A 56,856-nucleotide genomic window follows, 5' to 3' on the forward strand; every position below is an offset into this window, starting at 1 on the left:
CAATTACATTACCAAGAGCATAAGGCTGTAAACACCAATTACCTGAAAAGCCTTTAAAATCTCCCTCAACCATTTGGAAATTTATTTCCTTGGGGAAGTATTCTTCCAAATCTAGAACCACACGGGCGCAAAATTTGAAATTGAGTAAGCGCTGAGAGCCGATTTGTTCCAGTCTAATGCCACCATTGGGATGTTCAAGCAGAGAACTTTTAGCGAGGTTGGGAATAAAGTCAGCTAAGGCTTCATAATTTGTGAGTACCTGCCAAACTTGTTCCACTGGTTGGGGAATTTGGACTCTAGCCGTAATTTGCCGTTGTCGGTCGGCGATTTTCTCAACTTGGATTTCTACAGATGGTAGGTTGTCTGCACCTGCAACTAATTCGCCATCTAAATCGGGGTTAAATTCCAAGTCTTCTGTAGGGTTGTATTGTTTAGTCACTTTCAGAATATGGTGTGCTTTCATCAGAAAACTGGGGCAAAGTTAGGGTAAAACAAATCTCGCTGAGTTGAGAACCGGGAATAGGGTTACTCTCAACTGCGATCGCCCCGTTCAAGTGCTGTACTAAGGACTTGACTAAAGCGAGTCCCAAGCCAGTCCCTGGAGTCCAGCGACCTCCTCTACCACGACGAAACCTATCGAATATATAGGTAGCCTCTTGTTCGGAGATGCCACGTCCTGTGTTAGTCACTTTAATCATAACTTGATCGACAAGCTGATCAACTTGATGACTGGCGTGCAGGTGAACGATAGTGTCACGCTCCGAGTATGTATAGGCGTTATTTAGTAGCTCATGCAGGATGCGGTCAAAACTTTCCAATTCGGTTTGGAGTTTTAACGGTTCATCCGGTATGTCTAAATCTATACTTAATCCCTTACCTGCCAGCTTATTGGCTAAAGAATCGCTTAAATCTTGAATTTTGGCGTTTAAATTGATATTCTCCACCCGTGGTGGTTCTTGCTCAGACTCTAATTTCTGGAGAGTCAACAAATCATTAATTAAGTTGATTTCCTTAGCGCATTCGTTCTCTAGAATTTCTAAGTATTTTATCTGACGCTCTGCGGGGATTCCTGGAAGACGGAGATTTTTGATTGACATCATCATATTCGTCAACGGGTAGCGCAGGCGATCGCTGATATTGCTCATAAATTCGTCTTTGAGCTGGTTCAGTTCCCGCAACTGCTCCACATATTGCCGTGTTCTCTCATGCAGTTTTGCTTGCAGTTCCAAGCTACTTTGCAGCTTCGCCGTGCGTTCATCGACTAAAGTCTGGACTTGCCGCAGTGTTTTTGATTGAATAACGGCATTGCTAACTTGAGCGCAAACCATTTCCACCAAATTTAGCTCAGACTGTTGCCAGTTACGGGCTACACTCTGCTGTAAGACTAAAAATCCTAATATTTTGCCTTGGTTCTCTAAAGGCATTAACAGAACGGCTGGCAGTTCTGTAATGGCAAATAAAGGAGCAACAGCAGAGTTATCCTGTAATTCTGAGTAATCATTAATGATGACTGGTTTACCCGCATCTTGGAACACCCGTTGACATAAACCGCAATCAGCTAAAGAGAAAGATCCAGAAATAGAATCAGCTTGATTGGCATTTTCTTTGCGCCATTCACCAACAACATCAGCTTTAGCTTGAGGAATTTGTTTTTTAATGGGAGTTCTAAATAGTGGATCTGTATATTTCAGTAGGATCAGCAAACCCCGATCCGCTTGTAAACACTCGGCAGTAGATGCTATGGCCAGTTGGAGCATTTGATTTAACTCCAAGTTGCTACGACTTAATATAGTTAGTTGTTTAATTAAGCTCTGATGTTGATTACTCTTTTGTAAGTGTTGTTGCTGAGAGGAAATCAACTGTGCTTGTGTTACTTGAGAAAAAGCGATCGCACAAGATGCTTCTATCGTCTTCAAGATTTTTTTGGCTGACTCATCCCAATCATGAGATTGGAACTTAATCAGACTAATCACACCATTAGTTTTGCCACCAAAGCGGGTAGAAATTGCCAACACGGCTTTGATTGGTAATGGCAAATGTTGACATCCCACCACCAAACTATTACGGATGATGGAAATCTCATCAATATTGCGTGGTTCTACCGCACATTGCAAAACTGGTAATTCCATCAAGAAACGTTCTGTGGAGAACATCTCATTAGACAAGGGTACTCCTAAAAATTCATCAGAACACCAGTTAGCTGTTGTTGTTTCCGTGAATTCCTCATTGGTAACTGTCACCAAGCAACAACAATCTACATTTGTGACAGTCCCCACCAAGTGGGCTATCTCTTGCAGCATTGCGGCTGTTGCTGGACGACTGGCAACGATGTGATTAATCTTGTGTGCCAACTCCTGGGCTGTTTCTTCCTGATGTTGCATCAGTTTGACTGGGTAGGGTTGTAGTCGCTCTGCTCCATCGGGGTACTGTGGCGGCAATAATAAACGCTTTTTCATTCCTAATATGCTCTGAGATTTTTACCCCATTGTTTATGCACCAAACTGTTTGGCATATTATTCACCTTGAGTTGTGTTGCTGCACCTGATGGATGGGAAATGTTTGATGAAAAATTTCTCTCATCTGTTATAGCCCCTTTCTATCGCAGATGATCAAGTTATCAGTAAATTAAACTAATTTATACAGTCTTGTGCTAGCCGATCAAGATGACTAAATGCCTGATCAAGCTACTATTTAGTTTCGCTTTGCCAGTCCAAATAGTAACTTGGACTCAGGATACCTTGTTTATAACTATACATAAACCGTAATTTCTCTAGATTGGCAGCCATAACTTCATTGTGATTAACCGCATTAGTACTGTTGTGACTCAAATCACAAATGAAGATGGGTCGTTTTGTTTTTGATGGCTCTGAAAAACTAGGGAACGCTCTAATATTCAGGTTATAGAAAAACCGTTGAGAACTAAATCAAGTACGATATGAGAAAAATTTATGGTTTTTTGATTTCCCTCTATAATATCCTATGGTTTTTTACTTATTACATTAATAGTGTGAGTATGTCAAGATTAGTGCTGAGTAGTAAGTAAAGCATACTAATTTATAAGCTAATAGCGAATACAGCCTAGTTACTCATCAGGGCAACTAGGCTGTATTCGGACAAATGTAAAACTAGCCGGCTAAACTCTCGACACTGAGTGGAACCATATCGCCGTTTCTGGTTAATCCTAATAACATGGGCTGTTGGGGTTGGATAAGCTGACCTGTGAGTACACAACGTTCTTCTTGTTGAGCTGTGGCGGCTATACTGGCGCGAATATCGGCTCGTGAAAATCGCGGTTTCCACTCGCCCGATTTTTGCTGCACATAGTTCCAGAGGATATCGCGGATAAGTGCTTGATATCCTTGATTTCCAGCTATTTCTTTGAGTTTCTCTTTCAGTTCTCGCTCTAAACGGATGCTGGTAACTTCCATATCGGTGGTTGGGGTGCGAGCGATTGTGTGCATGATTTTTCTCCTTAAAGTATGGACAGGATAGTAATACAAGTGTAGTATGTTTAAAGAAATGTTCAATAGGTGAAATTTTCTGTGAAATCCATTTACCCCATTTCCACTTCCTTAACTGCGACCAAATCCCCGTTTAGTCGGGAATTGGGCGTTGTGGGAGTGGAGTATTCATTTATGGGCGATGGTAGCCGTGATGGCGCGCAAATCACAAAGGGAAATTATGACTTTATTATTAATGTCAGCATTGATGGGCTGAATAGCAAACCACAACTAGATAGCAGAAGCGGGAGGTACAGACAGAGATATGCTGTACCACAATAAGACCAAAAATCTGACGGTCTATTTCTCACCCCCGCTTCACCCAAACCAGAAGCGGGGGTTTTTTATTAAGGAGTGAAGCTGTGGCTATCACAATACCAGTGTTAGAGCAATCTGTGGTGGTATTTTCGCAAAATTACTTGCCACTGTGTCGGGTCAATATCAAACGGGCGATCGCGCTGTTACTAACAAACAAAGCTGAACCATTAGTTGGTCATACAGAAAATGGATGGCGAGTCCATTCACCCAGTTTGATAATTGATGTACCAAAACATATCCGCTTAAAAATCGCCTCTATTGAGAGGACATGGAAAGTTCCGCCTGTAAATCGGCGAGAAATTTTGCGGCGAGATCATCACAGTTGTCAATATTGCGGTAGCAGGAAACGTCTTACCTTAGATCATGTGATTCCCCGGTCTAGAGGTGGTTCTCACACTTGGGATAACGTGGTTACGGCTTGTGAAAGATGTAACTCGCGTAAGGGAGACAGAACTCCGGCGGAAGTTGGTATGCAGTTGCGTACTAAGCCAAAACCACCAGTCCACCCGGCAGTAGCTTTTGCAGTCAGCGACGCTTGGCGTGATAGCGCCACACAGTTTTGGATAGATGTGCAAGCAAACCTGGAATAACAGGAGAGCAGAAGGAATGCTGAAATTAACGTACACTGAGAACAGTTTTTATTTGGAATGTTTCACATTGTCTTTGGAGGAGTGGGTAGCGCAACGAGTAATTTTTACACTACGGCTAGGTCAAAACTTGTGCGTCCAACCCAGCACCGCTTCCTTTTTGTTACCTGTAGATTTACCGGGAATTGAAGCGCTAAAAGCAGAAGCCATACGGGCTGACAGTGAAATCATTGACTTGGTGACTTGTGATACCGAGTATCTGGAAGTAACTTTGCGGGGTTCTTGGTTATCAGATGGTTCTGAGGATGCTGATGGCGTGTTTGTGACTCACATGAGCGATCGCACGGAATTTTTTATACATAAACTCTGGCAAGCAGCTCAAGCCTGTGCTTCTGTCATGAGTGAATAGACAAGGTTAGTTCTGAGTTATCAGATAACTCAGAACCCATTACACTAAGCGAAACATAAATGGATAGCGATACGGTACATTTGGCGTATTGACAACCTTAATAATGGCAATGATGGGCATGATGATACTGACTGCCCATAAGCCTATAAGTAATAGAATGCCAATGCCGATAAAAATTAGTAATCCAAATATAATGCCGTATATGTAAAGGTTAATGTGGAAATTCAGAGATTCCTTGGCATTTTCTTTCACCACAGGGTCTTCATTGAGCAATAAAATTGCAATGGGTATGCCAATAGAGACTATCGTAGAACTAAAAAATATTGCTCCGTGACTCAGAGCAGATAACAATTTGCGTTGCTCGAAGCTTTCCATAGCATAACCCCTCTAAATTGTCTTCATCATATTGGTTTAGACTTCGTGTTGGCATCATTCCGCCAGAAGATATTGAGACTCCAGCCTAGAAAGCTTAACCCCACTAATAAAGGTGTGAACCAATCACCCCAATGCACGTATAAAGTTTGTGTCTGACGACGATAGATAGTTTCTGCATGAGTTTCGTAGGTGTTGTATCCAGATATCCATAAGGTTCTACCGTGGGGATCAACAAAAGCTGAATATCCTGTATTGGTCGCCCGTACTGACCATCTATCGGTTTCAATCGCCCTCATGATATCTTGTGCATGGTGCTGGAATGGCATAGCCGCACTGTAATGGGCATCGTTGGAAGAACTGAGGATAAATTGTCCACCCGCCGCCGCTTGACTACGAAATACTTCAGGGAAGGCTGATTCATAACAAATACCGACGATCGCCCGACCGAATGGAGTATCAAAAATTTGCTTGGGTGAACCATGAACTTGGTGTTCATCCAAGGGTGATAAACGTTGTACTAGACCACCAATAAAGCCCTCAAAGGGAATATATTCACCTAATGGCACTAACTTGGATTTATCGTAGCGACTGGTGATTTCGCCCTGGCTATTAACGGTAAATAGACTATTAGTATAACTGCGTCCGCGATCGCCAAAAGCACCGATCCAAGCAACTACACCTTTTTCTCGCACGGCTGCAACTAGGGGTGTTGTCAGCAGATTTCGTTGGAAAAATGGTAATGCGCCTTCTGGAGTGAGAACTGCTTCTACACCTTGATTGACTAAAGTTAAGTATCCATCTGTGTAGCCTGTAATAGCACGGCGCAATCCTTGGGGAAGCAGCTTAATTTTATTGGGGATATTCCCCTGAACAATTCCTACTTTTAATGCTGCGTCTGGTGATTGGGCAATAGGAGCAGTATATAAAAAGAAACCAATTAGATGTAGGGTGATTAATAATCCGGTGGCTATTGCTAAATATCTACCTAACAATCCCTGTTTGCGACTTAGCCACGCCTCAGCAATTAGACCGTTAACGCTGACAATTGCTGCTGTGACGAGATTCGGCCCGGAGATTTGCCCCAAGTGCAGAATTACCAAGTTATGGGGTGATTGGGTATAAGCTAGGGAACTCCACCACAAAGGCCCGGCACTCCAAAGGCTTTCTAAAACACACCACATAGCTGTGCCTATAAGGAGACGCAGCCAGGATTTTTGTTCAGCAATACGAGTTAAACAAACTGCCCAAATAGCGCCAAATAAACCACCATAGAGGCTAATGAATGACCAGCAAAATATGGTGATTGCCAAACTCGGCCACCAGGGAACACCCAACCAATCCATAGGATGAATGCCGGTAATCCAAAAGAGGGCTACACCGTGATAGCCGATACCCCAAGTCAGTCCCAGGAGGAGAAGAGATGAAGGGGCGTGATTTTTTCTTTGACTAGAAACTATGAATATCCATAGAGGTGCTAGGGCAATCCAAGCTAGAAACCATACAGCGAAAGGGGCTACGGTTAGCCCCATGAATATGCCACTAGTTAGGGTCATTAGGGGAGGGAGAAAGGAAATTAGTTTCTCTCCCTGCTGTTTACTCAGCTTCTTCCTCATCACCAGTGTCGGGGGGAACTATTGCTACTCCAGTAATTGCGTCATCTTCATCTAGGCGTTGGACTCTAACGCCTGTTGCCGATCGCGATTGAATGGAAATTGCGTTGACAGCTTGGCGTATAATGATCCCGCGATTTGTCACCATCATGATTTCGTTATCGCTGTTGACGATACCAAGGGTGGCTAATTTGTCTTTGGTTTTGCGATTTTTGAATTTAGTCGCCATCAAACCTTGTCCAGCACGATTTTGTAGGCGGAATTGACTGACTGGTACACGCTTGCCATAGCCTCCCATTGTGATGACTAAGACCCAAGGGCCGACACTAGCATTACTAGATATGTCTAAGTTTTCTACTGTTTCTGAGGTTTCTATGGTTTCTACGGCGGTTTCGATATCTTCTGTTTCGACATCGTCAATGCCGGGTTCTTCTGTATTTAATGTATCGAGAATTGCTGCCGGTAGAATATCCATCCCTACCAGTTCATCGTCTTTTTTCAGTTTCATGGATTTCACTCCACGGGTTGCCCTACCTAAAGGACGGAGTTGTTCATGGGTACATCTGAAGTGAATTGCCATACCTAAACGAGAACCGATAATTATACTATCCTCGACTCTGGCGCGGCGTACCCATCGCAGTTGGTCGCCTTCTTCTAAGGAAATGGCAATCAACCCATTGGCACGGATATTACTAAATGCAGCCAATTCGGTTTTCTTGATGTTGCCGCCTTTGGTGAGCATGACCAGATATTCTTCACTGGTAAACTCATCCACAGGGACAATGGAGGTGATTTTTTCTTCTTTGGGAATGGGTAATAATTGGACGATGGGTGTACCCCTACTGGTGCGGGAACCCACGGGGATTTGATAGGCTTTGAGACAGTAGACGACACCGCGATCGCTAAAAAATAGCACGCTGTCATGGTCACAACAAGTCAAGAAATGCTCAATGGTATCATCGTCTTTGACTTTGGCTGCGGCTTTACCTCTGGTAGCACGGCTTTGGGCTTCAAAGGTGTTGACTGGCATCCGTTTGATGTAACCTTGTTGTGTCAGGAGGATAATTGCTTTTTCGTTGGCGATGAGGTCACGCTCATCTATTTCACCTTCGGCGTGGGTAATTACGGTACGTCTGGGTGTGGCAAAGCTGGTTTTGATTTGGGTGATTTCGGTTTCGATGATTTCCAGTATCCGTTCCCGCCGTGCCAAAATATCTTGTAAGTCGGCAATTTGAGTTTGTAAATCTTCGTGTTCTAGGCGGATTTTGTCGGCTTCTAAGGCTGTCAAACGGCGCAATTGCATCTGTAAGATTGCGTCGGCTTGCACTTCCGAAAGCATATAGGTGGTGATTAACTCCCCTTTAGCTGTGGGTGTATCAGAAGCGCTGCGAATCAAGTTAATAATTGCATCTAGATGGGATAGGGCAATTAATAACCCTTGTAAAAGATGATCCCGTTCTTCCGCTTTCCGCAGTTCGTAGCGGGTGCGTCTGGTAATGGATTCGATACGGAAATCGAGGAAGACGTTTAAGAATTGTTTGAGGGTGAGAATTTGGGGTTCGCCATTCACCAAGGCCAGCATATTAGCCCCAAAGTTGGCTTGTAGAGGCGTTTGCTTATAGAGGTTATTGAGGACTACGCGGGGATAGGCATCGCGCTTGAGTTCGATAACAATTCGCATCCCATCGCGATCGCTTTCATCTCGGATATCTGCAATGCCTTCAATCCGCTTTTCGTTCACCAACTCCGCTATTTTTTCAATGAGTGCGGCTTTGTTGGTTTGATATGGCAACTCAGTAATGATGATTGCTTCTCTGTCTGGTCTTCCCCGGTGTTCAATGGTTTCGATATTGGCAACACCACGCATGGTGATGGAACCGCGTCCTGTGGTGTAGGCTTCTTTAATCGCTCCCATCCCCAGAATTTGCGCTCCTGTGGGGAAGTCTGGCCCGTGGATGTACTGCATTAATTGCAGGTCAGTGATTTCTGGGTTGTGAATCACTGCTACCACCCCATCAATTAATTCTCCTAAGTTGTGGGGCGGAATATTGGTCGCCATCCCCACAGCAATCCCCGAAGAACCATTTAGTAGTAACTGGGGAATGCGAGATGGCAAAACTGTGGGTTCTTGTTGGGAACCATCGAAGTTATCAGCAAAATCTACTGTTTCTGATTCGATGTCTTGCAGGAGGGCGGAACTGGTCAAGGCTTGTAAGCGACATTCTGTATAACGCATTGCCGCCGGGGGATCGTTATCTACAGAACCGAAGTTACCATGTCCGTTGACTAGGGGCGATCGCATGGAAAAGTCCTGCGCCATCCGCACCAAGGCATCATATACTGCTGTGTCGCCGTGGGGGTGATATTTACCCAACACTTCCCCGACCACACGGGCGCATTTTTTAAATGGGCGATCATGGGTTAAACCCAATTCGTGCATGGCGTAGAGGATGCGACGATGCACAGGTTTTAGACCATCCCTGGCATCTGGTAGCGCCCTACCCACTATCACACTCATGGCGTATTCCAGATAAGACCGGGACATTTCGTTCCGCAGATCCGTTGGGATAATCCTCTCCTGTGAGGTTGTCATAACTTAAATAACTCCAAAAAATTTAGATTTTAGCCTTCGCGCTTGATATAGCGCCAAGTTATGCAAAATTTCTTTTGAATAGTTGCCATATTTTGATACAATTCTAACACAATATTACCTGTGTCTGCCGAGATAGGTTATCTATACTATCTCGCCATATATTCTGTTTAGATTGAGTTAGTTAATATTGTCTATTTTCTAATAAAAAACAAATTTTATTTTTAAAAACAAATTTTATAGTTAAGTTTTCCCAAAAGATTTCTATGTATTGATTTGAGATGAAATTAAGGAGATTTTTTACTCTCGAAAAAAGCCTATTTAATTAACAACAATAATTGACATAAAGGGGCTAAATTCAGTTTATTTTGGACAGAAAAAACCATATTTATTTATGTTTTTATGATTACTGCCTAGTTGGCTATCATCGTAAAAATCATAACTAATGGGGTATTTATTATGAATAGTCCTTTAATTTAGCATACGAATAATATTAAATATTTAATCCAACAACTGTTAACTCTGGTGGATGCTCAACAGTAAACTGATAAGATACTTCTTGTTTTACTTGGGGTGGGATAGTTAGTTTCCATTCTAAAATCCCCATTTCACCTATTTGGCTGGGAGGGTTGCTGCGGTTGAGACGGACTTTAATTTGCTCATTGCGGCTTACGGGTAATTGTTCAGTTAGTTGCAACTGAGTTTCCTGATTGAGCAAGTTAGTAATTATTAAACGATAACCATAAGTAGTGCGGCGTTGATTACCAATGAGTTTTTTATCTACTTGGCGTTCAAATAAGTCCCGTTCAATTTTTAAACCTTCGTCAATGCCTAAATTAAGTTTAAATTCTTGTCTTGGGGCAACATTTTCTAATTGAGTGATTCCAACATACATTTCATCACGGAAAATATTGGCTTTACCAGGCAATAAAGTCACGCCATCAGAACTGTTTTTCACGTTAGCTTCCAGATACGCAAAGCTAACCAATCGTGGCATTGCTACATAATTAAAACTACAGGGGTAATCATCATGAAAAATTGTGATTTTATGAGGTGTGCCATCACTAGGAATATTACCGCCACCATGAAGTTTAAATGTGACGATACTTCCTTCTTTAGAGACCTCCGCCGTGATATTTTCTGCTGAAATCAAACTATCCTCGGCTGTTTCTGCTTCGTCTTCTGCGGGAATTCCTGCCCCAGATGGAACAATCGTAGTTGATATGGTAGGCAAAGAAGGGCTGGCGGCTAATTGTCGTCGCGATCGCCATACTTGAGGAGTTGGTGCGTCAATATACCAAGGTTTGAGTTTGGGGGGTAGTGTACCTAATCCTGGTTTGGCGGTAGATAGGGTAAGCGCCACATCTAACCAATCTTCCCCTGTATTTTGGTTGACTTCAGCAAGGTAACTCAAATTTACGGTCTTATTTGTACTATTTAACCTTAAGTCATATAAAGGAGTCCAACTGGTATGATTCACTATGTAAGACACTTCCAAATCAAATTCACCTTCTCCCATAGCTTCAATGAGTGCAATCAAACTCACACTTTCTTGGGGATGGGGTGTTTGGATCATCTGCAAAGAGGCGCGGAGTGCTTGTATTTGCTTGTCTAATTCTTGTTGTTGGCTTTTACATTCCCCAGAGGCGATCGCATATTCGCTGTACTGGCTGCCTAAAAAGTTGAGAAAATCTAGGGTTTCGCTGAGGCTGAGATTTTTCCGCGATAGACTTTGGGCAAAAGGTTCTTCTGTCTTTTCCCGTAAACCTTCAATAAACTTAGCTTGTAAAGATAAAGCATCTACCTGGGCTTGCAGATGACGTTTTTCCGTTTCTAATTGCTGAATTTGCCGATTTAAATGGGCGGCTCGTTCGGCTACAGGCTCAGTGGTATAGATGCGATCGCAGTTTACTCCCAACAAGCGCACCCCTACCGTCCCTGCACCACTAACCCGAACAGAATCAGTTTCTAGAGTTACTGGCAGTGAATTAATTACTAATTCCCGTTCTGTTCCTAATAAGGAAACCTTACCCTTTCGTGTAACTAAGGCTTTGTCACTGTAAACTGTCACCGCTACAATCTGACTGTGTACTGTTGTTCGCCAAGATGGTGTTTCTTCCGGGTTAACCACTGCCAGTTTTTCCCTATGTTAAATGACGCTGCTGGTTAATTGTGAAATTTTCCAGGTCTACCCGTCAAGTAATTTGAAATGAATTGTGGGTATTGAGAGTCATGAGAGCGGTAAAGCCCTGTGGGCATAGCTGCGGAGTGTGTAATCGGTGCTGAGTTAGGAGTAAAAATATATTGCTGATTCTCCCCCAGCTTTCTAGCATCACTCAACTACACTATACTCAGGCACAGGAACAGGGAAATTTAGTTGCTCTGTTTGCTCTACAAACTTTTTGGCTGCATCTAGCAAATACTCGTAGTAGGTACGAGCCACAATAGATAACTGTTTGCCAGACGGGTAAACCATGTACCAAGTCCGCTTAATGGGGAAGTGCTGCACGTCCAGAATGCTAAATTCGGCTGCATCAGACAATAGGGTATGTCGAGATAAAACAGAAATTCCCAATCCACCGGCGATCGCTTGTTTGATTGCCTCATTACTACCTAATTCCAACTTCACTTTTACGGAAACACCTTGTTCTTCCAGCAGATGTTGTACAGCACGTCGTGTTCCTGAACCCGGTTCCCGCATAATAAAAGGTTCATTGGACAACCGTTGTATGGGAATATTTTTTTCCTGTGCTAATGGATGATTTGCGGGGGCAAATACTACTAAAGGATTATCTAAAAATGGTTGACTAGTTACATCCAAATGCTCTGGGACTTGACTCATAATATACAAGTCATCCATGTTACTCATCATCCGCTCTAGGATGCGTTCGTGGTTTGTGACTTGTAATGAAATGTCGATGCCTGGATAAAGTTGGCAAAAAGGCCCCAATAAGCGGGGAATAAAATATTTAGCAGTAGTAATTACTGCTAATCTTAATTGCCCTTGTTTTAGCCCTTTTAAATCAGCTACTTTCATTTCAAACTGGGCTATAGTCTCAAATATTTGCCGACAGGTTGCAAATAATTCTCGTCCTGCCTCGGTCAAATATAGGCGCTTTCCCACCTGCTCAAATAGTGGTAAACCTACAGATTTTGTCAGCTGTTTGATTTGCATAGAGACGGTAGGTTGGGTGAGAAATAGCTCCTCAGCAGCACGGGTAAAGCTACCGTGCCGTGCCGCCGCCTCGAACACCTTCAACTGGTGTAGCGTTGCTTGGTTCAAGGTGATTCTCCTCTAATAGCGATTTTATAGATATAAGACTAGTATCACTGAATACTTGCACATGATATTAATTCACCCATACGAAAGTCATGAGTTTATTATAGATAAAAATCTATCTTTGCTATTAGAAGGAAATCAAATTGCTTATAGATAAAGAAATTCATTCTCGTTACAAGTATGAGTAAACCTCCAAAACTATAAGAATTTCTGACTGTTTGTAGCTGTGAAAACTATTTTATATAGATAAAAATCTATTCTCGCTATTAGAACAAACTTCTTTCACTTATGGTCTAGAGAAGTTATTATCAAAAAAACAAGCAAAGCGTAAGATGCCTTCCAGCTGCAAGATGAATGTTGAATACTAGATATAGTAATGTTGAATCAGGATACTTCCAAATTCACTTTTATTTTAGTTAGTAATTCATCATTCATCATTCATCGTTCCATACTTCTTCTGTGATTTTCATAGGCAAAGCGGCTAAGTCTGGTAACTGTAACACTTCCCTTTCGGCAACTTGCTCTCTAATGTTCACTGGCAATCTCAACGGTTGCTGATGCTCTATCCAACAACTGGCGATTGGTAAGGTTTGCTCCAATTCATCTAATGGTCGAGGAATTACCATCACTGCGTTCAGTTCCCCAATTCGTTCTGCCTCAAACATCCCTGCTTCTACGGCGACTGCGACGTTAGCAACAGACCCACGAATAATGGCTGTACACAAACCCGCACCAATTTTTTCATAGGATGCCAATTGGACATCAGCCGATTTGAGCATGGCATCACAAGCACCTACCATTGCTGGAAAGCCCCGTGTTTCCACTAAACCAATGGCTTGGTTACTCAAGCGGCTGTATGTACCTTCCTCCATTAACTGGCTCAGGCGGTTAGTAATGGGCAACACGACATCAAGATTAGGGAAAGGTCGGGGAATCACTAGGCTAGAAACCAGTTGTCCAAACTGTTCAGCAGTTTGCACACCGGATTCTACAGCCAAACGAACATCAGCAATCCCACCCCTGACGATCGCCGTACAGTGACCACTACCAATTTTTTCATAACCAACTAGGTGAACCCCAGCTGATTTCAACATCATGTCAGCTGTCCCGACGATAGCCGGAAAACTAAGAGTAGAGACTAACCCCAAGGCTGTGTCCCTGAGGTCGTCTTGACGACGATATGTCCGGTTTGTGTTAGTAGATCGCTGATTATACATCGTAAATTCTCCGAGATACTCACAACTTAACACTTACTCAGAACTATCGTCAGAGACAGGGTTATTTAGGGCTTGTCTATGAGGAAACAATGTTACCAAAAGTCTTTGGATGCTCCCTTGCCCATAAATTTGAGTCCCGAAGCTATTAGGGGATTCAGTGGCAGATTGATCCGATGCTGAATCTTCTGGGCTAAGTTCTGTCACATTGGGGTCAGTCCCATTAGTAGTATTTTCTTCTACGGTAGCAGACTGATTCTCTGGTGATGGTGGGGGTTCCGTTACAGAAACCGAATGCTGTTTGAATTCCACAAAAGCCGACGCTGAAAGAGTAGTTGAGGTAATTACCTTACTTTCATTTTCTTTAGGCTTTTGGGTAGCCTCGCCAACCTGATCCGTAGATGTTGCTGGTGATGTGGTGGCGGCAAGTTGCCGAGTGGTATCACCTAAAATCGAACCCGGTGGCACTACTAAGGCTGAAGGAATAGAAGAGTTAAATAATGTTGTGGCTGCACCGATGCAGGCATTAAGGCCAATTTTGCCTTGACCAACCATCAAAAAACCTGCTCCTAAGCTTGCTCCTGCTTCTACTTCTATGGTTCCCTCATCCACTTGGAGAATAGACCCCATGCCAATACAAACTCCTGCCCCGATGATGATTTTGCTGTTTGCAGCCGCTTGGAGTATCACCCCTGGTGCAATTACTGCACTCGGATGAATTATCACCTCGCCACTAATGTAGGAATCAAAGTTGTTGTGGAGGCGTAGTGGCGGCACAGACATGGAAATTTTAACCTCGGAAGCCGAATATCACTTGGGGACTGGGGACTGGGGACTAGTGGCTAGGAACTAGGAAAGGGGTAGAAATTTTTCCATGCTTCCCATACTCCCTTTTTCCCTAGTCTCTTATCCCTTGTTCCTTTGTCCCTTCTACTATGGACGCTGAATGATTGTTTCCAACACTCGCCGCTTGGCTTTGGGGTCGATACCAATCAAGCGCACATACTCTCCAGCAAATTCGGATAAGGAGGCTTCTATGACTGCGATCGCTTCTCTTTCGGAAGTAGCGGAAATTGCTCCAGTGCTAGTCCAAGAACCAGTACGGAATCTTCTTTGATCTACGTGTTCAATACTAAGTTTATACCCACCTGCCAGTATTTGCCGCACCTGATCTACTACTTCTGTACTTAAGCGGGTAGCTGTTGCGGTAGCTGTTCCGGATGAGGCAGATGAGGCGCTCACGACGGTTCTGGGGCTACTTGATGGAGCTACTTGACCGTTGGGACGTTGGATAATACTTTCCAGTACACGCCGTTTGGCTTTCGGGTCAATGCCGATTAGGCGGATGTACTCACCTTGATGACTGTCAATACATTCTTCTAAGGCCGCCACTACTTCACCTGGGGAGGTTGCTTCAATTGGCTTACAGCTATTCCAAGAACCTGTACGGAAGCGGCGCTCATCTACGTGTTCTGTGCCAATTTTGTAACCACCAGCCAATAACTGGCGAATTTGGTCTACGGTTTCAGCGCTGACTTTGCCACTGGCTGCACCGTTACTATAACCGTTGCCATTGCCGTTGCTGTGGTAGCTACCATTGCCATTGGTGTTACTAGCAGGCGCTTTGAAGCTGGTAGAACCTGCAACCACACCATCGGGACGTTGGATAATTGTTTCTAAAACTCGTCGTTTACCTTTGGGGTCAATGCCAAACAAACGCACATACTCGCCACTATGGTCAGCTAAACAAGCTTCTAAAGCTGCTAGAGCATCACCTACGGATCTAGCTTCAATTGGCTGGCAACTAGTCCAAGAACCTGTACGAAATCTTCTTTGATCTACGTGTTCTGAACCAATTTTATAGCCTTGCTCTAATAGATAGCGTACCTGCTCTACGGTTTCTGCACCCAAGCTGTTGCTTGCCACTTCACTACTCCTTTCTAACCCAATAACTGTATTACTTGTATAAGATTTAACTTGATCATTGCGAAGGGGGGCAATACACTTGCTATCCGCAGCACAAAGATATCCAGCCCGCAATGCTTGATTAATCCCAATTACGTGATGAGCAAAATCCCTGTCTTGGGGTTGCACATCTGGCAAGCGATCGGCCTGCTTTTGATTAGTGATGATCGCTCCTGAGGGAACATACTTACCAGGGGGAACTTCTACGTCCTTAATTAAAGCGTGCATCATGACGATACAACCTGCTCCTACCTTGGCATTAAATACCGTAGAGCGAAAACCAATAAACGAGTTATCCCCAACGTAAGCAGGGCCATGAATCAGCGCCATATGTGTCAAGGAAGCGCTGCTACCCACCCAAACGGAGTATTCTTGGTTGTCATCACCAACGACTCTACCTTGCTCTAAACCATGAATTACTACACCATCTTGAATATTGGTATTTTCACCAATATGAAAGGGTGTACCTTCATCGGCTCTAATTGAAGTCCCTGGAGCAATGATGACATTTGCACCAATATGAACATCCCCAATAATATTAGAAAACGGATGTACAAAGGCGCTTTCATGGATTTGGGCTTCAGCTAAACTCCTCGACCACGGGGTTGGGGGTGCCGCCGTGCTGCGGACTGCCATTGCGAGATTCCTCCTGAATTTTGTTGCTTGTCAGTTGTCAGTTGTCGGTTGTCTAATCTTCAGTTGTTTTGCCACTGACCCATGACTAACGACTAATGACTTATGACTATCTATATTGGTCTTTTTTGCTGTAAATCAGACGATCTTCAACGTGAATAGTATCAATTATCGCCACTACTGCCGCATCCACAGGACGTTGCTCATTACCAAGTAATTGACGCGCCGCACTACCACGGCTAATCAATACCCATTCGTCAAATCCTGCACCTACGCTATTATCTGCGGCTACCTCGTATTTTTGCAGGAGGTTTCCTTCTTCATCTACTAATTGCAACAACAGTAGTTTTACACCCCTAAGACTTGGATCTTTTTGGGTGCTAACTACTGTGCCACGAACTTTAGCAATTTGCATTACTAGTTATGGTCTTCTGCCGAAAGGACGAATTGCGTTTACATTTTCCCGAAACTGCTCTACATCTTCGGTATAACGAATTGGCAGGACGTATTCTAAGTTTTCGTGAGGACGAGCAATGATGTGTGTAGACAATACTTGTCCACCGTTGACGCGCTTAACTGATTCAACACCTGCGGCTACAGATGCTTGTACTTCAGATACGTCGCCTCTAACGATTACTGTTACCCGACCACTACCAATTTTCTCGTAGCCTACTAGGGTGACGCGAGCAGCTTTCACCATCGCGTCTGCTGCTTCTACCACTGCTGGAAAGCCTAGCGTTTCTACCATTCCCACTGCAATAGACATTTCTTTTTGATTCCCAAATAAAGTTTCTAGCCTTGGATTCCAGTCATGCTCAAGACGGCAACCCCATCAATGTGTTTTTTTACTCGGCTTATGATACAGCGCAGTGTAAAGAAAACTACCATTCAAGATTGATAAAAAGCTTGCCTACTAACTCAGCTTTTTATCTTCTCTTATTGCGGTGTTAGGTGCGGAACTGTTCTACGGCTTCTGTATAACGAATTGGCAAGACATATTCCAGGTTTTCGTGGGGGCGAGCAATGATGTGGGTAGATACTACTTCACCACCATTTACTCTTCTTGCGGCTTCAATGCCAGCAGCTACGGAGGCTTGTACCTCAGAGACATCCCCCCGCACAATCACGGTGACTCTAGCACTACCAATTTTTTCATATCCTACCAAAGTTACGCGGGCAGCTTTCACCATCGCGTCAGCAGCTTCTACTACTGCGGGAAAGCCTTTAGTCTCAATCATTCCAACTGCAATTGGCATCGCAGAACTCCTAAAAAATTAATCCAATCAGTACTGTGATTTGAAATTTTGGACGGGGAAGCTCATCTTGAGCTATCAAAACACTTCCAAAATAAGCATAGAAAAGCTTGGCGTTTCTGGCAATATAAATTAGTATAATAGTTTATGATAAAAAAGTTTAAAAAAACTTAATAAAAGTTTATGGCAGGGTTGTTAGCAATGAAAGTTCATTGATTACTGGAGCAACCGCTTATGCTTTATAATTTTTTTATGTCATTCATAAAAAGACATTGATAACCAAGGCTAACTCTATCTGGTGAGGAGTGTTCAGAAGCTGTATGTTCTACTGTTTCTGTCTTTCCTCTATTTTTTAGCGCGGTTCAATATTGCCTAAAAAATATATAAGTTTTATTAATAAGTTAGATAAATTAATTTGCTGAAGACAGAAACAGTGCCTTGGGAGCAGAAAAAAGGATTTAATAAAAGCGAACATTTTTTCACAAAGAAACCTATAGTCAATTAAACCTTAGTAAGGGAGCATAATTACAAATTAATCGTTTAAGTTTAGTGAAAAGAAAGTTAAAAAAAGCATATTTTTTGGCAAGTTTTATTTTTTTTAGTAAATGATTGTTTTAAGAGTTTTAGAAAAGTTAAGGCTGAGTCTTCAAGGGAAATATAAATGAATCAGTTTCTATTTGCAACAAGTTGGTGTGTGCCTTTTTACAGCTTACTAGGCGCACTGTTGACATTACCTTGGGGAATAGGAATAATTCGACGTACTGGGCCTAGGCCTGCGGCGTATTTTAACTTGTTGACTACCATTGTGGGCTTTGCTCATAGCCTATGGGTATTTAAGGATATTTGGAGCAGAGAACAAGAAAATTTCGTGATTACTTGGTTTCAAGCTGCGGATTTAAACTTATCCTTTGCGTTGGAACTCTCACCTGTCAGTATTGGAGCGACCGTATTAATTACAGGGCTGAGTCTGTTAGCGCAAATTTATGCCTTGGGTTACATGGAGAAAGACTGGTCATTGGCGCGTTTTTTCGGTCTGCTTGGCTTTTTTGAGGCAGCACTGAGTGGTTTAGCTATTAGTGACTCTTTATTTCTCAGCTATGGACTATTGGAAATATTGACGCTTTCCACTTACCTACTTGTAGGGTTTTGGTACGCTCAACCGTTAGTGGTAACTGCTGCACGAGATGCTTTTTGGACAAAGCGCGTGGGTGACTTGTTGCTGTTGATGGCTGTTGTCACACTTTCCACCTTAGCAGGTAGTTTAAACTTTTCGGATTTGTATGAGTGGGTACAAACTGCGAATTTAGACCCTGTAGCGGCAACATTGTTGTGTTTAGGGTTGATTGCAGGCCCGGCTGGTAAATGCGCTCAGTTTCCCCTGCATTTGTGGTTAGATGAGGCGATGGAAGGGCCTAACCCAGCGTCTGTGATGCGGAACTCACTGGTGGTTGCTGGTGGTGCTTATCTATTATACAAACTGCAACCAATTTTAATTCTGTCGCCCGTGGCTTTGAATGCCCTGATTATAATCGGTGGGGTGACAGCAATTGGAGCTAGTTTGGTTTCTATTGCCCAGACTGATATTAAGCGGGCGTTGTCTCATTCCACCAGTGCATACATGGGGCTGGTGTTTCTGGCGGTGGGTTTAGAACAGGGTGGTGTAGCTTTGATGCTGTTGTTGACTCATGCGATCGCCAAAGCATTACTATTTATGAGTTCGGGTTCTATCATATTCACCACCCATAGTCAAGACTTGACAGAAATGGGTGGTTTGTGGTCGCGGATGCCAGCCACCACTACCGCTTTTGTAGTTGGTTCCGCCGGGATGGTGACACTGTTACCACTAGGTAGCTTTTGGGCGATGTTGTCTTGGGCTGACGGTTTGGTAAGAGTTAGCCCTTGGGTAATTGGAGTTTTGATTCTAGTCAATGGTTTGACGGCTTTGAACTTGACGCGGGTATTTAGACTGGCATTTTGGGGTAAACCGCAGCAGAAAACCCGCCGTGCGCCAGAGGTTGGCTGGACAATGGCTTTCCCAATGGTGACACTAACAATCTTGAGTTTATTATTACCCCTGATGTTACAGCAGTGGTACTTGTTACCGGCTTGGGAAAGTATTGACTGGTACGTAGTTTTAGTTTTGGTGTCATCTACGGTGGCTGGTGTAGTGATTGGGTCAACGATTCATTTACACAAAGCTTGGTCTCGTTCCACAGTCCTGGCTTGGAGATTCATACAGGATTTATTGGGTTATGACTTTTACATTGACCGCATTTATCGCCTGACAGTTGTGAGTGCAGTAGCTTTATTGTCGAGGATTTCGGCTTGGAGCGATCGCTATTTAGTTGATGGTTTAGTGAACTTGGTGGGCTTTGCTACCATTTTCGGCGGACAAGGTTTGAAATATAGCATCTCTGGTCAATCTCAAGGATATATGTTGACCATCCTCGCCGTAGTCGGTGCTTTAGGCTTTTTCATTAGCTGGTCATTGGGCTTACTGGATAAATTGCCTTTTTAGTCAACAGTCATCCGTCAACCGTCATCAGTCTTCTTTCACCCCTGCATCTTCTCACTCCCCCATCCCTCATCTCCTCATGATTATCTATGCTTAGTGTCTTAATCTTTGCCCCATTGTTGGGTGCGCTGCTAATTGGTATCCTCCCCTCTGGTATTAATGGGAGAAGTTCCCGTAACGTGGCATTGATTTTTGCCAGTGTGACTTTTCTGTGGTCGGTGATACTAGCTAGCCAGTTTCAACCAGGAGAAGTTAACCAGCAGTTTAGTGAGTTCTTACCTTGGATAGATTCCTTAGGATTGAGTTATAATCTTGGTGTGGATGGTCTATCTTTGCCGTTGCTGGTGTTGAATGGATTATTAACTGCCATCGCCATCTACAGCAGCGATGAATCCTTGCAGCGTCCTAAGTTTTATTACTCCTTGATATTGGTGTTGAGTACTGGGGTGGCGGGAGCCTTTCTGGCGCAAGATTTACTACTATTCTTCTTGTTTTACGAGCTGGAACTTATTCCCCTGTATCTCTTAATTGCGATTTGGGGTGGTGCCAAACGGGGCTATGCAGCTACGAAATTTTTGATCTACACCGCTTTTTCGGGAATTTTGATTTTAGCCAGTTTCTTGGGCATGGTTTGGTTGAGTGGGTCTGGTAGTTTTGCACTATCAACCTTAAATGCTCAGTCTCTCCCCTTAGCAACTCAACTGCTACTTCTGGGGGGAATTTTAGTTGGTTTTGGCATCAAAATGCCCTTGGTTCCTTTTCACACTTGGTTGCCAGATGCTCACGTTGAAGCCTCTACACCGATTTCCGTGTTGCTGGCTGGTGTGCTGTTGAAGTTGGGAACTTATGGCTTGTTGCGGTTTGGGATGAATTTGTTACCAGCAGCCTGGGGGTATTTAGCACCTTGGTTGGCAGTTTGGGCAGTGGTGAGTGTGTTGTATGGTTCTTCATGTGCGATCGCGCAAACAGACATGAAAAAAATGGTAGCCTACAGTTCAATAGGACATATGGGCTATGTGCTGTTAGCGGCGGCGGCGGCGACACCTTTAAGCACCTTGGGCGCTGTCATGCAAATGATTAGCCACGGTTTAATTTCGGCACTGCTGTTTTTGTTGGTGGGGGTTGTGTATAAAAAAGCAGGTAGCCGCGATTTAGATGTAATCAGAGGTTTGTTGAATCCAGAACGAGGTATGCCCGTAATTGGTACTTTGATGATTGTCGGCGTGATGGCTAGCGCCGGAACTCCGGGGATGGTGGGATTTATCTCCGAATTTATTATATTTAGGGGTTCTTTTGCGGTTTTTCCGGTGCAAACCCTGTTGTCGATGATTGGTACTGGATTAACGGCGGTTTATTTCTTAATTCTCGTTAATAAAGCATTTTTTGGGCGCTTATCGGCCCAGGTTATGAATTTACCACGGATTTATTGGAGCGATCGCGCTCCTGCTTTTATCTTAGCGGTGCTAATTGTGATTTTTGGCATTCAACCTTCTTGGTTAGCTCGTTGGACTGAACCCACCATTACAGCTATGTTTAGTGTTGAAAGTACGGTGGCAACAGTTTCTTTAGAGAAAGCAAAGGGGAAAAGTTAGTAATGGGTAATTGGTAATTGGTAATTGAAGTTTACTTACCTTTTACCTATTACTAACATCCAAGAATAATATAAGCCTAAAAACAGAAAGATATTTTTATTTATGACGGAGAAATTATCATGGTAAATATTAAAAATAAACCAGCTAATAAACCTTTAGCTGAATATATCGAACGCCTACAACAAGGAGAAGCGTTACTCGTAGATAGTCCCCAAAATGTGTTAGAAGTGGTGGGCATTCTCAAAAGCTACGGTGTCGTTTTAGATGCTTATTCTAAAAATTTAATTTATATTGCCGAAAATCAATTTTTAGTATTTTTCCCATTTTTTAAATATTTTAATGGAGAGTTTTCTTGGGGAAAATTACTCCGTCATTGGTGGCATAACAGAATCAATTTTGAATATGCCGAGTATTGTATGAAAGCCATGATGTGGCACGGTGGCGGTGGCTTAGACGCATATTTAGATACTGCGGAATTTCAACGCCGAGCAGAAGCCGTTATTCAAGCAAAATTTGCGAAAAATCCTTTGGTTAAAGGAATCAATCAACTGTTTCCAGATTTTTTAACGGAAAACTTAAGAGTATCTGCTTACTATAGTGGTTTGGGTCAGTTTTGGCGAGTCATGGCTGATATTTTCCTAGAATTATCAGACCTTTATGACAAAGGTAAAATCCAGACCATTCCCGAAGTTGTAGAGCATATAAAAGCTGGGTTGGTTGCAGATGCTATGAAGCCAATCACCTACGCGGTGAAAATACAAAATAAAGTCTATGAAATTATTCCTGAAAGTTTAGGTTTGACTTTCTTGGCAGATACAGCAATACCTTATGTAGAAGCCGTATTTTTTAGAGGAACTCCCTTTTTAGGAACAGTTTCCTATAATGCTCAAGCTTATCAAATTCCTCCCGACCAATCTCGATTTCAATATGGTGCATTATACGCTGACCCGTTACCTATTGGTGGCGCAGGTATTCCGCCTACCTTGCTGATGCAGGATATGCGTCATTATTTGCCAGAGTATTTACATAAAATTTATCGCCAAAGTCTCAGGGGTGAGGATGATTTGCTAGTGCAGATTTGTATTACTTTTCAAAAGTCAATGTTTTGCGTTACCACAGCCACCATTTTGGGACTGATGCCTTTTCCTTTGGATACGAAAGAATCATCGGAACAGGAAGCTAATCAAATCTATTTTGAAAAGTGGATGGATAGATTTGTCACGTCACGCTTGGTTGATGTTAATAAATAATTGGTAATTGGTAATAATTTTCTTTTCCCATCCCCAATCCCCAATCACAAACCCTGTTGCAATTTCTTACTTGCAAATTCTCTCACTTGCTCGTCTGGGTCATTTGTGGCGCGATCGCGCAATAATTGTAGAGTCTGGGGATGGTGGGGATATTGTTCAATAATCGTTTCTAGGGCTAATTGTCGGGGATTAAGTTGAAAGTTGTACTCACGGGTAAAGGGGTCATTGACGGCACAGTTATAAAACACCTCAAATATACTAGGGTCGTCTTTAAAACTGCGAGTTAATTCTTGCAATGCTGTATGTCGCACATCTAAATGTTGGTCTGTCATCGCCCGTTTTTTCAAAATTGGTAAAGTATCAGGGTCATCCTGAAAACCCCTAGCTAACTCTTGTAATGCGGCTTGGCGGACGTTGGCATATTTATCTGAGGTGGCACGTTTTTTTAGTATTGGTAGGGTATCTGAGTCATCTTTAAAACCTCTGGCTAATTCTTGCACCGCCGCCCGGCGGACAGATTCATTATCATCAGTTGTGGCGCGTTGTTTGAGGATAGGGAGGGTATCAGGGTCATCTTTAAAACCCCTGGCTAATTCTTGCACAGATGCCCGGCGCACATCTGCGTGTGTATCAACAATAGCTCGCAGTTTGAGGATATGTAGAGTATCGGGGTCATCTTTAAAGCCTCTAGCCAATTCTTGCACAGCCGCCCGGCGGACATACTTATCACCATCAATAGTGGCACATTGTTTTAACCAGGAGAGAGTTTGCGAGTCATCTTTAAAACCCCTGGCTAATTCCTGCACTGCAACCTGGCGGACATCAAAAGACTTGTCAGCGATCGCACTCTGTTTAAGAATAGACATAGTATCGGGGTCATCTTTGAAACCCCTGGCTAATTCCTGCACTGCGGCTTGGCGCACATACTCATTTTCATCATGAGCCGCACTCTGTTTGAGAATAGATAAAGTATCGGCATCATCTTTAAAAACTTTGGCTAATTCTTGCAATGCAGCTTGACGCACAGTCCAATCATGAGCCGTGGTGCATTGTTTCAGCCAAGGTAAAATATCGGGACTATCTTTAAAACCCCTAGCTAATTCTTGCACTGCTACTTGTCTGACAGCTCCCGAATTATCCTCTATGGTGCGTTGTTTCAGCCAAGGTAAAGTATTTGGGTTATCTTTAAAAACCCTAGCTAATTCTTGCACTGCTATTTGCCGGACATATTCATTTTCATCAATAGTTCCGCGTTGTTTGACAATGGGCAAAGTATCAGGGTCATCTTTGAAAACCTTTGCTAATTCTTGCACGGCAGCTTGGCGTACAGTTCCATCACTATCGGTAGTCGCACATTTTTTCAACCAAGGTAGGGTATCAGGGTCATCTTTGAAACTCCGTGCGAGTTCTTGCAAGGCCACACTCCGCACATATTCCCGTTCATCAGCCGTGGCTAGTTGTTTTAACCAAGTCAGCGTTTCTGGGTCATCTTTCCAAGCTGTGGCGACAGATGTCACTGCTTTGGTACGAATTTCTTGGACTAGCTGGGTTTCTTCCTCATCCAAATAAGGTTGATAATAGTAGCCCAGGTCATATTTAGTTAATGTTTTGATTTGGTGTAGCAATTTGGTGGCTGTGGATGCTACTAATAAACGATTTCGCACCTCTGCTAGACATTTAGCAGCAAGAAAAAGATTGATAAACTTTTCCTTTTCACCATTTTGAGCCATTAAATAATCGAGAATCTCACAGACAAACCTTGGCTCAATCATGCCTGTAATTAGGCGTAATACCTCATGCCATGTTTCGTCTTGCCAGTGTTTGCCAAATACCTCATGATTCAGGTCTTTAATGGAAAGCGTTTGTGTTTCTTTAAATTGCCAGACAAATTCCCAAGCACAGAAGTATTCTAAAAAAGTCCGGTGGACAAAAGCATAATAATCTGCACCCAAATAAGACAACATAAAGTTGCGAGTCCGTAATTGATTAATCATGACTCTGGCAACTATGATGGGTTGTTCAAATTCAATATTTTTTAAATAGCGGATTAAAATCTTTTCTAAATCGCCCGTACTAATCAAATTTCCAGCCAAACCTTTCTCGCTGGTTTGCATACGGTAGGCGACTTGACGTAACATCGCCTGCTTATCTTTATAGTCAATAGTTTTTGGGTCTAGGCGGTAATCTTCCACTAAGGCGCGTTCCACATCCCATTGATGCAGTAGTACCCGTGATGCTTGTTCGTACAGGGTGGCTCTATCTCTGGGCAGTTCTTGATTACGGTTGAGAATGGCCATCATCGTTAATAATAAGGGATTACCTGCCAGTTCGGCGATCGCATGGGATGTATCAATTGCCCTATGCAGGCGCTCTTTTTTCCGCCTTCTATCCCCCTCATCACAGAAAGTTAATTCATGCCAACGATGGATAAAATCTTGAATTTGTTCTGGTTCTAAATCTTGTAACATAAAGTGGCGAAACTCTGCATCTCGCAACCTTTGGGGCTTGTACCCAATCAGGCGAGAAGTGACAATCACGCGCACATCAGGATACTGATTAGTGAATCGATGAATATCAGTAATAATATCTTCTCGTTTTCCCGGTTCAAAGACTTCATCTAAGCCATCAAACATCACTAAAGCATTACCAGTCTTTAGTTGTTCATGTAGTTTATGTTGATTTAAGTGATGTACTATCCCGCTACTTTTATGAAAGAAATCCATAAAATTACTGCATTCATTATTTTCCCGTCTCCGCATATAAGTACGTAGCTCAATTAATAAAGGCAGTGGCTGATAAACGGCATTTCCTAAAGGTGTTTCTGCCCAATTTAAGGCGAGAAATTGTAATAATGTGGATTTTCCTGAACCTGGGTCGCCTAAAATCACTATATATTGATAATTTTGTTTGTTATTAATAACATCTAATATGGAAAATGTTGGTTGTTCAATATAGACTTGTTTATAATAAGCTAGTTCATCTAGGGAAATATCCTCTACTTGGTTGCTTTCTCGCAATCGTTTTAAATGTTCTTTGGGTAGTTCGTGAACTTGAGGTAAAACCTGATGGACTTCCCGCACATTTTGAGCAATAAACATTCGCCATAGCTTCAACTCATTGTAAGCGTAGCCAGTGGTATCGAGACTATCTAATTTCAAGTTACCATATCGTTCCCGCAGACCTTCTTGATAACCAAGCAAGTCAAACTCCGTAGGGATGCTAGACATTTGCTGTAGGCTATCTCTCACTTCTTCTAAATGTTGAGAATCGAAAATTGGGCGTAACTTATCTGATTCTCGAATAATTGCTTTTACTTTCTTGAGATAACGTTTCGCTAGTCTTTCCCAATCAAATGCTTCGGGTAAAGGTAGTAAATTATCTGCATACCAAGCGGTTACTAGACTCTGATAATCTATAACTTGACAGTCTGGTTGAAAGGGAAGACCAAGAAGATGTTGGAGAGATTTATTATGAATAAACTTAGTTAATGGCGGATTGTATTGTTGCAGTTCCGCTTCTTCTAAATCTGCATCTTCTAATTCCTGCTGCATTAACTGCAAAAATTCCTTCAATGCTTTACCCGCAGCAGTTTCAATATCTTCCTTTTGCAGTTTCTGTAGAATATTATTGGGAACCGCTTTTAATAAGTCCTTAGCCCAGTCCTTTGCTGCGTCCTTTGCTAAGTCCTCAAAAATAGACTTAAAAGCAAACCCGACAGCTTGAGTTACGCCCCAAACAGCTAACCAATCTAATATCATACCCGCGTTTGCCTAGCGTTAGACTTCGAGTATAGCCATCAACTATGGGAATGGCTGTAGATTTCAGCATATTTGAAGAAATGTGATATGGAACTATTTTTCACAGCTTGGGGGTTGTTAAAGTTGCTCGACAGTCACTAGAGTAAATAGAGAAGCACACAAAGCATATTTAACATACAGCTAATTAAGCATAATTGCCCATGACCACTTCTAACCGCCGCTATCACATTACTACCTTTGGTTGCCAAATGAATAAAGCCGACTCAGAGCGCATGGCTGGCATCTTAGAAGACATGGGCTTTGAGTTTTCCGAAGATCCCAACAATGCAGATTTAATTCTCTACAATACCTGTACAATTCGGGATAATGCTGAACAGAAAGTTTATTCTTATCTCGGTAGACAAGCCAAGCGCAAACACGAACAACCAGACTTAACCTTAGTTGTAGCTGGTTGTGTTGCCCAGCAAGAAGGGGAAGCACTACTGCGACGAGTGCCAGAACTAGATTTAGTCATGGGGCCACAACACGCCAACCGTCTCAAAGATTTGCTGGAGTCAGTGTTCGCTGGTAATCAAGTCGTCGCCACTGAAGCCGTCCATATTATGGAAGATATCACCCAGGCGCGGCGAGATAGCACCGTGACAGCTTGGGTAAATGTGATTTACGGCTGCAATGAACGCTGTACCTATTGTGTAGTTCCTAACGTGCGCGGCGTGGAACAGTCCCGTACACCGGAAGCCGTTCGTGCGGAAATGGAAGAATTAGGACGGCTAGGTTACAAAGAAATCACCCTGCTTGGTCAAAATATTGACGCTTACGGTAGAGATTTACCGGGGGCGACACCAGAAGGAAGACACCTACACACCTTTACAGACTTACTGTATTACGTCCATGATGTGCCAGGAGTAGAAAGAATCCGATTTGCTACTAGCCATCCCCGTTATTTTACGGAGAGACTAATTAAAGCTTGTGCAGAGTTACCCAAAGTTTGCGAACACTTCCACATTCCTTTTCAATCTGGAGATAACCAACTATTAAAAGCAATGGCACGGGGTTACACTCAAGAGAAATATCGCCGGATTATCGACACAATTCGTAGATATATGCCAGATGCTTCCATTAGTGCCGATGCAATTGTTGGTTTCCCAGGGGAGACAGAGGAACAGTTTGAGAATACGTTGAAATTGGTGGACGATATTGGCTTTGACCAATTAAACACAGCCGCCTATTCACCCCGTCCCGGCACACCAGCAGCTTTATGGGAAAATCAACTGAGTGAAGAAACCAAAAGCGATCGCCTACAAAGATTAAACCATTTAGTGAACGTGAAAGCAGCCGAGCGATCGCAACGTTACATGGGACGCATCGAGGAAGTTTTAGTAGAAGAACAAAACCCCAAAGATCAAACCCAAGTCATGGGACGCACACGCGGTAATCGTCTCACCTTCTTCAAGGGAGATATTAATGAACTCAAAGGGCAATTAGTCAAGGTGAAAATTAACGAAGTTCGTGCTTTTAGTTTGACTGGTGAAGCGATAGAAGTGCGGCAAGCTATACCAGTTTAAATGAATTTACACCACACTGGAAGTAATTATTTGTGGAGTCTGAATCTAAATGTCAAACTTGTTGCAAAGAATCACGGTCAACCCTAAACAGTGTGGTGGTCGTCCCTGCATTCGTGGTATGAGAATTAGGGTATCAGATGTACTTGATTTGTTGGCTGCGGGACTTAGCTCCGAGCAAATCTTAGCAGAAATGCCCGATTTAGAAATGGATGATTTGAAAGCATCACTCGCCTACGCTGCTCGTAAATTAAATCATCCCATCCTGACGGCATGACAACGATTTGGATTGATGCACATTTGTCGCCGGTGATTGCTACCTGGATTAACAACACATTTGGTATTACAGCATTGGCATTGCGTGACATTGGCTTGAGGGATGCTGAAGACCTGGAGATTTTTGAAGCAGCAAAAGCTCAAGGAGTTATCTTCATGACTAAAGACAGTGATTTTGTTGACTTAGTAGAACGATTAGGAGAGCCACCAAAAATCATCTGGCTAACCTGCGGTAATACATCAAATGCTCGTTTGCAAGAGATTCTGAGTGTTACACTACCGGACGCATTGAGGCTTCTACAAGCAGGCGAGAGATTGGTAGAGATTAGCGGAGTTTAATATAACTGCATAAAAGCGATCGCCAGTTAGTCTCAAGCTGTCTTAAAAAAGCGAATGATTTCTCGCACATGATCGAGGAATTGTCCATCGGTAGAAAGCTGGGCGATCGCATTTCTGGCTTCTCTCGATAATCGCTCATGTTCAGTTTGATTTGTAGCCCGCAATTCTTCTAAATTAGCGGCGATTTTCGCTAAGTCTCTACGGGTTTCCTCCCCAAAGCGTTGTTGTGTGGCTGCTAAAGAATAGGGCTGTTCTAGGTTAAATTGGTCTTCCAAAACTTTAACTTTCTCCTCTAATTCAACAAAGCGATGACGGAGTTCTACTATATCTTCGTGGGGATATTTCCATTCTTGGCTAATCATGGTTAGTCGTGCATAGATATACTCATAAGCACGAATTGCCGGTCTGAGGATTGTTAATAATAAAGCTGCGCCAGAACTGATATAACCTACAGCACTAATACCTGTGGCAGCGAGGAGATAAAGACCAATAGCTGAGAACAAGTGTAAAGCCAAAGCTACCCACAGCGATCGCTTGGCTAACCCTTGGACATATCGCACTTGTCGCTCATCCACAGGAATTTCTTTTTCCCTGGACTGTGCTGCTTCAGCTAAAACTTGTTTAGCTTGAAAATGAATATTCCACGGTACAGTCACAATGACTAACAACCACCAAAAACTCGCCCCTCCAATTACCCAATCCAGAAAGCTACCCGCAGGTACATGAAACCATTGCAATACGCTAAAAGCTAGCAATACTGTAATGACAATTCCGGCAATAGAACTAATAAAAAAATTTACATACATATAGCCATTTCTCCCATAAAACTAACTTGTAATAGTCTTGCCATAGGCTATTACGAATTAGTTTCATCATGGCTATGCTGGAGGATTTATACAGAAAAGTCTGTGATGCTTTTTCCAGTTGCATATATGATTTATGGGATGAGATAGCTACGCCAAACTGGTTCTGTATCTTTACCAGTCTTATCTGGAAGTAGCAATCGCCAAGTTTTGCCTTCTTGCTGGATTTGTAGGTAAACATCAAAGGGTTGTTGCAGTTTGGTTAACTGTCTCTTGGGTAATTGGAAAGTTAAGTCATAGGTTCCCAGGACTCGGAAGGCGGGTAGATTTTGAATTGTCAGGGGTTGTTCCTGACGAATCTTCAGGCGTTTAATTTCAAAGCCTTGGAAATTTAAATCTAGCTGTTGATTAAGTTTTTCTTGGGTTTGTTCTAGCTGGAGTGCGACCGCTCTCTGCACTAATTCGCTAGTCGGCAATAAGCCAATATTATTACAACCCACTAATAATAGTAGTAATACTGCTGTGAAAAAAAACCGCACCATGTCACTTGTAATAGACTTCAGCGATAGTATAGCGGTAGATACCTGTAGTTTTTTAGTCAATAGTCATTAGTCAGTAGTTATCTTTCCCATATCCCTGCTTCTTCCCTATCCTCTATCTCTGGCGATGAAAAAAAGTTGGTGGCAATTTTTGGGATTAGTGATGGCGATCGCGATCGCCATTGTTGCTTACCATAGTTGGCAAATACAGAGTTCGTCTTCAGCATCTGTCCCAGTCACTGTTAAACTCAGTGGCTGGGGTGGTTCTCCGGTTGAGCAAAAACTATTGAAGCAGGTTTTACAAGACTTTGAAGCACAGCATCCTCAAATAAAGGTCAAATATGAGGTGATTTCTGACCAATACATGGACGTGATCAAAACCCGCTTGATTGGAGAAGCTGCACCTGATGTCTTCTACCTGGATGCACTGGAGGCTCCTTTTTTGATGAGCCAGAATGTGCTGGAACCATTAGACAGTTACATCACCCCCGCATTTGACTTAAGCGACTTTGAAGCCAATCTCCTAGATAACTTTAAATACCAAAACCATATCTACGGTTTCCCTAAAGATTATTCTACTTTGGCGCTGTTTTATAACAAAAAAGCCTTTGCTGCTGCCGGTTTGACCAGTCCCCCAGCGACGTGGACAGAATTACGCACCTACTCCCAGCAATTAACAGGTAAACTCAACAAGTACGGCTTTGGGGAAGCACCGGAATTAGCGCGTCAGGTTTACAAAATTAAAGCTTTTGGTGGGGAGGCTGTTAATCAAAATGGTCATGCTACCTTTGCCAGTGAAGCTGGTTTACGGGGATTGGAATTAGTGATAGATCAGTATCAGAAAGATCAATCATCTGCTCAAAAATCTGACGTAGGGACAAACTCAGGTAGCGAAATGTTTGGTCAGGAGAAAGTGGCAATGGTGATTGAAGGTAATTGGGCGATTCCATATTTACAAGAAACCTTTCCCCAATTGGAATTTGCAACTGCACAATTACCAACAATTAATCGCAAAAAAGGCACGATGGTATATACCGTTGCTTATGTCATGAGTAAGCAATCACAGCATAAAGCCGCAGCGTGGGAATTAATTTCCTATCTCACAGGTAAAGCCGGAATGCAGAAATGGACAAGTACAGGCTTTGCTTTACCTACACGCAAATCAGTATCCCAAAAATTAGGATATGAGCAAGATCCATTGCGATCGCCTTTAGTTGCCGGTATTGATGATGCTACACCCTGGCAGGTTGGTAAATATCCAGCGCCAATTGTGAACAATTTTGATAATCAATTTGTCAGCGCCTTACTAGGACAACAACCATTAAAACAGGCGATGCTAAGGGCGCAAAATCAAGCAAATAAACAGATCCAAGCAATGGAGTGAAGCTGGGCATAGGAAAGAACTAAATTGCTATGTAAAAAAGTTGCAGCGCAAGGCTTGTATTGAAGATTTAGTAGCGATCGCCACAAAATATAACTATGTGATTTTAGTAATGAAAACTCGATAAGTGTTGATACTGGGGTATTTAACAGCATTGAATCTATTTAAATCTAGAGAATTAATCAACACATAAACAAATACTACCATTACCATTGGAAAAATGAATTACCATTTTTTCAGCCTAATTGGCATACCACAGCCATCAATTACGATAATCTTTTTAAAGTCGGAGATCACCTACTACTGATTTGCCAATAGAATAATTTTGAAGACCAACGAAATTACATCAACATCTCATCCGACCCAATCATTGAACGCATAAAATATCTTGTTTGTCTAGTCTTGGTATATTGCAATTTATTCTGAGATCTTGCAATATAGCCCAAGCAAATCACATTAAAACCTCATATTGAAATTTTACTCACTATCAGTTTAGCTAACTCGTTCTGCGGTCAATAAGATAATGAAGATTGACGAATTAACTATGCCATTCAACGAGATGCCGATTGATTTACATAATTTATATCATTTGATTGATCGTCATCCTTTGACGATTGATCCTGATAGTTATGTTATTGATGCTATTAGATTGATGAATCAACAAGGTAATAGTTCACCATCAATCAGCTTAAACTCACCGGAAATTTATAGCAATAAGAATTACAAACAAACTAGCTATGTTCTAGTAGTTGAGGCGGGAAATCTCTTAGGAATCTTCACAGAGCGGGATTTAGTCAGGTTGGCTGCATCAAAATTTGATTTATCAGATTTAAAAATATCTGAAGTGATGACACAACCATTGATCACTATGAAAATGTCAGACTTCCTAGATATTTTTACAGCTTTGTCCTTATTACATCAGCATCAAATTCGTCATCTACCAATTTTGAACGATAGAGAGCAATTGATAGGGATTGTGAGTGCAGCTAGCCTGTTGCAAGGATTGAATCAGTTAGAAACTTTTTGCTGTCTGCAATCCTTACGCAAACCACAACAGATAGAATTTTTACGCTACCCATCTCGTAATCCTTTCCAAGAGCTGGAGCATCACGACGAATTTCTGGGATTTAGGAAGGTTTGGCAACGAGATATTGTTGAAGTTCAACAGTCAAAACAAGCATTACAGCAAAGTGAGCAACTATATCGCCAGTTAGTTGAGTTGCAAAATGAGGTAATTTTGCGTGTTGATAATTTAGGGAGACTGACATTTGTTAATTCAGTAGCTTGCAAAATTTTTGGCAAGCCAATGGATGAGTTAATTGGTCAGCTAATATTTGAGTGGATGTTCCCTGAAGATGAAATCCCTCAAGCAAAAGAATATTTCCAAGCCCTCAAATCACCACCTTATCAAATCAGTATTAGCGAGCAGCCTGTATTAACACCTGGTGGTATACGTTGGTTTCAGTGGAATATTATCGGCATTGAAAATACAATTGGGGAGGTTGTTGAGTTTCAAGGGGTAGGCAGAGATATCACCGAACGCAGACAGGCGGAAGAATCACTACGACAGAGTGAGGCAAGATTAAATTTAGCCTTGGAAGCCGCCAACATGGGGATCTGGGATTGGTACCTTTTGACCAATGAAACCATCTGGTCTGCCAATATGGGATCACTGTATGGTCTGCCAAGTACAACTTTATGTCCTAGTCCTGAAGACTTCCTGCAATTAGTCCATCCTCAAGACCGAGAGAATTTCTCTCAGTCTGTCAAGAACAGTATTGAGCAAGGAATGCCATTTACCATCGAATATCGTACTGTCTGGAAGGATGGCAGTATTCACTGGCTCAATAGTAGAGGTCAAGTCTACTATGACAAAGCTGGTAAACCAATCAGAATGATTGGCACTACTAGAGATATTAGCGAACGCAAACAAGCAGAGGCATCCTTACGGGAAAGAGAGGAACTTTATCGCTCAGTGGTGACAGCTATGAGTGAGGGTATCGTTTTGCTACATACTGATGGTCAAATTATTGCTTGTAATGCAAGTGCCGAGAGAATTTTAGGGTTAAGTAGAGAGCAAATATTACAACGTACCTGTGTTGATGCGCGTTGGCTGACGATTCATGAAGACGGCTCCCCCTTTCCTTATGAACAGCATCCAGCAATGGAGACGCTACGTACAGGTAAACCCTGCTCTAATGTGGTCATGGGAGTTCACAAGCCGGATGGACAAATAAGCTGGATTTCGATTAATTCTCAACCTTTGTGTCGGGAACATGAAACAGTTCCTTATGCCGTAGTTACATCCTTTGCCGATATTAGTGAACAGCAAGCTGCACTACGCTTACGCCAACAAGCAGAGCAGAAAATCCGTGAGCAAGCAGCTTTACTAGATATAGCCACCGATGCCATTTTTGTCAAAGACTTACACGACAATATTTTATTTTGGAATCCAGGTGCAGAACGCTTGTATGGTTGGTCACAACAGGAAGCTATCGGCCGTAATGCCCAAGAATTACTATATTCTGAAACTTCATTGCACCTGCATGAAGCAGCTCTCAATGTTGTTATGGAGTTGGGATTGTGGCAGGGTGAGTTACAAAAACTGACTAAATCTGGCAAGGAAGTTATTGTGGAAAGCCGTTGGACACTAATGCGTGATGCAACTGGACAACCCAAATCAATTTTAGTTGTTGATAGCGATATCACCCAAAAAAAACAACTAGAAGAACAGTTCTTCCGCGCTCAAAGATTAGAAAGTCTGGGTACCCTTGCAGGTGGTATTGCTCACGACTTAAATAATATATTGACACCCATTTTGGCAGCGTCCCAACTCCTGAAAGTCAGATTTCCCGACGAGCAAGGACGAACATCAACAGTAGGCAGTACATCTTTTCAACACTTGTTAGAGATTGTGGAAAGCAACGCCAGACGGGGAGCAGGTTTAGTCAAGCAGGTGTTATCCTTTGCACGCGGTTTTAAAGGAGAACGGACAATAGTCCAACTCAAACACTTAATTACCGATATTATTCTGATTGGTAAACAGACCTTTCCCAAGTCAATTGAATTTACCAGTAGCTTTCCCGAAGAACTGTGGGCAGTCTGTGGGGATGTCACTCAATTACACCAAGTGTTGATGAATCTTGTCGTCAATGCTCGTGATGCCATGCCTAATGGTGGGAATATCCAGGTTACAGCAGAAAACATTTTGATTGATGAAACCTATGCCAGCATGATTTTAGAGGCACAGGTTGGTAACTACATTCGGCTGACAGTGACTGATACTGGCGCAGGAATGTCTCCAGAAATCTTAAATAGAATTTTTGAGCCATTCTTTACGACAAAAGATGTAGGAGTAGGTACCGGTTTGGGACTGTCAACCGTGCTGGGAATTATTAAAAGTCATGGGGGTTTTGTCAAAGTTTCCAGCAAAGTTGGTCAAGGTAGCCAATTTAAAGTGTTCTTGCCAGCAATCCCAGCAACACCAGATTTAACGATAGAAGAGATAGAAACACCATCAGGCAATGGAGAATTAATTTTGGTTGTCGATGATGAAGCACCAATTTGCGAAATTGCCAAGATGATTCTCGAAAAGTTTAACTATAGAATTCTGACTGCCTGTAATGGTATTGAGGCGATCGCTCTTTATGCCCAACACAAACATCGTATTAGCGCTGTTCTCATGGATATGATGATGCCAGAAATGGACGGTATCACAGCCATTCGCACCTTGAAAAAAATGAACTCAAAGGTACGAATTATTGCTAGTAGTGGGATCAATTGCACGGAAACAGTGGCACAAGCAGTTATGATAGGTGTGCAGCAAGTTTTACCCAAACCTTTTACAGCCAAGGAATTATTAAATAGCTTACATCACGTACTTAGAGGTTGAGGTTAGGGGGAGTAGGCTACGGTGTACACACATCTTTTTGCTGGGTGCAAAATGTCGTTCGATCCCCCTAAATCCCCCTTCAAAAGGGGGACTTTGATTCTTGTTCCCCCTTTTTTAAGGGGGGTTAGGGGGGATCAAAACGTTATGGGGCAAGGTTGATCAGACTTGTGTGTACACCGTAGGGGGAGTAGGGGGAAGAATTATTTTTGAATTTTGAATTTTGAATTTTGAATTGTTAAGTTTTTTCTCCTACATAAATACCCAAACAACGAGCGCTCTGTACCAAAGAACCTTGGGGATTTACGTGTAAAGGACTTTGAGCGACAACGTCCTGAATGGGTACTGGGATAGCTTCGCCATTTTGCCAACCTACCATCTGCCCAAATTTACCTTGAGCTACTAAATCAACAGCTGTTTTCCCAAAAACTGTCGCTGTTAAACGGTCTAAAGCTGATGGAATACCGCCACGCTGAATGTGTCCCAATACAGAAACTCTGGTGTCGATGAGATTTTGACTACATTGAGCAATTTGATCCGCAATATATTGACCACGACCGCATTTAGGAGGCGCACAAGCAGAGGCAATATTTTCTTGCACATCTTCCAGACATAGTTTTGCACCTTCAGCAACAACAACGATCGCAAATTTTCGTTGCCAGCGATCGCGCAATTCAGCTATATGTTGACATAATCTGCTAATTGTGTATGAAAGTTCGGGAATCAAAATTACGTCTGCACCGCCGGCAATACCCGCGTGTAGGGCTAGATGTCCGGCACTGCGTCCCATAACTTCGACAATCATCACGCGATCGTGACTTGCAGCAGTAAAGGTCAAGCGATTGAGGGCATCAACAATGGTATTGACAGCCGTATCAAAACCCACAGCGCGTTCCGTCAAAGCCACATCATTATCTATAGTTTTGGGAATCGCCACTAAATTCCAATTACCTCGGTTAGCCAATTCATGGAGAATGCCCAGACTACCATCACCGCCGATGACAATCAAAGCATCCAAAGCCAAAGCCTCATAACTGGCAAGCATTTCATCTATATGGGCTAAGGTGTCACCCTTATTAATTGTGCCTAAAATTGTGCCACCCATATTTAGCAGGGGGTCAATACCGCGCAAATCCCAGCCGTGCATATTGAGAGCGATCGCTTGACGCTCCCGTAAACCCTGAGTGGCATAAGGTATACCCAATACCTCCCAATCATAAGTAAGTGTTGCATGGCTGACAACTGCACGAATCACGCAGTTAAGCCCTGGACAGTCACCACCACTGGTGAGGATACCAATTCTTTTACGCATATTAGTTTTGGCGTTAGCCTCCTGTAAAAAAGCCGTAGGCTAGAAGTGAATTTTGATTTTGTTAGGACTTACGCAAACAGGTTATCTGTTGAGACCGGGTGTAAGGGTGTAAGAGGATGTTTGAAAAGTCCTATGCTTGGTAGCAAAACATTTTAGATCCCCCTAAATCCCCCTTAAAAAGGGGGACTTTGATTCATTTCCCCCCTTTTTAAGGGGGGTTAGGGGGGATCAATGAGTGCTTAAAATCACAGCCAATCACTTTTCAAATAACCTCTAAGGGTATAGGGGTGTAAAACATTTATTTTGAATTTTGAATTTTGAATTTGTATTACCCATGATAATGAGAAGGTTCATAAACCCTGCCCCAGTCTGGTTGATAGGTTTGCAGCGCCCGCATATATTGAGCGCGTTCAAAGGCGCTGGGGTTAGGACAGTGTTTTTGACTCATACTTCCTTGGAGTTGTTTTACTGATTCGTATTCATGTTTTTCCATCCATTGACGTATTTCCTGTTCAATACACTTGATATGCTCAATGCCGTGTCGCAATAGGACGGAACACAACATCGTAATATTGGCTCCCGCCATGAGCATTTTTAAGACATCATGACCGTTGTGAATGCCACTGGTAGCAGCGAGGTGAGCATTGATGCGACCATAAAGAATGGCAATCCAACGCAGAGGTAAGCGCATTGCTTGAGGGGTGCTTAACAATACATGAGGTTCTACTTCCAGGGTTTCTAAATTAATATCTGGTTGGTAAAAACGATTAAATAGCACCAAAGCATCAGCCCCAGCATCATCTAAACGCTTGGCCATGTTTGCCATATTGGTGAAATATGGACTGAGTTTAATTGCGACCGGAATCTGTACAGATGCTTTGACAACCTTGAGCATATTAATATAACTCTGCTCTATTTGTTCGCTAGTTAATTCTGGATCAGTGTGGACAGAATAATTATTTAATTCCAATGCTGTTGCACCTGCTTGCTCAATCATTCTGGCGTATTCAGTCCAGCCATCTAGAGAAGAACCATTCAAACTGGCAATAATGGGGATTTTTACCTTTTCCCTAGTTTTTTGAATCAGGTTTAAGTATTCTTCTGGGCCAAGGCGAAAATTTTGGTGTTGAGGAAAATATGTTAAGGACTCAGGGAAACTTTCAGTTCCGTAAGTCAAATGATGATGTAATTCATAACTTTCTAAACTCAACTGTTCTTCAAACAACGAAGGTAACACTACTGCACCTGCGCCTGCATCTTCCATCCAGAGAATATTGTCTATTTCTCCAGACATGGGAGACGCTGACGGGACGAGTGGCGATCGCAATCGTAATCCCAGATAATTAGTAGTTAAATCCATGAGTATTTTCCTGAAAAAATTTTAAATATAGTTAACTGTTGACTGTTGACTATTGACTGCCCCTTCGGGGCGGGAGTAGGGAGTAGGGGAAGAAATTAGCCCCGAAAAAGGTTTAAAGCCGAGTGGAATTGTGGGCGATAAAATCCTTGTATTGCAAGGTAGGTTGAAACCCCGCCCCTCTCTGCGAGACGCTACGCGAACGTGGGCGGCTTAGTTTCCCTACTCCCCAATCCCTACTCCCTACTCCCTTTCATTATTGACTGTTGACTTTTCTCGCAGCCAAATATTGATACATCTGCCACCGCAGATTTACATCTGTTTGCGCTTCTTTTAATAACTCTTTTGCCACTTCAGGATTAATTTTGGTCAGCATCTTGAAGCGGTTTTCCAGATACATCGATTCTTCAAGGGGTAGCTTTGGTGTGCGCGAATCAAGTTGCAGGGGATTTTTACCTTGCTTGACTAAATCCGGGTGATATCGATATAACAACCATCTTCCAGAATCAACGGCAGCTTTTTGATTTTGCATTGCCGTACTCAAGTTAATACCGTGAGCAATACAATGGCTGTAAGCAATAATTAACGAAGTCCCAGGATAAGCCTCTGCTTCTAAAAATGCTTTTAGGGTATGTTCATCCTTTGCACCCATCGCCACACTAGCAACGTAAACATTACCGTAAGTCATTGCCATCAAGCCTAAGTCTTTTTTTGCCGCAGGTTTACCGCCAGCCGCAAACTTAGCTACAGCCCCCTTGGGTGTGGCTTTCGACATTTGTCCGCCGGTATTGGAATAGACTTCCGTATCGAGGACGAGAATATTTACGTTGCGTCCACTAGCTAAAACGTGATCTAATCCCCCATAGCCGATATCATAAGCCCAACCGTCACCACCAATAATCCAGACGCTCTTTTTCACTAAATAATCAGCAAGACTGAGGAGGATTTGGACTTTGCTGGTTAACTCTGGGTTGACAATGGCTTGTAACTTTTGCTTGAGTAAGGAAATGCGATCGCGTTGTTCCCAAATCTCAGCTTCATTGTTTTGCTGATTATTTAAGATATCATCGACTAATTCCCTACCTACCACCGTCGCCAGTTCTTGCAGTAATTGGCTGGCGATTTCTGCTTGTTTATCTATAGATATGCGGAAACCCAAACCAAATTCGGCGTTATCTTCAAATAAACTGTTAGACCAGGCCGGGCCTCGTCCTTGGGCGTTTTGTGTCCAAGGTGTGGTGGGTAAATTACCGCCATAGATGGAAGAACAACCGGTGGCGTTAGCAACAATCATGCGATCGCCAAACAACTGTGTTGCTAATTTAATATAGGGTGTCTCTCCACAACCCGCGCAAGCCCCAGAAAATTCAAATAATGGTTCCTGCATCTGTTGTTGATTAATATGGGTCAGCTTCAGTTCTCGCCTATCGGGGTTGGGAATACTCAAGAAGAAATCCCAGTTTTCCCGTTCTGCTTGGCGTAACGGTAACTGCGGCTCCATATTAATGGCTTTTTTGCGTGGTTGCGCCTTATTCTTTGCTGGGCAAACATCAACGCAAATACCGCACCCTGTACAATCTTCTGCTGCTACCTGGATGGTAAATTTTAACCCATGCCAATCATGATCTTTCGCATTGGCACTCTTAAAGGTTGACGGTGCATTCTCTAATTGTTCTGGTTCATAAACCTTACTGCGAATCACACTATGAGGACACACCATCACGCACTTACCACATTGAATGCAGACATCTATGTCCCAAACTGGGATTTCTTGGGCAATATTGCGTTTTTCCCATTTCGCTGTTCCCGTGGGATATGTGCCATCGTGAGGTAATGCACTCACAGGTAACTCATCCCCCTCACGGGCAATGATTTTACCCAGGACATCGCGGACAAATGCAGGGGTTGTTTCGGAGAGTTGGGAGTAGGGAATGAGGATTGGGGAAAATGCTTCTTTTATCTCTAACTCATACAAATTATCCAAGGTGGTATCAACAGCTTTAATATTCATTTGGATGATTTGGTCGCCTTTGTTGCCGTAAGTTTTGCGGATGGATTTTTTAATTTCGGCTATAGCTTCTTCCCTTGGTAGTACATTAGATAATGCAAAGAAACAAACCTGCATCACCGTATTAATTCTTCCAGCCATCCCCGCTTCACGGGCGACTTTATAAGCGTTAATTACATAAACCTTGAGTTCCTTTTGTTGAATTTGTGCCTGAATTTTACTCGGTAACTGTTCCCAAACTTCATCTTTATCGTAGGGAGAATTTAATAAAAAAGTACCCCCCTGGACAATATCTTTGAGGATGGGGAATTTTTCTAAAAAGTCCCACTGATGACAAGCGACAAAGCTAGCTTTGTTAATCAGATATGTTGAACGGATAAGTTGAGAACCAAAACGCAGGTGAGAAACCGTCACTGAACCCGATTTTTTCGAGTCGTAAACAAAGTAACCTTGAGCATAATTATTTGTCTCTTCACCAATAATCTTGATGGAATTTTTATTCGCTCCCACTGTTCCATCAGCACCCAAGCCGTAGAAAATAGCTCTAACTATATTGTCTGGCTCAATGTTAAAGTCGGGGTCATAATCTAAACTGGTGTGGCTAACATCATCATTAATCCCAATTGTGAAATGATTTTTGGGTATAGTAGCTGCCAAATTATCAAACACCACCTTAACCATCCCCGGCGTAAATTCTTTGGAAGACAACCCATAACGACCACCAACAACTTTAGGTAACTTCCCCCCTGCTCCCCTGCTCCCCTGCTCCCCTGCCTCATACAAAGCCGTCACCACATCCAAATACAACGGCTCACCCAATGTGCCTGGTTCTTTGGTACGATCTAAAACAGCAATGCTACGAGTAGTTTTTGGTAAAGCGGCGATAAATCTCTGGCTATCAAATGGGTGATATAGCCGCACTTTGATGACACCAACTTTTTCCCCAAGGGTGTTGAGATAATCGACAGTTTCATACACAGTTTCACAACCAGAACCCATAAGAACGATGACTCGTTCTGCTGTTGAATCGCCATGATATTCAAATAGTTGATATTGTCGCCCAGTCATTTGGGCAAACTCATCCATAACTTTTTGAGTGATGTCTGGACAAGCTAGGTAATAAGGATTAACGGTTTCTCTCGCTTGGAAATAAACATCAGGATTTTGGGCTGTACCGCGTAAAACTGGTTTATCTGGTGTTAAAGCCCGTGACCGATGGGCAATTACTAATTCATGAGGAATAAATGTCTGTAAATCTTCTGTTGTTAATAATTCGATTTTATTAATTTCGTGGGAGGTACGAAAACCATCAAAAAAATGTAAAAAAGGTATGCGTGATTCTAAAGTTGTTCTTGTAGAAATGAGCGCAAAATCATGGGCTTCTTGGACTGAAGCCGCGCACAGCATAGCAAACCCAGTCCCACGGGTAGCCATGACATCACTGTGGTCGCCGAAAATGGATAGGGCTTGGGCAGCGAGCGATCGCGCCGCAATATGAAATACTGTAGGTGTTAGTTCCCCTGCAATCTTATACATATTAGGGATCATCAGCAATAATCCCTGAGATGCAGTGAACGTAGTTGTTAATGACCCCGTTTGCAACGCCCCATGTACTGCACCCGCCACTCCTCCTTCACTCTGCATTTGTACTACCGTTGGCACAGTACCCCAAATATTTGGTTTACCTTCACTCGCCCAAGCATCTGACCACTCTGCCATTGGTGAAGAGGGTGTAATCGGATAAATAGCGATAACCTCATTGATTTGATAGACGACTTGGGCAACAGCCTCATTGCCATCTATGGTTGCAAAGGTTCTGTTTTTCATCTTTCTGGCCTGTGAGAGTTGCTGCACTCAATCATCAAACTAGAAGTCTGACTGAGATGTAGACCGTAACTTCTATCTTGAAATTAAGCCTAAAAGTTGAGGAACTTGTGAAGAAATGCCAGGGATATTCCCATAGCTTTGTCCATTACACACTATAAAGCAGTACTACTTTGCAATTAGATATACTCAGGACTTACGCACCCAGATTTTCTTTGAATTTCATCCTTCTTTTCCCTAGCAATAAACTGTGATATCTTCACCACATTCATCAGCTAGGTAACACAAGGCTTTGAACCGTAAACCCACAACTTCCTCATATAAAGGATTTAACTTACACATTGGCGGAATATGAAACAATATATGCCCAAATAGGTTTACGTCTCTTTCAAACGGACATTGAGCAGGGATAAGTTTGCATAACAGATGAGCTAGTTTAGAGTTATGAATTTCGACTCCTCCTAACCATCTGCGGATAGGATATAGTAAATCTTTATGAGAGTTAGTGTGCAGAAAGCTTGTCATCATAATTCACCTCTGTCGTTGATTTTGAAACTCTATAAGTAAATACGGTTGGAGGATCTGTTTTTATGCAGCGATTATTCGCTTTTTAATTCCCAGCAAAGTTAACTTATATATCCGAGAACATTCTTAACTACACTTGCCAATACTAGGATTACGGAAGATTGATTACCATATTTCCTATAAATGTGTTGTTAAGTGCTAGTCTAGACATAGGATTAATATTTGATTTTTCAACTATAATTAGAGTGGGTATTGCTAACCAAAACTCTGATATAATTGATAATATCTAACCTACAGATATTAATATTTTCAATCATTAAATTAGATTGCTATATTGTTAAATGCGGGGCAAAATTTCTTCACCTTAGCTTAAGCATCAATACTGCACAATAAAATGATGACTAATGACTTTCTCAAGAACAAAAAGTTGATTTTTGACCATTGGGCTAATAGTTACGACTGGCTATTTCCCTCGATTTTTTATCAAGCCATTCACAAGCGGTTGCTGGAATTTGTCGATTTACCACAGTCAGCCAACATACTTGATTTAGGTTGTGGAACTGGGCGCTTATTAGAACGCCTTGCTAATAAATTTCCAGAACTGCAAGGTACAGGTTTAGATTTATCTTCTAATATGTTACGCCAAGCGAGACTGAGTAATCGCCATCATCCTCGGTTAATTTTTCTGGAAGGTAAAGCGGAGTCTCTTCCTTTCGGTGATGGTCAATTTAATGCTGTTTTCAACACCATCAGTTTCTTGCATTATCGTGAACCAGAACAAGTGCTGCAAGAGGTGTCACGGGTGCTTTCTCCTGGTGGACGTTTCTATTTGGTAGACTTTACTACCACCAGAGAAAAATTGCCAGAAATATTGCCAATATCTTCTCAGGGAATTAGATTTTATAGCCCCCACCAACGTGAAGTTCTTGGCTCATCTGCGGGGCTATTGTTTGTGAATCATCATTATTTATTAGGGCAGGTTTTGCTGACCATTTTTGCTAAACCAAGCTGATTTCTATTGATAACGCAACAACACCCAAACATCTACTAGTTGTTAGAATTTCCTCTCCTTGCTTATTTTATTCAGGGATATAATCAACATTTACCATTACATTTAAGTAAGAGTAAGAGATTACAGCGCCCCCATTTTAGGATATATGAGGAAATATCAACTTTCGTGTTGGGTGTTGTCGGTTTTAAACGAGACAGACCTTAAATTAAACAGCGTTTTTACCTCTTTATCTTGTTTTACACACTAGCTGTTACATCTGCCAGGGAAGCTTTATTTGTAGCTTCAATTATTAGATTAGCACTCACTATAAAAGTTGGGAATTACTTGCAAATAAACTTTACCTTTTCCCACAGGGTATTTTATGCTCCAGCCTGCTATTTATCTGGATAAAATTGATGAAAATATCTGGTAAGATAGTCATCTTTATTTGAGCGATCGCTTCATTTATTTTTAAGTAATGTTGCTCATTCTAGGAATGACGCTTTTAAATTACATAGTCATTTGTATGGTTTGTTGACTGTGAGGCAGTCACAGTCTTCTCTGCGAGAGGCTTCGCCAAGGCGGTTTCCGTCGTAGGCGGAATGCCTTCCCGTAGGGTATGCGAACTGCCGTTAGCGTAGCGGTAGCGACGTTAGGAGCGTCACCCGGAGGGCTGACGGTTAACTGTCAACAACAGATGTACAAGTTATAGCCGTAGCCAGGTAGATTAGTAGATCAAGCTAAGATAAAACCCTGGCATTACAAGGCTTTCAAGTCTGTCAACCGCTATAAATACTTGACAGCCATCAAATACTCATTCTAGTAGTCTGCCAAGAGAACTTTGCAAGGTTAATAGCAGCAAAAAAAATCTCTTTCTCCCCCTGCTCCCCCTGCTCCCTCTGCTTCCCCTAGCCCAGCAATTTTGGGTTGGTGAACTACTAGTATGAGCGATCGCATTCTTCCCGTAAAATCCCTTTTGCTTCGTCTCTACACCCTCTTTCCACCCGTAATTGAGTATTATGTAATGTGTAAAGAAATGTAAATAAAATAATGCAGAATAAAGTTGTCGTCATTGTGGGTGCGAGTGGTGGTATTGGTTCAGCCTTGGCTTATAAACTAGCTTCTGTTGGAGCAAAATTAGTGCTAGCAGCTAGAGATAGCAGCCGTCTAGCGGTGTTGGCGAAGGATTTACCGGGGGAAGTCTTAACTATTCCTACGGACATTACTGACGCGCCACAGGTAGAGAATTTAATTCAAAAAACAGTGGCGGAGTTTGGTCAAATAGATGTATTGGTAAATGCTGCTGGTGCTGGTATTCTTAAGCCATACAACAGTGTGGAACCAGCCGATTTAGACAAAATGTTAGATGTCAACCTCAAAGGAAGCTTCTACACAACTCAAGCAGCAGCAGAGGAGATGCAGAAACGCAAGTCTGGACATATTTGCAATGTCGTAGGAATTTTAGGTAAGCATTCAATGCCGATGGCTGCTGCTTATTCTGCGTCTAAGTTTGGTGTTGTGGGTTTTAGCAAATGCTTGGCGGAAGAACTAAAGCGTTTTGGGATTAAATTTACCTTATTCTATTTTGGTGGCGTAGATTCCCCATTCTGGGATAATGTCAGTTTGAAGGTAGACAGAAAAAAAATGCTGAGTACTGAAACGGCTGCTAATGCTATTTTCTTTGCTCTCGCGGCTGAACCACAAGCTGTGCCGCTAGAAATTAACATTCAGCCTGATAGTCACTTGTTTTTCTAAAATTAAAGTAGCTCTTATGTGTTTATATAATTCCTGCTTAGGCAGGAAGCGAAAATCTGGCTAAAAAGACAAAATTTACAGTTAGATAAGCTGTGGTGCTGGATTTTCAGGATTTATGAAAATTGATCACGTTCATTTTTATGTCGAAGATGCTAAGGTGTGGCGGGATTGGTTCCTTAACTATCTTGGTTTCACAGTCGTAACTAGTCATATCAATTCTCTACACACCTGTACAGAGGTGGTGAAAAGTGGAGATGTCTGCTTTTTGCTATCTTCTCCATTATTGCCTACTAGTCCCGTAGCGGAATTTCTGCGTCAACATCCTCCTGGTGTGGCAGATGTGGCGTTTGCGGTAGAAGATGTAGAAGCAGCGATCGCTCATGCTCAAGCTCACGGTGCTACAATCCTACAATCCATAGGTGAACGTCGCATTGGTAATATCTCCCGCAAGTGTGGCAAAATAGCCGCTTGGGGTGGCTTAACTCATACGTTAATTGAAAAATTAAATTTCGATAACCAGATAACTTCATCACCTAATTTTATTACCGCCATAGACCATATAGTCTTAAACGTAGCCATAGGTGAGTTAGAAGCGGCCGTGGCTTGGTACGAAAAAATTCTCGATTTGCAACCCCGACAAGCTTTTAAAATTCAAACTGACCGCTCGGCGCTGCACAGCCAAGTCATGGTTTCCCGTGATGGTAGTGTACAATTGCCCATTAACGAGCCAGCATCTAGCAATTCCCAAATACAAGAGTTTTTAAATTTTAACCGTGGGGCAGGTATTCAACATATTGCCTTGCAAACACAAAACATTGTCGATGCGATCGCCCAATTTCGTAACCGTGGTTTACCACTGCTTTCAGTTCCCCAAACTTATTACACACAACTTAAACAGCGCCTAGAAATTCCTCTATCATCAGCAGAATTAGAGGCGATCGCTCAACAAGAAATTTTGGTAGACTGGCGAAAGGATAATCAAAATGGGGTACTATTGCAAATTTTCACCCAACCCATATTTGCAGAACCAACTTTTTTCTTAGAATTTATTGAACGTCGTTCTCAAGCCCAAGGTTTTGGGGAAGGTAACTTTCGCGCCTTATTTGAAGCCATTGAAAGCGAACAAATGAAGCGGGGAACGTTGCAGTAATAATGCTTGATGGTTGACGGTTGACAGTTAACTGTTAACTGTTAACTGTTAACAGCCCTCATTAGTAGTTATGTAATTTAGACACGTATTAGCTTAAAGTCTTTTCCCTATGTGCTTTCGGCTAGATTTCCCAGAAATCTTTGTTTCCTCACGACTTCCTCAAATTTTTCTCTTACGTTAAAAGCGGGACGATAGAAAAAACCTCCCAAAAGTGTCAACCGATGATATAGCTGAAATTTGCATAAGAGCCGAAAATCATGAAGAAGACTGTACTGGTGATTGGATATGGTAATGATTTGCGGAGTGATGACGGTATCGGACAACGGATAGCGAATGAAGTAGCGTCCTGGCGCTTACCATCTGTTGAATCTCTTGCAGTTCATCAACTCACCCCTGATTTAGCGGACTCACTAGCAAGTGTTGACTTGGCTATTTTTATTGATGCTTGTTTGCCAGTACATGGTTTTGATGTCAAAGTGCAGTCACTCTTCGCTGCTGGCGATATTGATAGTAATGTACATACAGGTGATCCACGATCGCTTTTAGGTTTAACAAAAGCCATCTACGGTAATTGTCCAACAGCTTGGTGGGTAACGGTTCCAGGCGTTAACTTTGAAATAGGCGATCGCTTTTCACGCACTGCGGAAACCGGGAAGGCGATCGCTTTAGTTAAAATTATTCAAATACTTGACAAAGTGAAAAATTTATGGTTTGACGTTGGAGCGGTAGCGTAATTGATAAATTCTCATTTACGATTCGTGATTGATAATTCCTAATTTAAAAATTCAAATTTTATCTAGATTTAGAGGTTTGAAACTCTTGTTAAACTCTAGGAAATAGGCAAAAGATAGACAAAACAAAATATTCCAACGCAGGTAATTCGTAATTAATAATGCCCTAGAAGATAGTTGCGCCCACTTAATTGGTGACTACAAACTTAATTACGAATTACGAATTAGATTATTTGGAGGTATAGATGCAAAAATCTCTCAAGCCAAGCAGTGACCGTACCTCTGATATATTGCAGGCAGAGAAGTTAAATCCCCTGGATGCCATCTTTGCTCCCCAAAGTGTCGCCATCGTTGGTGCTAGTGAAAAAGTGGGTAGTGTAGGACGCACCATCTTATGGAACTTGATTAGTAACCCCTTTGGCGGGACTGTTTTCCCCGTCAATCCTAAACGCCATAGTGTTTTGGGAATTAAAGCCTACCCTTCAATTGCGGCGATTCCCGAAACCGTAGATTTGGCAATTATTGCTACCCCCGCACCCACAGTACCGGGGATTATTTCTGAGTGTGTCGATGCAGGCGTGCAAGGAGTAATTATTATTTCTGCTGGTTTTAAAGAAGCTGGTGCAGAAGGTATAGCTTTAGAACAGCAGATTTTAGCAGAAGCGCGACGCGGTAACATTCGCATCATTGGCCCGAACTGCTTGGGTGTGATGAGTCCCCGCACTGGACTAAATGCCACCTTCGCCAGTTCTATGGCGCGTTCTGGAAATGTGGGTTTTCTCAGTCAAAGTGGCGCACTGTGTACCGCTATTCTTGATTGGAGTGTGCGGGAAAATGTGGGTTTTAGTGCCTTTGTTTCCATTGGCTCAATGCTAGATGTGGGTTGGGGCGACCTGATTTATTATCTTGGGGATGACCCCCAGACTAAAAGTATAGTCATATATATGGAATCAATTGGTGATGCGCGGTCTTTCATTTCTGCGGCGCGAGAAGTAGCACTCACCAAACCAATAATTGTGATTAAAGCCGGACGTACAGAAGCCGCCGCCAAAGCAGCCGCGTCTCATACCGGTGCATTGGCGGGAAGTGATGCTGTATTAGATGCAGCTTTCCGGCGTTGTGGGGTGTTGCGGGTAAATAGTATTTCCGATTTGTTCGATATGGCGGAAGTATTGGCAAAACAACCCCGCCCCAAAGGCCCACGACTGACAATTTTGACTAATGCCGGCGGGCCGGGAGTCCTGGCGACAGATGCTTTAATTGAGACTGGCGGCGAAATTGCCCCCATTTCCCCAGAAACAATTACTTCCCTTGACCAAATCTTACCTACACACTGGAGTCACGCCAACCCAATAGATATTCTCGGTGACGCTGACCCCCAACGCTACACCCAAGCTTTAGAAATCGCAGCCAAAGACCCTAATAGTGATGGTTTATTGGTGATTCTCACTCCCCAAGCCATGACAGACCCCACCCAAACGGCGGAACAGTTGAAACCCTACGCCCAAATTGCTGGTAAACCCATCTTGGCGAGTTGGATGGGGGGCGCAGATGTGGCTACGGGAGAAGTGATTCTTAATCGTCAACGTATCCCTACTTATGCTTACCCAGATACGGCGGCGCGGGTGTTTAGTTATATGTGGCAATCCAGCTACAACCTGCGCGGTATCTACGAAACGCCTGTATTACCTGTAGAGACTACATCTGGTTTACCAGACCGTCATTTAGTAGAGAATATTATCTCCACAGCTCGTCAGGCAAAACGGACAATTCTAACTGAATATGAGTCCAAGCAGATTTTAGCAGCCTATGGCATCCCGATTGTGGCTACTTGTGTCGCTAAAAGTGAGGATGAGGCTATTAAATGTGCGGAGAGTATTGGTTATCCTGTCGTTGTCAAACTTTATTCCCACACAATTACCCATAAAACTGATGTGGGTGGTGTCCAGTTAAACCTCCCCGATGCAGACGCAGTACGCCGGGCTTATCGGATGATTGCTGAATCTGTGGAACAGAAAGTGGGTAGTGAACATTTCTTAGGTGTGACTGTCCAGCCAATGGTAAAAACAGACGGCTACGAATTGATTATTGGGAGTAGCCTTGACCCACAATTTGGGCCAGTATTGTTGTTTGGTGCTGGCGGACAACTAGTCGAAGTATTTCAAGATCGAGCGATCGCCCTTCCTCCCCTCAATAGTACATTGGCACGGCGCATGATGGAACACACCAAGATTTACAAAGCCCTCAAAGGTGTGCGGGGAAGGCAAAGTGTCGATATGGAAGGACTCGAACAACTGATGGTAGCGTTTAGTCAGTTGGTAGTCGAACAGCGTTGGATTAAAGAAATTGATATTAATCCCTTGCTGGCTTCACCTATGGGTGAAAATTCTTCACTGATTGCGCTAGATGCGCGGGTGGTACTACATGAACCAGATGTTACAGAAAACCAACTACCAAAATTAGCAATTCGACCTTACCCTACCCAATATGTAGAACAGTGGGCAATGAAAGACGGGACTCCCGTAACAATCCGTCCGATTCGTCCCGAAGATGAGCCTTTATTAGTGCAATTCCACAAGACACTTTCCGAAGAAAGCGTTTATTTCCGTTACTTCCACCTGATGAAACTGAGTCATCGCATCACCCACGAACGACTCACCCGCATCTGCTTTATTGACTATGACCGAGAAATGGCTTTGGTAATAGAATCTCAAGGGGAAATTTTGGCAGTTGGTAGGTTAAGTAAACTGCATGGTACAAAGACAGCCGAGTTTGCTATGTTAGTAAGCGATCGCTATCAATGTCAGGGTTTAGGTGCAGAGTTATTGCGGCGCTTGCTGCAAATAGGACGCGATGAGCAAATCGAACGCATCACGGCTGACATCCTCGCTGATAATTATGGGATGCAGCGAGTGTGCGAAAAGCTAGGTTTTAAACTAGAACGGACTACAGAAGCAAGTGTTATGAAAGCGGAATTGGTTATTGGTCATTAGTCAACAGTCAACAGTCAACAGTCAACAGTTCTCTTCTTTGTAAACTATTGTTACTTACTGATAGGAGAGAGAATGTAGTTTTTGTAGTATAAAGTTGCTGTAATCAGCTAATACTACAAAAATGTTGCGATATCGATTTAAACGCTCATTCTCAAGTGATCTTAACTTAAGCGACACCATAGGCGATCGCCTTTTTGACTTGATGGAAGCCACATTCCCTGGACTTAATGATTTAGCGGAATGTGGCAGAAAATTAGGCGCGCCCTGGGAAAAGGCTTCAACTCCGTTCATTCGCTTTCATGATGATGTAGCTATTACCCATGTAGGTGTATTAGAAATCCCTATGGTAATTTTGGGACAAAAGGTGACAGTTGGTGGAATCCACGGAGTAGCTACCCGTGAGGGATTTCGGAGACGAGGCTATTACCGGGAGGTGATGGAGGAAGTTCTGGAATATTGCGACCAAATTTATGAAACTTTAGTATTAACAACACCGGAACCAGAGTATTATTTACCTTTTGGTTTTCGGGTTGTCGAAGAATACATTTTTCATGTGCAGTGTAGTTCCAAAGGTAATATAAATGGCTGGAGAATCCTTGATTTTTCAGACAAGGAAGATTTAACATTACTCCATAGACTTTTGGAAACACGCGCACCAGTTTCTCATGTAGTTGGGGTAGTGAATGAAAAGCCTGTATTCTTTGTCAACGAAGGCAGTAGAGATTTATATTATGCAGAAGATTTAGACTTAATCGCTTGTATGGAGATAGAAGGCGAAAAATTGCATATTTTTGATTTAGTCTCACCCAAAATATGCTCATTAAAAGATATATTGTCTAGAATACCTCAATTAATTACAGAAGTAATCATTTACTTTCATCCAGAACTACTTGATGTTGAGAATGTACAACTATTTCCTCATAAATTAGAGGACACAGTGTTAATGGTGCGTGGGAAATTCGCAGCTGAAGGTGAGAAATTTATGCTACCGCGTTCTGCAAGGTGTTAGGACGGAGGGATTGCGTAAGTTTCCTGGAGCTAATATATTTACTAGTGCTTTTTTACTCTAACTAGAAAGATAATATAACCAGGTACGAGGAAAACGAACAACTCATATTTAAGGAGTTTTGATGACTGAACGTCTTACCAGTGCAGTAAATTCACTAATAACAAAACTATCACGACGAAATACGCTTTTGTGGCTTGGGGGTAGTGGACTAGGTACTGGTTTTCTTCTCGGAACACAAAAAGGAGTAATGGCTACATCCCGACAGAAAAAAGAGGTGCAATTGGTGAACCCACCAACGTTATATGATGCGACCCGAAACGGTTATAGTCATATAGCTGTGACACCAGCCAATTCCAGAACTGTCTATATTTCTGGTCAATTTGGTTCGGATTTGCAAGGAAATCTTGTCTCCCCTGAGTTTGAACCACAGTTAATCAGGGCTTTTCAGAACCTCCGCTTTGCCTTAGAAGCAGTTGGTGCAAAACCCAGCGATGTTGTAAAAACCACTGTACTTATAGTTGATCACACTCAAGATAAATTGATTCCCTTAGGGAGACAAATTCAAAATCTATGGCCGTTGAAACCACCAGCCAACACCCTCATTCCCGTTCCTAGACTTGCACTTGACGGAATGTTATTTGAAATTGATGCTTATGCGGTGATTCCAGAGAAAGATTAATTAATATACAAGGGTGTAAGGGTGTCAGAGTTCTCAATAGTAAACCCCTAAACCCCCAAAGCCCTACACCCCTATACCCCTAATTTTCCTCGCCACACTTGATTAACAACACTTCCATCTGCTGCAACTAATTGAATGTGCAATGGCATTTGTCCGGCTGCATGGGTGGAACAACTTAAACAGGGGTCAAAAGCCCGGATTCCTGCTTCTACACGATTGAGCATTCCTTCAAGAATTTCTGTACCTTGAATGAAATGTCGAGCGATTTGGGCGACTGTGCGATTCATTGCTAAATTATTTTGACCAGTAGCAATAATTAAATTGACTTTTTGCAGCAAGCCATTTTCATCGACTTGATAATGATGAAATAATGTACCCCTTGGTGCTTCACTTACACCAACTGCTTCTAATTGGTTAACACCGGCTTCGGAACGCAATCGATTTGATAAAATATCTGGGTCGTCAAGTAAGATTTCAATGTGTTCTATACAAGCCAAAATTTCGATTAAACGAGCATAGTGGTAGAAAAACGATGATTTGGCTGTACCTGAAGTCAGTTCGCGGAATTCTCGCAATTCACGGTCTGCTAAAGTTGTTCCGATATGACTGCAAATATTGAGACGCGCTAGTGGCCCGACTCGATACATTCCGCTATCTATGCGACATTGGTCATGTTGGTCAGGATAGCCTAAAGGTCGATAATAAGGTGATTTTAAATAAGAGTCTGGTTGGACGGCTTCGCCAATAAATTCTTGATAACGTGTGGGGTCTAGTTTATCCGCAATGATATTACCTGCACTATCCACAAAACGAATATATCCGTCGTAAGTTTCCCATAAGCCATCAGGTGTAACTAAACCCATAAACAAGCTGGGGAAGTTACCAAAAGTCTGCACCTCCTTTTCATAATCTTTGAGCAGTTTCTTGAATCTATCCAACGCATCCAAGGCAATAGTCCGGGCTTCAGGAATGCGTTCTTGTATGTGAGTGCGTCCTTCAGCAGAAAGGGGTTCTCGCACACCACCAGGAACAGCCCAAGCCGGGTGAATCTTTGCTCCTCCCAAGACTTCAATTATTTCTTGTCCAAATTGGCGCAGACGAATACCACCACGGGCGAGTTCTGGTTGAGCTGCAATTAACCCGAAAATATTGCGATTTTGGGGGTCACTATCCATTCCCAGCAATAAATCTGGGGCGGTGAGGTGAAAGAAACTCAGTGCATGGGATTGGAGGATTTGCCCCAAATTCATCAGCCGGCGGAGTTTAGTGGCTGTTGGGGGTATGGTAACAGATAAAATGCGATCGCCTGCTTTTGCAGAAGCCAACAAGTGACTCACCGGACAAATACCACAAATCCGCGCTGTAATTCCCGGCATTTCCCACAAAGGACGACCCTCACAAAACTTTTCAAACCCACGAAATTCTGTGACATGAAAACGCGCATCGCTCACTTGTCCAGTATCGTCCAAGTAAATACTAATCTTGGCATGACCTTCAATGCGGGTAACGGGGTCGATGACGATTCGTTTAGACATAGAGATTGGGGACGGTTGACTGTTGACTGTTGACTGTTGACTGTTAACTCAGTACTCATCACTCCTAAGTTTTACAGTTTATCAATCAGGCTTCTAAGGGTTCTGGGTATTCGTCGCAGTAATCTTCAAAGGCGGTTTTGCTAACTTTTTCGGCGCGTTGGTGTGCTATTTCTGCCTGCATTTCTTCAACTGCATCCCAGGCGGCGGCGCACTCTTCAGAATTAATCCCTTTTTGAGTGCAGACAGCACGAGCTTTGATAATTTCGTCTTGTAATTGTTGTTCTAGGAGAATGTTGTAAGGCTGTTCGAGGAAGTCACTCTGAGCCAAAATATCAGTCAGAGAGATAATACCTCGCAAATCGCCTTGAATCACAGGCGCTCTGTGGAGACCGTAATCAGCAAATAATCGAGCTACGTACTCTAAACCAAGGTCGGGATTGATAGCAATACAAGGCTTGCTCATGACTTCGTAGACTCTTATTTTATGAGGGTCCTTACCATAGGCAATGACTTTATAAACAATATCGCTCTCACTAATAATGCCGTAAGCATCTTGTTCGTGGCGACGGTCTACAATTAGCGCCCGCCAATCTCTGGCGCGCATTAATTTCACAGCTTCAGCTACAGTTGCGGAACTACGAATAGTAGCCACATCTTTAGTCATAACGTCTGATGCTTTTAACATAATTACCCTGGGAGTAAGTAGAATGGCGTAAATATTTTTAAATTTTTAATTGGGATAAGGTAGGGGGCAGGGCGCAGGGGAGGCAGAGGAGCAGGGGAGCAAAGAAGAATACTATGAACTATTGACCAATCACAACTGACAACTGACAACTGACAACTGACTCATTAGCCAAATTTGATAAATTCCCGCCCAGCTAAATGTGGTGTTTCGCCTTGTAATAGTGGTTCTAAAGCTGCTCGAATCCTAGTTGCTGAGGGTGGACAACCTGGTAAATAAATATCTACTGGGACTACGGAATGTACAGGTGTCACTCTATCCAATAGAGGCGGCACGATTCCTGGCTCGTGGGGAATTTGGGGGTTAATATCGGCGGCTTCGATGTAACAACGTTGTAAGACTGATTCAGCACTACCCAAGGGATTACGTAAGGCTGTGACGTTACCAGTTACTGCACAGTCACCGAAGGAAATTAATATTTGAGAACGTTCCCTGACAATTTTAATGGTGGTGAGATGTTCTTCATTAGCGATCGCACCTTCAACTAATACTACATCCACTCCCTCTGGATATTTCTTAATATCTGCAAAGGGACTAAAGACTATATCCGCCTGTGCAGCTAAATCAATCAGCCATTCGTCCAAATCCAGAAAGGACATATGACAGCCAGAACATCCACCTAACCATACTGTTGCTAATTTCAAGCGAGACATAATAATTCAAAATTCAAAATTCAAAATTCAAAAAAGGTCATTAGTCAACAGTCCATAGTCATTCTTTTTTACTTCCCCTGCCTCCCCACTCAGCACTCATGACTCCCCATTCATGACTTTCTGCCAATCTTGAACTACCCGTTGGGGAACTGAAATATTGATGGTATCGCTGGGTAAAGGAATACTTAAAACTAAGGGTTCTATAGATAGTTGGGGCAGTATATCTTTAAAGTCATACTGACCGATTGTTGGTGCTGGTGCTTCATCTAGGAAGACATCAGCAGCAGTTAAAACTTTACCTGTGGCGGTGGTAATCTTTAAGGGTTGGGGATGAAGTAACTCGGCAGAACCGGGAAAGCCCACGAGCCGCAGATTTACGGTTTGGGCTTGACCAGGATACACTTGCTTAAATAGGACAACCTGCCAAACGTGTCCTGATTGATCATCTAATTTTGTGAGTGAGCGATAAAGAATTTCTTTTGATGCTGCTTCTGACTGATTGACAGCAGCAATTACTGTTTGCGAGGTTAGGCTTCCTAAACCCAGGAATATATATAGTGTCAGCATCCCCAACAATAGCAGCCACCAAAACAGAGTTTTTAAAGAAGTGGGAGATAAGCACATCGACAATGGGAATCGAGTCTTCTTGTAGCTTCTGATTGTTGCTTGTCTGGTAGTTTTGCCCATCAGTTTCACCTCCTGGTTTTCTTAGAGATGAGGGAGAATTAGGAATTGGGACAAAGAGAGAGCCTTTAAGAAACGTCTCCCCTCCGCTCCCCGCTCCCTGCTCCCTTGCCTCTTCTCCTTCCCCATCTCTCTCTAAAGGTTCCATTGCTGTTTTTCCCGTGCTGTCACTAAAAAATCGAGTTTGGCGCGATCGCGTTTCATTTCTCCAACACTAGAACCCTGGTAAAATATAGCTCCTGTGGGGCAAGCATTGACGCATTTACCGCAGGAAGTACAAGTGTCAGAGGTTCCCCAAGGTTGGCTGAGGTCGGTAATTACGTGAGAGTTTGTTCCCCTACCTGCCATATCCCAGGTGTGTGCGCCTTCGATTTCATCACAAACACGGATGCAGCGAGTACAAAGTACACAACGGTTATGGTCAACACCAAAGCGATCGTGAGAAATATCAACTTTGCGGTTAGGGAAATGGTATTCTAATCGCACATGATCCATACCCATTTCAATGGCTAAGTCTTGCAGTTCGCAATTACCATTAGCCACGCAAACCGAGCAAATGTGATTGCCCTCAGCAAAAAGCATTTCGACAATTGTACGACGGTATTTTTGTAGGCGATCGCTATTTGTGGAAACTTCCATCCCTTCGGCAACTTTCGTTACACAAGCAGGTAACAATTTGTTACTACCAGCAATTTCCACCAAACACAGCCGACAAGCACCCACATCACCAACCCCTTCTAGATGGCACAGTGTTGGAATATGAATTCCCGCCTCCTGCGCCGCCTGTAGTAAGGTTTCCTCCTCTTGAGCGCTAATGAGTTGGTCGTTAATTGTTAAAGTTTTGACTGACATTGCTCTTAGCCCCGGTTGAGAATTAGCCTTTGGTAAGTTTCATAATTCATCACTCACACCTTGAGTTATAGGTGAAGAGTTTGAGGAACTTGTGAAGGTTGATCAAATTTTTAGCGATACCTTCGGCGGGGGTAGCGATCGCAAAACTTTTCCGTCTATTGATAATACATTTGTATGGAATAATCTGTTTTCAACTTTTGGTCAATTAATGCTTGTAAATGTATTTTCTGCTGCGATCGCACTAACGAAAGAATAAGATATTGAAAGTGTGTCTTGGTCAACTATTGGTTGTCACTTAGGACAACTTCATCCGTGAGAGGTTAAAGTAATTGCACATTTGTCAAGAGGGTGCAGGAAAAGGGGATAGATCCAGCTTGAAGACTGGTTTTCGTAGGGCTTTGACTACGCCTAAATCTTG

General features: G+C 42.7%; 45 protein-coding genes (1 of these 45 only partly in view). 19 read left to right on the forward strand and 26 right to left on the reverse strand.

Annotation, left to right across the window (positions count from 1 at the left end):
• The 3 genes from H6G14_RS05055 to H6G14_RS05065 form a co-directional block, all read right to left on the reverse strand.
• Nucleotides 1-463, reverse strand: the 5' portion of a protein-coding gene (locus H6G14_RS05055; protein WP_190566027.1) for an SRPBCC family protein. 146 nt of this gene lie to the left of the window's left edge; 463 of the gene's 609 nt are visible here — the first part of the coding sequence; the start codon lies at nucleotides 461-463; the stop codon falls past the left edge of the window.
• Nucleotides 432-2,456, reverse strand: a complete 2,025-nt coding sequence (locus H6G14_RS05060; protein ID WP_190566028.1) for a GAF domain-containing sensor histidine kinase — start codon at nucleotides 2,454-2,456, stop codon at nucleotides 432-434. The genes H6G14_RS05055 and H6G14_RS05060 overlap by 32 nt, the downstream gene beginning before the upstream one ends.
• Before the next feature lie 669 nt (nucleotides 2,457-3,125).
• Entirely contained in the window at nucleotides 3,126-3,461 is a 336-nt protein-coding gene (locus tag H6G14_RS05065) for a ribbon-helix-helix domain-containing protein (protein ID WP_011321131.1), read from the reverse strand.
• 69 nt (nucleotides 3,462-3,530) lie between these two features.
• On the opposite strand from H6G14_RS05065, the gene H6G14_RS05070 reads away from it, so the two are divergent.
• The 3 genes from H6G14_RS05070 (at nucleotide 3,531) to H6G14_RS05080 (ending at nucleotide 4,814) form a co-directional block, all read left to right on the forward strand.
• Nucleotides 3,531-3,782 (forward strand): hypothetical protein, encoded by a 252-nt coding sequence (locus tag H6G14_RS05070; RefSeq protein WP_190566029.1) that lies wholly within the window; start codon nucleotides 3,531-3,533, stop codon nucleotides 3,780-3,782.
• Between the two features lie 80 nt (nucleotides 3,783-3,862).
• Entirely contained in the window at nucleotides 3,863-4,408 is a 546-nt protein-coding gene (locus H6G14_RS05075; protein WP_190566030.1) for an HNH endonuclease, read from the forward strand.
• Between the two features lie 16 nt (nucleotides 4,409-4,424).
• The gene (locus H6G14_RS05080) at nucleotides 4,425-4,814 is read left to right on the forward strand and encodes an alr0857 family protein (protein ID WP_190566031.1); all 390 of its coding nucleotides are present in this window, start codon (nucleotides 4,425-4,427) and stop codon (nucleotides 4,812-4,814) included.
• A 39-nt stretch (nucleotides 4,815-4,853) separates the two neighbouring features.
• Here the strand turns inward: H6G14_RS05080 and H6G14_RS05085 are convergent, their stop codons facing one another.
• From H6G14_RS05085 to H6G14_RS05135, 11 genes are all read right to left on the reverse strand, one after another.
• Nucleotides 4,854-5,189 (reverse strand): DUF4870 domain-containing protein, encoded by a 336-nt coding sequence (locus H6G14_RS05085; protein WP_190566032.1) that lies wholly within the window; start codon nucleotides 5,187-5,189, stop codon nucleotides 4,854-4,856.
• A 26-nt stretch (nucleotides 5,190-5,215) separates the two neighbouring features.
• The gene (gene lnt, locus H6G14_RS05090; protein ID WP_190566072.1) at nucleotides 5,216-6,802 is read right to left on the reverse strand and encodes an apolipoprotein N-acyltransferase; all 1,587 of its coding nucleotides are present in this window, start codon (nucleotides 6,800-6,802) and stop codon (nucleotides 5,216-5,218) included.
• Nucleotides 6,783-9,392, reverse strand: a complete 2,610-nt coding sequence (gyrA, locus tag H6G14_RS05095; RefSeq protein WP_190566033.1) for a DNA topoisomerase (ATP-hydrolyzing) subunit A — start codon at nucleotides 9,390-9,392, stop codon at nucleotides 6,783-6,785. Before gyrA ends, lnt begins: the two co-directional genes overlap by 20 nt.
• Nucleotides 9,393-9,882: 490 nt before the next feature.
• Nucleotides 9,883-11,520 carry a mucoidy inhibitor MuiA family protein gene (locus tag H6G14_RS05100; protein ID WP_190566034.1) on the reverse strand — a complete coding sequence of 546 codons (1,638 nt, stop codon included), beginning with the start codon at nucleotides 11,518-11,520 and terminating at the stop codon, nucleotides 9,883-9,885.
• 201 nt (nucleotides 11,521-11,721) lie between these two features.
• Nucleotides 11,722-12,672, reverse strand: a complete 951-nt coding sequence (locus tag H6G14_RS05105; protein ID WP_190566035.1) for a LysR family transcriptional regulator — start codon at nucleotides 12,670-12,672, stop codon at nucleotides 11,722-11,724.
• A 431-nt stretch (nucleotides 12,673-13,103) separates the two neighbouring features.
• Nucleotides 13,104-13,886, reverse strand: a complete 783-nt coding sequence (locus H6G14_RS05110; RefSeq protein ID WP_011321140.1) for a beta-carboxysome assembly protein CcmO — start codon at nucleotides 13,884-13,886, stop codon at nucleotides 13,104-13,106.
• Between the two features lie 33 nt (nucleotides 13,887-13,919).
• Nucleotides 13,920-14,666, reverse strand: a complete 747-nt coding sequence (locus tag H6G14_RS05115; protein WP_190566036.1) for a beta-carboxysome scaffolding protein CcmN — start codon at nucleotides 14,664-14,666, stop codon at nucleotides 13,920-13,922.
• A 150-nt stretch (nucleotides 14,667-14,816) separates the two neighbouring features.
• On the reverse strand, nucleotides 14,817-16,484 hold the full coding sequence (locus H6G14_RS05120; protein WP_190566037.1) for a beta-carboxysome scaffolding protein CcmM: 1,668 nt from the start codon (nucleotides 16,482-16,484) through the stop codon (nucleotides 14,817-14,819).
• A 106-nt stretch (nucleotides 16,485-16,590) separates the two neighbouring features.
• Nucleotides 16,591-16,896 carry a beta-carboxysome shell vertex protein CcmL gene (locus H6G14_RS05125; RefSeq protein ID WP_010995040.1) on the reverse strand — a complete coding sequence of 102 codons (306 nt, stop codon included), beginning with the start codon at nucleotides 16,894-16,896 and terminating at the stop codon, nucleotides 16,591-16,593.
• A gap of 6 nt (nucleotides 16,897-16,902) precedes the next feature.
• Nucleotides 16,903-17,247 carry a carbon dioxide-concentrating mechanism protein CcmK gene (locus tag H6G14_RS05130; RefSeq protein ID WP_010995041.1) on the reverse strand — a complete coding sequence of 115 codons (345 nt, stop codon included), beginning with the start codon at nucleotides 17,245-17,247 and terminating at the stop codon, nucleotides 16,903-16,905.
• 181 nt (nucleotides 17,248-17,428) lie between these two features.
• Nucleotides 17,429-17,737, reverse strand: coding sequence for a carbon dioxide-concentrating mechanism protein CcmK (locus tag H6G14_RS05135; RefSeq protein WP_010995042.1), 309 nt, complete (start codon nucleotides 17,735-17,737; stop codon nucleotides 17,429-17,431).
• Between the two features lie 658 nt (nucleotides 17,738-18,395).
• Between H6G14_RS05135 and H6G14_RS05140 the strand changes: the two genes are divergently transcribed.
• The 3 genes from H6G14_RS05140 to H6G14_RS05150 all read left to right on the forward strand — a co-directional run bounded on the left by H6G14_RS05140 (nucleotide 18,396) and on the right by H6G14_RS05150 (nucleotide 23,091).
• Nucleotides 18,396-20,252, forward strand: coding sequence for an NAD(P)H-quinone oxidoreductase subunit F (locus tag H6G14_RS05140; RefSeq protein WP_190566038.1), 1,857 nt, complete (start codon nucleotides 18,396-18,398; stop codon nucleotides 20,250-20,252).
• 86 nt (nucleotides 20,253-20,338) lie between these two features.
• A complete protein-coding gene (locus tag H6G14_RS05145) occupies nucleotides 20,339-21,841 on the forward strand; it encodes an NADH-quinone oxidoreductase subunit M (RefSeq protein WP_190566039.1) in 1,503 nt (500 codons plus the stop codon).
• A 119-nt stretch (nucleotides 21,842-21,960) separates the two neighbouring features.
• Entirely contained in the window at nucleotides 21,961-23,091 is a 1,131-nt protein-coding gene (locus tag H6G14_RS05150) for a CO2 hydration protein (protein WP_190566040.1), read from the forward strand.
• 44 nt (nucleotides 23,092-23,135) lie between these two features.
• Here H6G14_RS05150 and H6G14_RS05155 read toward each other — a convergent pair whose 3' ends face one another.
• A complete protein-coding gene (locus tag H6G14_RS05155) occupies nucleotides 23,136-26,849 on the reverse strand; it encodes a HEAT repeat domain-containing protein (RefSeq protein ID WP_190566041.1) in 3,714 nt (1,237 codons plus the stop codon).
• A gap of 200 nt (nucleotides 26,850-27,049) precedes the next feature.
• Between H6G14_RS05155 and miaB the strand changes: the two genes are divergently transcribed.
• Genes miaB through H6G14_RS05170 form a run of 3 tightly spaced genes read left to right on the forward strand, consistent with a single transcriptional unit; the run spans nucleotide 27,050 to nucleotide 29,026 of the window.
• Nucleotides 27,050-28,414, forward strand: coding sequence for a tRNA (N6-isopentenyl adenosine(37)-C2)-methylthiotransferase MiaB (miaB, locus tag H6G14_RS05160; protein WP_190566042.1), 1,365 nt, complete (start codon nucleotides 27,050-27,052; stop codon nucleotides 28,412-28,414).
• A gap of 49 nt (nucleotides 28,415-28,463) precedes the next feature.
• Nucleotides 28,464-28,688, forward strand: coding sequence for a DUF433 domain-containing protein (locus H6G14_RS05165; RefSeq protein ID WP_011319779.1), 225 nt, complete (start codon nucleotides 28,464-28,466; stop codon nucleotides 28,686-28,688).
• Entirely contained in the window at nucleotides 28,685-29,026 is a 342-nt protein-coding gene (locus H6G14_RS05170; RefSeq protein ID WP_190566043.1) for a DUF5615 family PIN-like protein, read from the forward strand. Before H6G14_RS05165 ends, H6G14_RS05170 begins: the two co-directional genes overlap by 4 nt.
• A 32-nt stretch (nucleotides 29,027-29,058) precedes the next feature.
• Here H6G14_RS05170 and H6G14_RS05175 read toward each other — a convergent pair whose 3' ends face one another.
• Nucleotides 29,059-29,832, reverse strand: a complete 774-nt coding sequence (locus H6G14_RS05175; RefSeq protein ID WP_190566044.1) for a hypothetical protein — start codon at nucleotides 29,830-29,832, stop codon at nucleotides 29,059-29,061.
• A gap of 131 nt (nucleotides 29,833-29,963) precedes the next feature.
• The gene (locus H6G14_RS05180) at nucleotides 29,964-30,371 is read right to left on the reverse strand and encodes a hypothetical protein (RefSeq protein WP_190566073.1); all 408 of its coding nucleotides are present in this window, start codon (nucleotides 30,369-30,371) and stop codon (nucleotides 29,964-29,966) included.
• A 124-nt stretch (nucleotides 30,372-30,495) separates the two neighbouring features.
• Between H6G14_RS05180 and H6G14_RS05185 the strand changes: the two genes are divergently transcribed.
• The gene (locus tag H6G14_RS05185) at nucleotides 30,496-31,752 is read left to right on the forward strand and encodes an ABC transporter substrate-binding protein (RefSeq protein WP_190566045.1); all 1,257 of its coding nucleotides are present in this window, start codon (nucleotides 30,496-30,498) and stop codon (nucleotides 31,750-31,752) included.
• A gap of 520 nt (nucleotides 31,753-32,272) precedes the next feature.
• Nucleotides 32,273-35,641: a PAS domain S-box protein gene (locus H6G14_RS05190; RefSeq protein WP_190566046.1), complete on the forward strand. Its 3,369-nt coding sequence runs from the start codon at nucleotides 32,273-32,275 to the stop codon at nucleotides 35,639-35,641.
• 235 nt (nucleotides 35,642-35,876) lie between these two features.
• Here the strand turns inward: H6G14_RS05190 and H6G14_RS05195 are convergent, their stop codons facing one another.
• From H6G14_RS05195 to H6G14_RS05210, 4 genes are all read right to left on the reverse strand, one after another.
• On the reverse strand, nucleotides 35,877-36,950 hold the full coding sequence (locus H6G14_RS05195; protein WP_190566047.1) for an ATP-dependent 6-phosphofructokinase: 1,074 nt from the start codon (nucleotides 36,948-36,950) through the stop codon (nucleotides 35,877-35,879).
• 328 nt (nucleotides 36,951-37,278) lie between these two features.
• On the reverse strand, nucleotides 37,279-38,310 hold the full coding sequence (locus tag H6G14_RS05200) for a dihydroorotate dehydrogenase-like protein (protein WP_190566048.1): 1,032 nt from the start codon (nucleotides 38,308-38,310) through the stop codon (nucleotides 37,279-37,281).
• 253 nt (nucleotides 38,311-38,563) lie between these two features.
• Nucleotides 38,564-42,142 (reverse strand): pyruvate:ferredoxin (flavodoxin) oxidoreductase, encoded by a 3,579-nt coding sequence (nifJ, locus tag H6G14_RS05205; protein WP_190566049.1) that lies wholly within the window; start codon nucleotides 42,140-42,142, stop codon nucleotides 38,564-38,566.
• 234 nt (nucleotides 42,143-42,376) lie between these two features.
• Nucleotides 42,377-42,664: a Mo-dependent nitrogenase C-terminal domain-containing protein gene (locus tag H6G14_RS05210; protein ID WP_190566074.1), complete on the reverse strand. Its 288-nt coding sequence runs from the start codon at nucleotides 42,662-42,664 to the stop codon at nucleotides 42,377-42,379.
• A gap of 397 nt (nucleotides 42,665-43,061) precedes the next feature.
• Here H6G14_RS05210 and H6G14_RS05215 point away from each other — a divergent pair, with 397 nt between their 5' ends.
• From H6G14_RS05215 to H6G14_RS05245, 7 genes are all read left to right on the forward strand, one after another.
• Complete coding sequence (locus tag H6G14_RS05215; protein ID WP_190566075.1) at nucleotides 43,062-43,676, forward strand: class I SAM-dependent methyltransferase; 615 nt, start codon at nucleotides 43,062-43,064, stop codon at nucleotides 43,674-43,676.
• 1,029 nt (nucleotides 43,677-44,705) lie between these two features.
• Nucleotides 44,706-45,410 carry an SDR family oxidoreductase gene (locus H6G14_RS05220; protein ID WP_190566050.1) on the forward strand — a complete coding sequence of 235 codons (705 nt, stop codon included), beginning with the start codon at nucleotides 44,706-44,708 and terminating at the stop codon, nucleotides 45,408-45,410.
• A gap of 115 nt (nucleotides 45,411-45,525) precedes the next feature.
• Nucleotides 45,526-46,560 (forward strand): 4-hydroxyphenylpyruvate dioxygenase, encoded by a 1,035-nt coding sequence (gene hppD, locus H6G14_RS05225; RefSeq protein ID WP_190566051.1) that lies wholly within the window; start codon nucleotides 45,526-45,528, stop codon nucleotides 46,558-46,560.
• A 257-nt stretch (nucleotides 46,561-46,817) separates the two neighbouring features.
• Nucleotides 46,818-47,294 (forward strand): hydrogenase maturation protease, encoded by a 477-nt coding sequence (locus tag H6G14_RS05230; RefSeq protein WP_190566052.1) that lies wholly within the window; start codon nucleotides 46,818-46,820, stop codon nucleotides 47,292-47,294.
• Between the two features lie 242 nt (nucleotides 47,295-47,536).
• Entirely contained in the window at nucleotides 47,537-50,284 is a 2,748-nt protein-coding gene (locus tag H6G14_RS05235) for a bifunctional acetate--CoA ligase family protein/GNAT family N-acetyltransferase (protein WP_190566053.1), read from the forward strand.
• Between the two features lie 121 nt (nucleotides 50,285-50,405).
• On the forward strand, nucleotides 50,406-51,293 hold the full coding sequence (locus H6G14_RS05240; RefSeq protein WP_190566054.1) for a GNAT family N-acetyltransferase: 888 nt from the start codon (nucleotides 50,406-50,408) through the stop codon (nucleotides 51,291-51,293).
• Between the two features lie 121 nt (nucleotides 51,294-51,414).
• The gene (locus tag H6G14_RS05245; protein ID WP_190566055.1) at nucleotides 51,415-51,972 is read left to right on the forward strand and encodes a RidA family protein; all 558 of its coding nucleotides are present in this window, start codon (nucleotides 51,415-51,417) and stop codon (nucleotides 51,970-51,972) included.
• Nucleotides 51,973-52,043: 71 nt separating this feature from the next.
• On the opposite strand, the gene H6G14_RS05250 is transcribed toward H6G14_RS05245, so the two are convergent.
• The 5 genes from H6G14_RS05250 to hoxU form a co-directional block, all read right to left on the reverse strand.
• Nucleotides 52,044-53,507, reverse strand: a complete 1,464-nt coding sequence (locus H6G14_RS05250; protein ID WP_190566056.1) for a Ni/Fe hydrogenase subunit alpha — start codon at nucleotides 53,505-53,507, stop codon at nucleotides 52,044-52,046.
• A gap of 85 nt (nucleotides 53,508-53,592) precedes the next feature.
• Nucleotides 53,593-54,192 (reverse strand): CBS domain-containing protein, encoded by a 600-nt coding sequence (locus H6G14_RS05255; RefSeq protein ID WP_190566057.1) that lies wholly within the window; start codon nucleotides 54,190-54,192, stop codon nucleotides 53,593-53,595.
• 164 nt (nucleotides 54,193-54,356) lie between these two features.
• Nucleotides 54,357-54,902: an NADH-quinone oxidoreductase subunit B family protein gene (locus H6G14_RS05260; RefSeq protein ID WP_190566058.1), complete on the reverse strand. Its 546-nt coding sequence runs from the start codon at nucleotides 54,900-54,902 to the stop codon at nucleotides 54,357-54,359.
• A 96-nt stretch (nucleotides 54,903-54,998) separates the two neighbouring features.
• A complete protein-coding gene (locus tag H6G14_RS05265) occupies nucleotides 54,999-55,589 on the reverse strand; it encodes a DUF3122 domain-containing protein (protein ID WP_190566059.1) in 591 nt (196 codons plus the stop codon).
• A gap of 132 nt (nucleotides 55,590-55,721) precedes the next feature.
• Nucleotides 55,722-56,438: a bidirectional hydrogenase complex protein HoxU gene (hoxU, locus tag H6G14_RS05270; protein ID WP_190566060.1), complete on the reverse strand. Its 717-nt coding sequence runs from the start codon at nucleotides 56,436-56,438 to the stop codon at nucleotides 55,722-55,724.
• Nucleotides 56,439-56,529: 91 nt separating this feature from the next.
• Here hoxU and H6G14_RS05275 point away from each other — a divergent pair, with 91 nt between their 5' ends.
• Nucleotides 56,530-56,694 carry a hypothetical protein gene (locus H6G14_RS05275; protein WP_190566061.1) on the forward strand — a complete coding sequence of 55 codons (165 nt, stop codon included), beginning with the start codon at nucleotides 56,530-56,532 and terminating at the stop codon, nucleotides 56,692-56,694.
• The last annotated feature ends 162 nt before the right edge of the window (nucleotides 56,695-56,856 follow it).

The sequence above is a fragment of the Nostoc parmelioides FACHB-3921 genome (assembly GCF_014696625.1).
GTDB classification, from domain to species: domain Bacteria; phylum Cyanobacteriota; class Cyanobacteriia; order Cyanobacteriales; family Nostocaceae; genus Trichormus; species Trichormus parmelioides.

Excerpts from the sequence above, each read along its gene's own strand:
- H6G14_RS05060 (WP_190566028.1), bottom strand. The coding sequence starts at position 2,456 with ATGAAAAAGCGTTTATTATTGCCGCCACAGTACCCCGATGGAGCAGAG.
- H6G14_RS05065 (WP_011321131.1), bottom strand. The coding sequence starts at position 3,461 with ATGCACACAATCGCTCGCACCCCAACCACCGATATGGAAGTTACCAGC.
- H6G14_RS05080 (WP_190566031.1), top strand. The coding sequence starts at position 4,425 with ATGCTGAAATTAACGTACACTGAGAACAGTTTTTATTTGGAATGTTTC.
- H6G14_RS05085 (WP_190566032.1), bottom strand. The coding sequence starts at position 5,189 with ATGGAAAGCTTCGAGCAACGCAAATTGTTATCTGCTCTGAGTCACGGA.
- lnt (WP_190566072.1), bottom strand. The coding sequence starts at position 6,802 with ATGAGGAAGAAGCTGAGTAAACAGCAGGGAGAGAAACTAATTTCCTTT.
- gyrA (WP_190566033.1), bottom strand. The coding sequence starts at position 9,392 with ATGACAACCTCACAGGAGAGGATTATCCCAACGGATCTGCGGAACGAA.
- H6G14_RS05110 (WP_011321140.1), bottom strand. The coding sequence starts at position 13,886 with ATGTATAATCAGCGATCTACTAACACAAACCGGACATATCGTCGTCAA.
- H6G14_RS05115 (WP_190566036.1), bottom strand. The coding sequence starts at position 14,666 with ATGTCTGTGCCGCCACTACGCCTCCACAACAACTTTGATTCCTACATT.
- H6G14_RS05120 (WP_190566037.1), bottom strand. The coding sequence starts at position 16,484 with ATGGCAGTCCGCAGCACGGCGGCACCCCCAACCCCGTGGTCGAGGAGT.
- H6G14_RS05125 (WP_010995040.1), bottom strand. The coding sequence starts at position 16,896 with ATGCAAATTGCTAAAGTTCGTGGCACAGTAGTTAGCACCCAAAAAGAT.
- H6G14_RS05130 (WP_010995041.1), bottom strand. The coding sequence starts at position 17,247 with ATGTCTATTGCAGTGGGAATGGTAGAAACGCTAGGCTTTCCAGCAGTG.
- H6G14_RS05135 (WP_010995042.1), bottom strand. The coding sequence starts at position 17,737 with ATGCCAATTGCAGTTGGAATGATTGAGACTAAAGGCTTTCCCGCAGTA.
- H6G14_RS05140 (WP_190566038.1), top strand. The coding sequence starts at position 18,396 with ATGAATCAGTTTCTATTTGCAACAAGTTGGTGTGTGCCTTTTTACAGC.
- H6G14_RS05145 (WP_190566039.1), top strand. The coding sequence starts at position 20,339 with ATGCTTAGTGTCTTAATCTTTGCCCCATTGTTGGGTGCGCTGCTAATT.
- H6G14_RS05150 (WP_190566040.1), top strand. The coding sequence starts at position 21,961 with ATGGTAAATATTAAAAATAAACCAGCTAATAAACCTTTAGCTGAATAT.
- H6G14_RS05155 (WP_190566041.1), bottom strand. The coding sequence starts at position 26,849 with ATGATATTAGATTGGTTAGCTGTTTGGGGCGTAACTCAAGCTGTCGGG.
- miaB (WP_190566042.1), top strand. The coding sequence starts at position 27,050 with ATGACCACTTCTAACCGCCGCTATCACATTACTACCTTTGGTTGCCAA.
- H6G14_RS05165 (WP_011319779.1), top strand. The coding sequence starts at position 28,464 with ATGTCAAACTTGTTGCAAAGAATCACGGTCAACCCTAAACAGTGTGGT.
- H6G14_RS05170 (WP_190566043.1), top strand. The coding sequence starts at position 28,685 with ATGACAACGATTTGGATTGATGCACATTTGTCGCCGGTGATTGCTACC.
- H6G14_RS05175 (WP_190566044.1), bottom strand. The coding sequence starts at position 29,832 with ATGTATGTAAATTTTTTTATTAGTTCTATTGCCGGAATTGTCATTACA.
- H6G14_RS05180 (WP_190566073.1), bottom strand. The coding sequence starts at position 30,371 with ATGGTGCGGTTTTTTTTCACAGCAGTATTACTACTATTATTAGTGGGT.
- H6G14_RS05185 (WP_190566045.1), top strand. The coding sequence starts at position 30,496 with ATGAAAAAAAGTTGGTGGCAATTTTTGGGATTAGTGATGGCGATCGCG.
- H6G14_RS05190 (WP_190566046.1), top strand. The coding sequence starts at position 32,273 with ATGAAGATTGACGAATTAACTATGCCATTCAACGAGATGCCGATTGAT.
- H6G14_RS05195 (WP_190566047.1), bottom strand. The coding sequence starts at position 36,950 with ATGCGTAAAAGAATTGGTATCCTCACCAGTGGTGGTGACTGTCCAGGG.
- H6G14_RS05200 (WP_190566048.1), bottom strand. The coding sequence starts at position 38,310 with ATGGATTTAACTACTAATTATCTGGGATTACGATTGCGATCGCCACTC.
- nifJ (WP_190566049.1), bottom strand. The coding sequence starts at position 42,142 with ATGAAAAACAGAACCTTTGCAACCATAGATGGCAATGAGGCTGTTGCC.
- H6G14_RS05210 (WP_190566074.1), bottom strand. The coding sequence starts at position 42,664 with ATGACAAGCTTTCTGCACACTAACTCTCATAAAGATTTACTATATCCT.
- H6G14_RS05215 (WP_190566075.1), top strand. The coding sequence starts at position 43,062 with ATGACTAATGACTTTCTCAAGAACAAAAAGTTGATTTTTGACCATTGG.
- H6G14_RS05220 (WP_190566050.1), top strand. The coding sequence starts at position 44,706 with ATGCAGAATAAAGTTGTCGTCATTGTGGGTGCGAGTGGTGGTATTGGT.
- hppD (WP_190566051.1), top strand. The coding sequence starts at position 45,526 with ATGAAAATTGATCACGTTCATTTTTATGTCGAAGATGCTAAGGTGTGG.
- H6G14_RS05230 (WP_190566052.1), top strand. The coding sequence starts at position 46,818 with ATGAAGAAGACTGTACTGGTGATTGGATATGGTAATGATTTGCGGAGT.
- H6G14_RS05235 (WP_190566053.1), top strand. The coding sequence starts at position 47,537 with ATGCAAAAATCTCTCAAGCCAAGCAGTGACCGTACCTCTGATATATTG.
- H6G14_RS05240 (WP_190566054.1), top strand. The coding sequence starts at position 50,406 with ATGTTGCGATATCGATTTAAACGCTCATTCTCAAGTGATCTTAACTTA.
- H6G14_RS05245 (WP_190566055.1), top strand. The coding sequence starts at position 51,415 with ATGACTGAACGTCTTACCAGTGCAGTAAATTCACTAATAACAAAACTA.
- H6G14_RS05250 (WP_190566056.1), bottom strand. The coding sequence starts at position 53,507 with ATGTCTAAACGAATCGTCATCGACCCCGTTACCCGCATTGAAGGTCAT.
- H6G14_RS05255 (WP_190566057.1), bottom strand. The coding sequence starts at position 54,192 with ATGTTAAAAGCATCAGACGTTATGACTAAAGATGTGGCTACTATTCGT.
- H6G14_RS05260 (WP_190566058.1), bottom strand. The coding sequence starts at position 54,902 with ATGTCTCGCTTGAAATTAGCAACAGTATGGTTAGGTGGATGTTCTGGC.
- H6G14_RS05265 (WP_190566059.1), bottom strand. The coding sequence starts at position 55,589 with ATGGGCAAAACTACCAGACAAGCAACAATCAGAAGCTACAAGAAGACT.
- hoxU (WP_190566060.1), bottom strand. The coding sequence starts at position 56,438 with ATGTCAGTCAAAACTTTAACAATTAACGACCAACTCATTAGCGCTCAA.